Source organism: Raineyella fluvialis (genome assembly GCF_009646095.1).
GTDB lineage: Bacteria > Actinomycetota > Actinomycetes > Propionibacteriales > Propionibacteriaceae > Raineyella > Raineyella fluvialis.
The window spans coordinates 1,308,233-1,364,772 of sequence record NZ_CP045725.1; the positions used below are offsets into that span (position 1 = coordinate 1,308,233).

Consider the following 56,540-nt stretch of genomic DNA (forward strand, 5'->3'; position numbering starts at 1 on the left):
TGCCGCCGATCACCACGGCGAGGTGGTACGGCGGGCAGGCGGCGGTGCCGAGCGTCCGCAACTTCTCGTCGAGGAAGTTCATCATGGCGTCCTCGTTGAGGATCGCCTTGGTCTCCTGGTAGAGGTACGACTTGTTGGCCGAGCCGCCGCCCTTGGCCATGAAGAGGAACTCGTACTCGGTCTCGTGACCCGGGTGCGTGTCGGCGGCGATGTCGATCTGGGCCGGCAGGTTGCAGCCGGTGTTCTTCTCGTCCCACATCGTCAACGGCGCGTTCTGCGAGTAGCGCAGATTGAGCCGGGTGTACGCGTTGTACACGCCCTGCGAGATCGGCACCTCGTCCTGGACGGAGGTCAGCACGTGCTGGCCGCGGTGGGCGGAGACGATCGCGGTCCCGGTGTCCTGACACATCGGCAGCACACCGCCGGAGGCGATGTTGGCGTTCTTCAGCAGGTCGAGCGCCACGAACTTGTCGTTGTTCGACGCCTCCGGGTCGCCCAGGATCTTCTGCAGTTGGGCGAGGTGGGCCGGACGCAGGAAGTGCGCGATGTCGTGCATCGCCGTCTCCGTGAGCAGCGTGATGGCCTCCGGGTCGACCTCGAGGAACGTACGCCCGCCTGGCCCTTCCACGGTCCGCACGCCCTCGGTGGTGAGCAGGCGGTACGGCGTCTCGTCCGGCTTGGCGGCCGGCAGCATGTCCTCATAGAAGAACTCGGTCACGGATCACTCCTTCGTGCGGATCACGGTGGTGCTCGCTATTTTTCCACGCCGTCCTGACCATCTCCGACGGGGTCGGCCCGACCGTCTCCGGCGGGCCGGTCGCCGTCCGGGCCCGCCCACGGGACCCACCGCGGCAGCGAGGGGACGTGGCGCATCTGCCAGTGCGGCCGGACCGGCGGCTCCTCCGCGTCCTTGGAGCGCAGGAACACGTTCACCCAGTGCAGCCGAGGACTCGAGTCGACGATCAGCGACTTCGCGAAGAGTGTCAGCGGCACCGCGAGGATCGAGCCCAGTGCCCCGATCACCGCGGTCCAGAAGATCAACGAGACGAACGTCACGGTGGTGTTCAGCCCGACCGCGTCGCCGGTCAACTTCGGCTGGACGATCGCCTGGAGAACGAAGTTCAGCACCGAGTACGCGATGACCACGATCAGGGCCTCGACGGGACCACCGTCCAGCAGGGCCAGCAGCGCCGGCGGCACCAGTCCGAGGACGAAACCGATGTTGGGGATGTAGTTGGTGACGAAGGCGAACAGTCCCCAGACCAGGGGCAACGGCACGCCGAGCACGGTCAGGACGATCGTGTCGAACGCCGCGACGATCAGGCCGAAAAGCGTGTTGACCATCCAGTACCGGCGCACCCGGTAGCCGAAGTCGCCGAGCGCGGCCGCCAGGTACGGCTGGTACTGCCGCAGCGAGGCCAGCCGGCCCTCCATCGCCGTCGAGTCGACCAGGAGGAAGGCGACGGCCATGGCGAGCACGAAGATGATCGTGCCCGCTGACGACACCCCGGCCAGCAGGCTCTGCAGGATGCCGATGAGGCGCCCGAGATCGACCTGGGAGAGGAGCAGGTCCGCGTTGGAGGTGTCGATCCCCCGCTCGGCCAGCCACCCCAGCACCTGGACCGACATCTCGTTGACCGTGCCCGCGTAGCGGGGCAGGACCTGCACGAGCTGGACGATGGACACCGCGAAGCCGGCCAGGATCCCGAAGATGATGGCGTACAGCAGGAGCAGCATCAGCAGACTCGCCAGCCACCCCGGCAGGTGCCAGCGCACCAGCCGCTGGCGCAGCGGACCGACGGTGAGGACGAGGGTCAGGGCGAAAAAGGTCGGCCCGACGATTCCGGCCGTGTAGCGGAGCCCGACCGCCACGACGACCAGCGCGGCCGCGATGAGGATCAGGCTGATTCCCATCGGTAGCCGTGCGTCGTCCCGGGCCAGCGTCGGTCCCCGGTCGGCCCGGCTCCGGTCGTACGAGCCCCGGTCGCCCACTACGCCCTGCCCCCCCCGGTCAGCCGGCTCAGGCCGGTTCGGCGACGCTCTCCGGCAACAGCACCTTCTCCGGCAGCAACAGGCCTTGCCCGACCCCGACGATCGCCTGCATCGTCTCCGTCACCCCGGGCACCGAGGCCAGGGCCCGGGTCGTCACCACCGACACCCGGCGGAAACGCTTCTGCAGCAGCGGCTTGAGCACCAGGTCGGCATCGTGCCGGGTCGCCATCAGCATCAGGTCGGGCAGCAGCGCGACGCCCAGACCGGCCGCGGCCAGTCCCTGCAGGGCGATGTAGTCGTCCGTCTCGTACGTGATGTCGGGCTGGAAACCGGCGACCGAACACACGTCGACGAGGTTGCCCTGGCAGGAGGGACAACCCGAGATCCAGCGGGCCCCTCGAGCTCGCTGACGTCGACCTCCGCCTCCACCGCCAACGGGTGGGTCCGTGGCATGGCGAGCCAGATGTGCTCCTCCAATGCGGTCTGCCAGATCTCGTCGGGCTCGTGGGGGATGTCGGGACGACGCAGGGTCATGTTCTCCGAGTGGTACTCGTAGACCAGCGCGATCTCGCAGTCGCCCTTGCGCAGCAGGTCGAGGGACTCCTCCGTCTCCGCCTCACCGAGGCGGAAGCTGATGCCGGGGTGCTCGTCGGCCATCCGGGCCAGGGCGCGCGGCAGCAACGCGGCCGCCCCCGACGCGAAGGCGCTGATCCGGATCTCACCGCCACGCAGACCCGCGATGGCGGCGATCTCGGACTCGGCGCGGGACAGCGACGGCAGCACCTGGCCGGCGTGCCGCAGCAACACCCGCCCGGCGGAGGTGAGACTCACCCCCCGCGACTGCTTGGTCACCAGCGGCGTGCCGAGCTCACGCTCGAGGCGCTGCATCTGCTGGGTGATCGCGGGCTGGGAGAGGCCGAGCTCCCGGGCGGCCCCGGACAGGGTGCCGTATTTGTCAATGGCAGCGATGAGCCGCAGATGCTTGACCTCGATCATGCAACGAGTCTACGTGATACTTCTTCTGCTATCCATAAGTTCGCGTGAATCGTCGCAGGAGCCCAGCGCGCCATCGACCGGGGCCTGCCCGACGTGGGCTAACGTCTGGACATGCGAAACGGCGCGGCCGCACTGCTCCTCCTGGTTCCCCTCGTCGGGGCCTGCTCCGCGCCGGGCGCGAGCAACCAGAGTGGCGCCACCGCCACTCCCTCCGCCACCGTGACGGCGGTGATTGCCACTCCGAGCCCTTCCGCCACGCCGGCCCCCGACCTCACCTCGGCCCCGACGACTCCTCCGGTCGGGGAGAAGCTCTCCCTCGACCAAGCGGCCGACTTCCCCGGCGGCCTGGCGATCCAGGTGGACAACATCACCGCGGCCACCGCCCCGCCGGCGTCACCGGCGCCGAGGGCACCGCCGGACAGGTGGTCGCCGCGGACGTCGTCATCACCAACCGGACCGCGTCCTCGTACGAGGCCCAAGGCGTCATCATCCACGGCTACTACCGCGACGTCGTCGGCGCGGTGATGCTCAGTGACGCGGGCGGAACGTTCGGCGTGGGCTTCGCCGGCCCGGTACCGGCCGGGGAACAACGCAAGGTCCACGTCGGCTTCGCGATTCCTCGGCCGGATGCCGGTAACGTGACGATTGCGGTGGATCCGAGTGACGGCCAACACAAAGCGGTCCAATTCCACGGCTCCGCAATTGGGAACTGAGCCTCGAATCGCCACACTGGTGTCCAGCACCCGATGTCCGGGTCCGGGATCCCGTCCGTTCGGCACCCGGTCCGACATCGACCAAGAGGCGATCTGAGGTACTCCGATGAACGACAGCCCCCACGCAGCCGACGCCCCCACCCCACCGGGGCCAGCGGGGGTGCGGAAGAAGCGCCACCACCCCGTCCTGATCTCGATCGGCGCCCTGCTGGCCGTCATCCTCATCGGCGTCGGCGCGCTGGGTATCTACCTCGGCGCGATCCGCAACAGCTTCGACCAGAACGTGCACCGCAGCAGCGGCATCATCACCACCTCCCCCGAGGCCAAGCAGGGCGACGCCCTCAACTACATCGTGATGGGCACCGACACCCGCGACGCCAACTACGAACGCGGGCGCAGCGACGCCCTGATGCTGGTCCACGTCCCCGCGGACCGCAAGAGCGTGACGATCATCTCCTTCCCGCGTGACATGTGGGTGCCGATCCCCGACCACGGCACCGCGAAGATCAACGCCGCCTACTCCTGGGGCGGGATGGCCCTGACCGTCCGCACGATGGAGCAGTTGCTCGGCGTGCCGATCGACCACGTCGCCATGACGGACTTCCAGGGATTCAAGGACATGACGACGGCGCTCGGCGGCGTCACCGTCAACAACCCGCGGGCGAGCAAGCAGGACATGGCCTTCCCCGCCGGCGACATCACCATCCAGGGCGATGCGGCGCTGGCGTACGTACGGGAGCGCTACGACCTGCCCCGCGGCGACTTCGACCGGGCGGAGCGGCAGCGGACGGTCGTCCAGGCCATCATGCGCAAGGCGCTCAGCGCGGACGTCCTCGCCAATCCGGGGCAGTTCACCAGCTTCGTCTCCAGCTTCTCCAAGTACCTCACCATCGACTCGGGACTGACCGACACCGAACTGCTGAAGACCGGCATGTCCCTGCGCGGCCTCACCGGAGACGACATCTACCTGCTGCAGGCCCCGGTGTCGGGGACCGGCTGGTCGCCCGATCGCCAGTCGATCGACAACGTCGACCAGGCCAAGCTGGCCGAGCTCAGTACGGCCCTCAAGAACGACACGGTCGACCAGTACCGCACCAAGTACCCGCAGGGCTGATCCGTCCCTCGGCTGATCCGTCCCTCGGGTCAGCAGGAATAATGGTCGCGGCAGAACGGTTGTCACGGCGACCGACCCCCGAACGAGGACACCCATGAGTGACGTACGCGACCTGATCATCATCGGCAGCGGGCCGGCGGGTTACACCGCCGCCATCTACGCGGCCCGCGCCCAGCTGAAGCCGCTGGTCATCGAGGGAGCCGTGGACGCGGGCGGTGCCCTGATGACGACCACCGAGGTGGAGAACTTCCCCGGCTTCCCCGAGGGCATCCAGGGCCCGGAGCTGATGGACGCCATGCGGGCCCAGGCCGAGAAGTTCGGCGCGGAGTTCATCACCGAGGACGTCATCGACGTGGACCTCACCGGGGATGTCAAGGTGGTCAAGGACTCCGCGGAGGACACCCACCATGCCCGGGCCGTCATCCTGGCGACCGGTTCCGGCTACCGGCGCCTCGGACTGGCCGACGAGGACCGGCTGGCCGGCCACGGCGTCTCCTGGTGCGCCACCTGTGACGGGTTCTTCTTCCGCGACAAGCCCATCGCCGTCGTCGGCGGCGGCGACTCCGCCGTCGAGGAGGCCACCTTCCTGTCCCGGTTCGGCAGCTCCGTGCTGATGATCCACCGCCGCGACCAGCTGCGCGCCTCGAAGATCATGCAGGACCGCGCCCTCGACGATCCGAAGATCTCCTTCGCGTGGAACAGCGAGGTCGTCAGCATCAACGGCGACGCCAAGGTGCAGTCGGTCACTCTCAAGGACACGGCGACCGGTCACATGAAGGACGTTCCTGTGGAAGGCCTGTTCATCGCGATCGGCCACAACCCCGATCCGAGCTCTTCCGTGGCCAGGTGGAGCTCGACGAGGGCGGTTACGTACGCGTCGCCCGGGACAGCACGGCGACCAACCTCGATGGCGTCTTCGCTTGTGGGGACGTGGTCGACCACACCTACCGGCAGGCCATCACGGCCGCCGGGACCGGCTGCGCCGCGGCCCTCGACGCGGAGCGCTGGCTCGCCGCACAGGGACTCTGAGAGCGTCCAGCGGTGTCACGGGGCGGGGCTAGACTCCCGCCCCGTGGACAACCTGACCCTGGACGACGTGACCGACGCGACCTTCGCCGAACTGGTGCTCGGCGCGCCGGTTCCGGTGGTCGTCGGCTACTGGGCGACCTGGTGCTCCCCCTGCCGCCAGCTCCAGCCGATCCTCGAGGAACTGGCCTCGCGCTACCGGGGTCGGGTCCGGTTCCTCTGCCTCGACACCGATGCGAACACCGTGACCCCCGAGGCCGAGGGCGTCCGCGGTGTCCCGACGATCCAGATCTTCGTCGACGGCCTCGAGGTGCGACGCTTCCAGGGCGCCAAGACGAAGCTCGAGTTGCAGGAGGCCGTGGAGGCCGTCCTCGTCTGAGGATGCGCCCCTGGAGGGCGGTTATTGTTGACCCGCATCCCGGAACACCGGGCACCGACCGGAGGATCCCGATGAGCACTGTCCGTGACACGTCCACCAAGCAGATGACCATCATGGTCTCGGTCGCCGCCGCGATCGTCGTGCTCGGCGTCGTGGTCCTCATCGGCTGGCTGTCGTCCCAAGCCGGGTCGAAGTCGTCCAGCGCCAATCCGGCCGCGACGCCGATCGTGCTGCCGAAGGCCGCCGGCGACCTGCTGATCGATCCCAACGCCCAGCCCTCGCCGACGACCATGCCGCTCGGCAAGGGCCAGGCCCAGAGCGTCACCGGCACCTACTACAAGGGCAGCGACAAGGAACTCCTGGTGATGGCGGTCCGGCCCGTGAGCGACAGCTCCAGCGTGGTCGACGAGCTCGGCATCACCGCCGTCCGACAGGTGGGGGGCGGCCTCTGCGGCCGCTACACCACCGGTCAGGACGTCTGCGTGGTCCGCAACGACAACGTCGGGGTCGTCGGTGTCGGGCTGGCCAACCAGACCCTCGAGCAGGTCGTCTCGGAGAGCACCGTCGTCGTGAAGGCGATTGTCTCCCAGTGAGATCGGCTGACGCCTCCTCACGTGTCTCCCAGTGAGATCGGCTGACGCCTAGGCCTTTTCGAGCCGGTGACTGTGGGCGATGTACGCGTCCAGTGACAGCGGCCGCGGCGAGCCGGCGTGGATCTCGGCGGCGAGCGTCCGGGCCGCCTCGATCGCGGCAGGGTTGTTCACCGAGGCGCAGACCAGGTGCCCCGAGTCCGGGATCCAGACCATCGCGGGGGCGTCGAAGACACCGAGAGCCATCTTCAGCACCGTCGGGTAGAACGCCCAGGCGCTCGCCGTCCAGTCCTGCGACGAGACGAGCACGACGCCGTCCTCGCGGGTCTGCGGCTCGAACGGGGTGAGCGCGAAGCGGCCACGGACGGCCGAGAACATCTGGTCGGCGTCGACCTCCCAGGCCGACAGGTCAGCCTCGGAGACGTATCCCTCGCCGTGGGCGATGGCCTCGAGCAGCCCCTCCCCCACCGGTCGCGACAGGATCCAGCCGGGCAGGTCGGTCCCGACGACGGTCGGCGCGAGCTCGTTCACCGGGACGTGCGACGGCAGCGGGCCGGTGCTCACCAGCATGGCGTACGTCCAGTCGTGGATCGCCTTGCCGGTGGTGTTGCCGACGGCCACCAGGCCGCCGACGTCGAGGATCCGGAAACTCCCGTCCCGGTACGTCACCCGCAGCTGCAACTCGCTCAGCGGGGCGACCTGGGCCCCGGCACCGTTCGGGGCCTGCGGAAGGATCTGGCGAGCCGCCTCAGCGACGCGGTCCCGGATGTCCTCGACACTCTCATTCACGGGGACAGCCTACGGGGATGGCTCCGATGGGCCGGCTCGGGGCCGGAGGCGGGACGCCGGGCCGGTTCCGGCCCTGCCGGCGCCGGGCGCCCGACCAGTCCACGCACGGCATCGAGCAGACCCGACCAGGACGGCAGCCAGGAGCGGGTGGCCTTCAGGTCCATCCGCAGTCGGGCCGAGACGGCGTCCTCCCGCAGCACCCGGAAGCCGTGGTCCTCGAGCCACTCCAGCGGTGGCGCCACACACGTCGCGCCGCTGCGGGAGGCCCGGATCTCCAGGCCCGCGACGTGGCGACGGACGAGCAAGGCGGCCAACTCCTCCAGCATCAGCCGGCCCACGCCGCGCCCCCGATGATCGGGGTCCACCCAGAACTGCAGGATCACCGCGGCGTCGGGGCTGACCCCGGCCGAGGCGTACGGACCGCGGAGGGGGGCATGCAGCGGTGGGGAGATGAGCACGTGACCGACGCCGGTCTCACCGATCCGTGCCCGCACCCCGCAGAAGCCCCAGGTCTGCTCGGCGGCGGCCACCCAGGACTGGCCCGCGCCGGGCGGTTCCCGATGCGGCAGCGGGCAATCGGCACAGACCGCTGGCAGCCGGGCCACCCCACCGGGCTGCAACGGCTCGACCTTCACCTGCTCCGCGCCGGCCATGACTCACATCCTATTCCCGCGTACGGCACGGACAACGTGAACACGTCCGCCCCCACCGGACCCGAGTGGCACACTGGGCGGGGTGAGCTCGATGGAACACCAACGCCGCGACACCCGACTCGACCTTTACCACGACCGCTACGCCGCCCGAGCGTTCGGCATGAAGGAGTCGGCCGTACGAGCTCTCTTCGCCGTCGCGAACCGGCCCGAGGTGGTCTCGCTCGCCGGCGGCATGCCGAACATCGCGGATCTCCCCCTCGACATGGTCGCCGACGCGCTGAGCGACATGATCCAGTCCCCCGCCGGTCCGAAGGCGCTGCAGTACGGTTCCGGCCAGGGCGAACCGATGCTGCGCGAGCAGATCTGTGAGGTGATGGCCGAGGAGGGCATCCGCGCCCACCCCGACGACGTCACCGTCACCGTGGGCAGCCAGCAGGGCCTCGACCTGATCACCCGGATCTTCTGCGACCCGGGCGACGTCGTCCTCGCGGAGGCGCCCAGCTACGTGGGCGCCCTGAGCACGTTCGCCTCGTACCAGGCCGAGGTCGTCCACGTCGAGATGGACGACGACGGCCTGGTGCCGGAACGCCTACGGGAGGCCGTGCTGACCCTCACGGCCCGGGGCAAGAAGGTGAAGTTCCTCTACACCATCCCCAACTACAACAACCCCAGCGGCATCACCATGTCCCTGGAGCGCCGCAAGCAGGTGCTCGAGATCGCCCGGGAGACCGGGCTGCTCATCGTCGAGGACAACCCGTACGGCCTGCTCGACCTCGAGGGCGAGCGACTGCCCGCGATCCGGTCGATGGAGAACGACCAGGTGCTGTACATGGGGTCGTTCTCCAAGACCTTCTCCCCCGGTTTCCGGGTCGGCTGGGTGCTCGCCCCCCACGCCGTCCGGGAGAAGCTGGTGCTGGCGCAGGAGTCGGCCACGCTGTCCCCGCCGACGTTCTCGCAGTACGCGGTGTCGACGTACCTGAAGGTGCACGACTGGCGCCACCAGATCGTCGTCTTCCGCGACATGTACCGCGAGCGACGCGACGCCATGCTCAAGGCCCTGACCGAGTACATGCCCGCGGGCAGCAGCTGGACACACCCGAAGGGCGGCTTCTTCGTCTGGCTGACGCTGCCGGCCGGCATCGACTCCCAGGCGATGCTTCCCCGCGCCGTCACCAACCGGGTCGCCTACACCCCCGGCACGGCCTTCTACGCCGATGACCTCGGCGCCCGCAACATCCGGCTGTCGTACTGCTACCCCACGCCTGAGAGGATCAGGGAGGGGGTGCGGCGCCTCGGCGAGGTACTCAACCGGGAATCCCAGTTGAACCGTACGTTCGGGATCCACCCCGGCGCCCACGCCGTGCACAACGTCGAGTCGAACAGCCCCCACCCCGACCAGGCGTGACGAGCGTCGAGGAGTAGAGATGACCGCGAACGAGACAGAGATCGAGACCACTGTGACCCCCTCAGGCGCCGATCTGGGCACCATCGTCGTGCTCGCCGGCGGCCTCTCCCACGAGCGGGAGGTGTCGCTGCGCTCCGGACGACGCGTCGCCCAGGCCCTGCGTGACCGCGGGTGCACCGTGTTCGAGTCGGACGTGAACTCCGATCTGGTCACCCTGCTGCGGGACTTGGACGATCCGGTGGTGTTCCCTGTGGTGCACGGCGCGACCGGCGAGGACGGGTCGCTGCGCGAGGTCCTCGGCCTGCTCGGTGTGCCGTTCGTGGGCGCCACCGGTGCCGACAGCCGCGTCGCCTTCGACAAGTCCATCGCGACGTCGGTGATCGCCGGGATCGGTCTCACCACGCCGAAGCAGGTGGCCCTGCCCGACGAGGTGTTCCGCGAGTTGGGTGCCCGCGCCCTGATGGACGCGCTGGGTGAGGCGATCGGCTTCCCGATGTTCGTCAAGCCGTCCCGGTCGGGTTCCTCGCTCGGCTGCTCCAAGGTGAACGGTCCCGAGGAGCTCGCCTCGGCGATGGTGGGGGCGTACGCGTACGGGGACGTGGCCGTCGTGGAGACCTACATCGAGGGCATCGAGGTCGCCGTGACCGTGATCGACCGTGGCCATGGGCCCGAGGCACTGCCCGCCGTCGAGATCCGTCCCGATTCCGGTGACTACGACTACGCCTCCCGCTACACCGCCGGGAGCACCCGCTTCATCACCCCGGCGCAGGTGCCGGACGATGTGGCCGCGGCCTGTGCCGACATGGCGCTGCGCGTCCACGAGCGACTGCGGCTGCGCGACATCTCCCGCACCGACATCATCATCCGTGACGGCGTGCCGCACTTCCTCGAGTGCAACGTCGCCCCCGGGATGACGGAGACCTCCCTGGTCCCGTTGGAGTTGGAGGCGGCCGGACTCGACCTCGGCGAGGTCTGTGAGGCGCTGGTGCGCCAGGCCCGCCTCCGCTGAGCATGTCGTCGGACGTCATGGCCCGCGCCGGTCTGGTGAAGACGCGGATCCAGCAGGGCGCGCTGCTCGTGGTGGGGCTGGTCCTCGCCGCCGTGATGATCGGCCTCGGCCTGTGGCAGATGCAGGTCTTCGAGAACCAGGGCCAGAGCGGCGCAGTGGCGCGGATGGAGCAGCCGCCCGTCCCCCTCACCGACGTCGCGCGCGCCGGCCAGCAGATCACCGACGGATACGGACGTACGGTCGAATTCACCGGCACGTACGTCCCGGCCGAGCAGTTGCTCATCCCGGTGGACGGCAAGCCGGGGACCTTCCGAGTGCTCACGCCGCTGAAGACCGACGACGGCACGCTCGTGCCCGTCGTCCGCGGCGAGTCGGCCGGCACCACTCCCCCGGCCCCGCCGGCCGGGGAGGTGGCGCAGCGGGGCGTCCTGCTGGCCTCCGACAAGCAGGTCTCGCGGCCCCTGCCGAGCGGCCAGATCGGCTCGGTCTACCTGCCGGTCCTGGTGCAGCGGTGGCTGGATCCGATGATCGCCGGTTACGTCACCCTGCCCGCCGATCAGGCCGCCGCCCAGGGGCTGCAGCCGGCCACACCGCACCTGCCGTCTGGCCGTGGCTCGGTCCAGAACTTCGGCTACGCCCTGCAGTGGTGGGTCTTCGCCGCCTGCGCGCTCGGCTTCGCCATCTACCTGGCGACGTACATCGGACGTGCCGCCGACCGGCGTCGACTCGCTGAACTTGGTCTCATCACGCACGATGAGATAGGACCCGATCCCGATCGGATGTCGTGACCCGTTAGGAACAGAGGAACATGGATCCCCAGAACCGCCCCGCAATCCTGGCCGCTCTCACCCGCTACCGCGTCATGGCATGGGTGGTGGGCTGCCTGCTCGTCCTTCTCGTCTGCGTCGCCATGCCGCTGAAGTACGTGTGGCACAACCCGACGATGGTCACCTACCTCGGCGTCGCGCACGGTTGGCTCTACATGGCCCTGCTCATCACGGCGTACGACCTCGGGCGGCGCATGCACTGGCCGTGGCGGAACCTGCTGCTGATCGCCCTCGCCGGCACGGTGCCCTTCCTGTCCTTCGTGGCAGAACGCTATGCGACCCGCAATGTTCGCTCCACGCTGGCCGCCTCTGACGCCGTCGCCGCGGACGAGTTGACGTCCGGCGTCACTGGGGAGGCCCGCTGAGCTCCGCACGCGGCGGACGATGGCGTTATCTTCTACCTTCTTGAGGATTTCCTAGATACGGCGATATTGACCGAGTCAAGCTCGCCCGGCACCTGTCGTGCGCAGCAGAAGGGCCCCTGGGACTGCTCCCAGGGGCCCTTCTGTGATCGTCAAGCGGTCCGGGTCGCCGGCTGGTCGGCCGGCTGACGGAGCAGCCCCATCAGCCGCTCGAGGTCCTCCTCGGAGGTGAACTCCATCACGATCTTGCCCTTCTTCGCACCCCGGGTGACCTCGACGCGGGTGTCGAAGTAGCTACCCAGTTCGCTGGACAGCTCCAGCAGTCGCGGATCGGTGTCACGACCCGATCGGCGGCCGGGACGAGGGCCCCCGCGGAGCTCCCGCGCTACGAGCTCTTCCGTCGCGCGCACCGAGAGACCTTCGGTGATGATTCGGCGGGCCAGCCGCTCCTGCACCCACCGGTCCTGCAGACCCAGCAACGCGCGGGCATGACCTGCCGACAGGGCGCCCGAGGCGACCTGCCGCTGCAGCGCGGGAGGCAGGTTGAGCAACCTGATCGTGTTCGCGATCTGCGAGCGCGAACGCCGGATCCGCTCCCCGAGCTGTAGTTGGGTGCAGCCGAAGTCCTCCATCAACTGCTGGTAGGCCGCCGCCTCTTCCAGCGGGTTGAGTTGGACCCGGTGGATGTTCTCCAGCAACGCGTCGCGCAACATGTCGTCATCGGCGGTCTCCCGCACGATGGACGGCACCGTTTCGAGACCTGCAAGGGAGGATGCGCGCCAGCGCCGCTCACCCATGACGAGTTCGTAGGAGTCCTCGCCGTCCTGGCGGACCACGATCGGTTGCAGCAGGCCCACTTCGCGGATCGAACCGACCAGTTCCTGCAGTGCGGCCTCCTCGAAGATCTGCCGCGGCTGACGCGGATTCGGGTGGATCCGCTCGATCGGAATGTCGGCGTAGTAGCCGTTGGCAGGGTCCACGACAGCCGGGGCGTCGGTGGGCTCGGTGGGCTCGTCGGCAGGCCCCGACTGGGGGAGTGGCGCCCCTGCCGTGATCTGTTCACTCTCGGGTCCGTCATCGGCGCGGCGGGAGCCGCCGACCACCAGGTCGACCCCGGTGGGCGACAGGTCACTCTGCCCGCGCTGCGGGTCGACGATGACGTGCTGGTCCACCGGATGCGGTGGCGAGTCCAGATCGGTCCGCTGGAACAGCTCACCGAGCCCTCGGCCGAGTCCTGCCCGTCGTTCTACCATCAGTCCTGCTCCGCTCCACGTCGTGCCAACTCTTCCGCTGCTGCCAGGTAGGCCTGGCCGCCGGCCGAGGCCGGCTGGTAGGTGAGGACCGTCTGTCCGTAACTGGGCGCCTCCGCGATCCGTACGGAGCGGGGGATGACGGTCTCCATCGTCTCGCCCGGGAAGAACTGCCTGACCTGGGACGCCACATCCGAGGACAGTCGGGTCCGGCCGTCGAACATCGTCAGCAGCACGGTGCGCAGCACCAGGTCGGGGTTGATGTTGGCCTGGACCATCGAGATCGACCGCTGCAACTGGGACAGGCCCTCGAGTGCGTAGTACTCGCACTGGATGGGGATGAGCAGCTCTCGCGCTGCGACAAAGGCGTTCACGGTGAGGATGCCCAGCGACGGGGGACAGTCGATGAGGACGTAGTCGACATCATTCTCGGCGACGTACGCATCGATCGCCCGCTTCAGGCGTGTTTCACGTGAAACCACGGAGACCAACTCGATCTCCGCGGCGGCGAGGTCCATGGTCGCCACCAGGACCTTGAGGTTGGGCGCCTCGGGAGAGACCTGCACGTGGTCCGCGATCCGATCGCTGTCGAGAAGGACCTCGTAGGTCCCGGGCTCGCTGTTGCGGTGCTCTCCGCCGACCGCGGTGGAGGCGTTCCCCTGCGGGTCGAGGTCGACCAGGAGCACATTCAGACCACCGAACCCCAGGCCGGCAGCGAGGTTGACCGCCGAGGTGGTCTTACCGACTCCACCCTTCTGGTTGACCACTGCAATGACGCGCGGAGACGTCGGCCGGGGGAGGGAGCCTGTTTCACGTGAAACATCGTCCAGGTCGTCGGGACGCTCGACCTCGGGGATCTCGTCGGACTCGTAGAGAGCGCGCTTCGGCCCCTGCGGGAGGGACGTGTGCTGTTCTAGAAGAGCCATGTACAAGGACCTTTCATGGCTGGCGGGGAAGCGTGGGGCTCCACCCTAATCCACGGTTCTGACACCACGGTCGAACCGTTCACCGTACGACATCCATGAAATCACATCAGCGTCATTCGTGCATCGTCCCGAGGTGACGGCGCTTGCAAATCACCCTGGATCGCGTTTTCTAAGCCTGTCTAGTTCATAAGGCATAGTTGTGCATACGACGGCAGCAACGCCTCAAGGACTCACGCTTCGCGGATCGCGGAAGGTTTCCCGTGAAACACCGCGCCGCGACACGGGTCAGGAAGGGCCGGAACGTCTTGCGCCAGCATGATCATGAGCCGCCTCCCGGACCGGGCAAGCCCGAGGTCGACCGTGAACCTGGCCCAGAATCGCTCCTGGCGAACTCCAGCAGGCCGGTCCTGACCTCAAGCCCCCCGGCGCAGCCTGACCACAGTGGTCGGCTCGGTCCGTGCGTCGGCGCGTACGCTGACGATCTCCGCGCTCAGCCGGGCCTTGCGCAGCTCCTTGTCCGCCTTCTCCACCTCGGCAGCGGCACTGGCGCCCTTCAGCGCCAGGATCTGACCACCGGTACCCGACCGCACCAGAGGAAGGCACCAGCCCACCAGCTTCGTCAGCGCCCCGACGGCGCGGGAGGTGACGACATCGAACCCGACGCCCGGGTCGAACTCCTCAGCGCGCCCGTGCAGCACTTCGACCCGGTCCTGCAGGCCCAACTCCTCGACAGCGAGTTGCAGGAACGTGACCCGACGTTGGAGAGGCTCGATCAGGCTCACCTTCAGATCGGGCCGGCCGATGGCCAGGACGAGTCCCGGCAGGCCTGCCCCGGAACCCACGTCGGCGACGGTCGCACCGTGGGGGAGGAGGTCCATCATCGCGGCGCAGTTGAAGAGGTGGCGCTCCCACAGCCGCGGCGTCTCCCGCGGCCCCATCAATCCCCACTCGATCCCACGGGTCGCCAGGATGTCCGCGTATGCACGGATCACCGGCTCCTGGGAACCGAAAACCGCCCGGACGACGTCCGGGTCGGGAATCTCGACCTGGGCTTCGCCGGGCGGCATCGTCTCGGACATGTCTCAGTCCTCGGTGGTCATCACCACGACCCGACGGTTGGGCTCCTCGCCCTCGGACTCCGAGAAGAGTCCGGCGGCGGCGACAGCATCGTGGACAATCTTGCGCTCGAACGGATTCATCGGAGTCAGGCGCACCGACTCACCGGTCTCCTTGACCTCCTCGATCGCGTCGGCGGCCATCTCCTGCAGCTCCTGGCGGCGTCGATCACGGTGCCCACCGATGTCGAGCATCAGCCGGCTGCGGTGTCCGGTCTCGACCAGCACCGCCAGTCGGGTCAGCTCCTGCAGGGCCTCGAGCACCTCGCCGTTGCGGCCGATCAGCACATCGCTGTCGGTGAGGATCGAGACGTGCGCCCGTCCGGACTCCACGAAGGTGTCGATGTCGCCGTCCTCGTCCGCGATGTCGAGCAGTTCCTCCAGGTAGTCGGCCGCCACCTCGCCCTCGACGTCCAGCGGACCCTCCGGCTCGTCGTCCTCATCCTCGGCCTCGTCGTCGCCCTCGTCGCCCTCGTCGCCCTCGGCGTCCTCCGGGTCGACATCCGCGACGACGTCGTCCGGCTCGGCCTCGTGCCCCTCGACAGGGTCGACTCGTGCGGCGTCCTCCGGTGACGGGTCGACGGTCTCAGCGCTGACATCCGTATCGGTCATGGGGAAACTCCTCGATGGGAACGGTGAAATCCAGGGGGGTACGCGTCCGCGCGGCGCGTCCCGCTACTTCTTCTTGCTGCTCCGCTTGGCCCGCGTGGTCTGCGCCGGCTGGTTCCGCGTGGCGACCGAGGGCGGAGGGGTCTTCTTCTCCTTCTTCGGCGCCGCCTGGTCGCGCTCAGCCACCTCGGCGGCCTCCGCCGCCTTGAGCTCGGCGATCCGCGCGCGGGTCAGCTTGTCACCGGGGCGCACCTTGCGGGGGTTCAGACCCTTGGCCCGGATCCGCTCCTCCCAGTCGAGGTATGCGGGGGTGCCGGGGGAGGGGTTGTTGCGGATGATCCACTCCTGCTGGCCGAAGGACCAGACCGTGGTCGTCAGCAGGTAGATCAGCACGCCGACCGGGATGGTGGCGCCGAAGAAGATGTACATGCCGGGGAGCAGGTAGACCATCATCTTCTGCTGCTGCGCCATCGGACCGGACATCGCCTGCGGCGACATGTTCCGCTGGTACATCTGGCGGGAGGTGAAGAACTGCGCGAGGACCATGACGATCGTCATGATGGCCGTGAGCACCTGCGCGCCGCCGAAACCGCCGTCGAAGGGCCAGAACTTCGCCGAGAGCGGCACCCCGAAAATGGTCGCGTGGGTCAGCGAGTCGAGCAGTGCCTGGTGCTCCGGGCCGGACAGCCACGAGCCGCGAGCCTGACCGCGGGCGGCACCGTCGATCACCCGGTACAGGGACAGGAAGAACGGCATCTGGATGAGCAGCGGCAAGCAGGAGGCCATCGGATTGACGCCCTCCTCCTTGTAGAGCTTCATCGTCTCCTGGCCGAGGCGGTCACGGTCGTCCGCGTACTTCTTCTGCAGCTCCTGCAGCTTGGGCTGCAGCTCCTGCATCCCCCGCGTGCTGTTGATCTGCTTGACGAACAGCGGGATCATCGCGGCGCGCACGGCCACGGTCAGCAGCACGATGGACATGCCCCAGGCGGCGCCGGTCCCCGCGCCGAAGATCGGTGCCAGCAACCAGTGGAAGCCGACCATGATGCCGGACACCACCCAGTAGAGCGGCTGCGCGATGGCGCTGAAGAAATCGTTGATCCCGGCCAGGGGGACCAGGAGCGGTTGGAACAGATCCATAACGGTGCAGACCTCTACGACGTCGAACGGGTGGACAAATCATCGGGGCCGGCAGACACGCCCGGTGCGTAGTGGAGACCGTGAGCGGCCAGCTGTGCCTTGGCCGCCTGTTCCTCGGCCCACTCCTCGGCTGCGGGTGTTCCCGGTACCGGATCGTAGCCACCGGCGGCCCACGGATGACAACGGCCCAACCGTCGTGCGGCGAGCCAGCTGCCCTTGATCGACCCGTGCACCCGCACCGCCTCCAGGGCATAGGCCGAACATGACGGGTAGTACCGGCAGACCGGCCCGTAGAGAGGACTGATCAGGGCGCGGTACAGCTTCAGCAGGCCGATCAGCACGTACCTCATCCCGAACCCCTTCAGCGAGCCCGCGCGACGGCGCGATCCCACGCCGCCGTGAAGTCGTCCACCAAACGCTCCGGCTCGGCCGAGGCCAGCGGGAGCGCCCGGACGACCACCCGCGCGGTCGCCGGCAACCCGGCCAGCCGACCGGCGGCCAGGTGGCGCAGGCGTCGCTTCGTACGGTTCCGGGTCACAGCGTTCCCCACAGCCTTGGATACGACGAAGCCCACCTGGGCAGGCGGGCTGTCACCGAGGCGGGCGTGCACCACGACACTCGGTTTGGCCGCACGGATCCCGCGACGCACCGTGAGCCTGAACTCATCGGAGGATCGCATCCGGGCGCCATTGGGCAACATCCGTGCGACGGTTCGTCGTACGCTCAGGCGGAGAGCTTCTCGCGACCCTTGGCGCGACGACGCGCGATGGTGGCGCGACCGGCACGGGTCCGCATCTTGGTGCGGAAGCCGTGGGTACGGGCCCGGCGCCGGTTGCTCGGCTGGTAGGTGCGCTTGCTCACGAATATCTCCCAAGTACTGAGATCGACAGGACGTACCGAGGGGCCGATACGCGAACGGACACCACGGTGGTGACCGGTCCACGGTACGCGGAGGGGGCGCCAAAGGCAATTCAGCGAACCGCTGGCCCCCGTACACCACCCGGTGCAAGAATCCTGCCTGGTGACGTTGTCCACACGACACGCCGACCAGCCGGCGAGAAGGCCTGTGGTGGTTTTGCGCGGGTCTGACCGTCCGAGTACCCTCGAGCCTTCCGGCCTCCGCCGACAACCGCACACCAGTCCCCCAGGAGCAGCCCCGTGGCCTCGCCACAGAGGGGCGTCAGCCGTTTTCCACACCTGTGGAAAGATGTGTGGACGCGGCGCATGCAGGACCGCATCCAGGACAGGAAAGGGCACGCGTGACTGGGACGACCCCCGAACACCCGCGGTTCACCACTGACCAGCTGCCGGAGGCGTGGGCGTACATCGTGAAGCACTCCGGGGCTCGCCACCGGGGCCTGCTGCGTAACACCAAGCCGCTCACCGTGGTCCAGAACACCGTGATGGTCGCCGTCCCGAACGAGTACACCCGAGACCAGCTCGAGAACCGGCTGCGTCCCGGCATCGAGGAAGCCCTGTCCGACTGCTTCCGGCACATGACCCGGCTCGCCGTCACCGTCGACCCGGACATCGCCCTCGACCTGGCGGAACTGCCGCTGGAAGCACCGGAATCGACGACCGACGAGGAGCTCGACGACGAGTGGTCCAACGAGGACGTCGCCTTCAGCGGTCGGGTGGGCCCCTTCGTCCCGCGACCCAACCCGGGCACCAGTCGCGACGGCAACCTCAACGGGGCCGTCCTGGAGAACAGCCGCCTCAACCCGCAGTACACGTTCGACAACTTCATCATCGGGCCGTCCAACCGGCTGGCCAATGCGGCCGCGCGCGCCGCGGCGGAGACCCCCGGCAAGGTGTTCAACCCGCTGGTCATCTACGGCGGCTCAGGACTGGGCAAGACGCACCTCATGCACGCCGTCGGTCACTACGTCCTCCACCTCTATCCGGACGCCCGGGTGCGCTACGTCTCGACCGAGGAACTCACCAATGAGTTCATCAACGCGATCTCGGAGAACCAGACCGTCGAGTTCCGTCGCCGCTACCGCGAGGTCGACGTGCTGCTGATCGACGACATCCAGTTCCTGGAAGGGAAGATCCAGACGCAGGAGGAGTTCTTCCACACCTTCAACACGCTGCAGAACGCCGAGAAGCAGATCGTGATGACCTCCGACCGGCCGCCCAAGCTCCTGGAGGCGCTCGAGCCGCGGCTGCGATCGCGGTTCCAGTCCGGACTGATCGCCGACGTGCACGCCCCCGACCTGGAGACCCGGATCGCGATCCTCTACAAGAAGGCGGAGCAGGAGCGGCTGGCGATCGACCCCGAGGTGCTGCAGTTCATCGCCGAGCGGATCCAGACGAACATCCGCGAGCTCGAGGGGGCGCTGATCCGCGTCGCCGCCTTCGCCTCGCTCAACGGTGAACCCGTCGACCTGCCGCTGGCCCAGGTGGTGCTCCAGGACCTCATCCCGGCCGGCAACGGCTCGGAGATCACCCCGGGCCTGATCATGGCCCAGACGGCGTCGTACTTCGGCATGAGCATCGACGAGCTGTGCAGCACCTCGCGTACGCAGAACATCGCCACGGCCCGCCAGATCGCGATGTACCTGTGCCGGGAGCTCACCGACCTGTCGCTGCCGAAGATCGGCCAGCAGTTCGGCGGCCGCGACCACACCACGGTGATGCACGCCGACCGGAAGATCCGCACGCTGATGTCGGAACGTCGCGAGGTCTACACCCAGGTGACGGAGCTGACCACCAGGATCCGCCAGAAGGCCGAGAAGGCCTGACCCGACGCCGTGTGGACCCCGCAATGCCCCCGGAACAGTCCGGGGGCATTTTTTTGCCTCTCGACGTCCTTGTCAACACCTGTGGACGGGCTTGTGGACAATTGTGGACAGCGGCAGGTGGACCTGCGGACAGGATCGGGATCCCGGTGGCCAGTCCCTGCGCCCCTCCACATCTTTCACCCGTGTGATTTTTGGTTCCGCACCGCCGCTGTGGACGGGCATTGCCGGCGTGACTAGGGAAGAGGCGGCTTCTCCACAGTATCCACACCACCTATTACTACTGCTGTATCCATATATCGATGCCGAGGACGTAGAAGCAGGGTCGACGACGCCCCGTGACACGCAACCCACGGCCGAGCTCTGTAGATATGATCGGGTGGCCACGTCTTCGGGTGGCATCGAGAGCGCTCAGGAGGCCCTGTGAAGTTCGAAGTCGACCGCGACGTGTTGGCGGAGTCCGTCGCCTGGGTCGCCCGGAGCCTGCCCACGCGCCCCTCGATCCCGATCCTCGCCGGCCTGATGATCCACGCCGAGGGCGAGTCGCTGACACTGTCCAGCTTCGACTACGAGACCTCGGCCCGGGTCGACCTGCCCGCCACGGTCCACGACGAGGGCACCGCGCTGGTGTCCGGACGCCTGCTGGCCGACATCACCCGATCGCTGCCGCATGCCGGGGTGTCGGTGGACACCGCCGGGACGGCGATGGAGCTGACCTGTGGCAGCGCTCACTTCACCCTGCAGTTGCTGCCCACCGACGACTACCCGGTGCTCCCGGCGATGCCGACCGAGACCGGCACCGTGGCCAGCGACGCCCTCGCCGAGGCCGTCTCCCAGGTCGCCGTCGCCGCGGGCCGCGACGAGCTGCTGCCGATCTTCACCGGCGTCCGGGTCGAGATCGACGGGGAGACCCTCTCGATGCTCGCCACCGACCGCTACCGGATGGCCCTCAAGGAGATCAGCTGGACCCCTGCCCGCTCCGACTTCCGGGGCAACGCCCTGGTCCCGGCGAAGGTGCTCTCCGAGGCCGCCAAGTCCATGGCCGGCGGCGAGTCGGTGAGCATCGCGCTGTCCCAGCCGGGCAGCGGTGAGGGGATCATCGGCTTCGCCGGTGAATCGCACGGGACCCAGCGCCGGATCACCACCCGGTTGCTCGACGGGGAGTTCCCCAAGGTCCGCCACCTGATGGAGATCCAGGCCCTGCTGACCGTGCGGTGCGCCACCTCCGACCTCATCGACGCGGCCAAGCGTGTCGCGCTGGTGGCCGAGCGCAACTCGCCGCTGCGGATGGTGATGGGGGACGGCGAGGTGACCCTCGAGGCCGCCAGCGGTGACCACGCGCATGCCTCCGAGCAGATCGAGGCTCTCCTCGACACCGCCGGTGACCCGATGACCGCCGCCGGCTTCAATCCGCAGTACCTGCTCGACGCCCTGGGCGCGCTGGACGCCGCGTACGTGAACTTCTCCTTCACCCAGCCGGGCAAGCCCTGCCTGCTCACCGGCGTGGGGAGCCTTGACGGTGACCCGCTCCTCGACTACCGCCACGTCATCATGCTGATGCGGCTGCCTGACTGAGCAATCCCCAACTGACGATCGGACGCGACATGACATCTCTGGGACTCGTGGGACTGGGCCGGATGGGCGGCAACATGCGCGAGCGCTGGCGGGCGGCCGGCGTCGAGGTCGTCGGCTTCGATCTCAACCAGGAGCTGAGTGACGCGACCGATCCGGCCGACCTGGTCTCCCGTCTGCAGGCCCCCGGGTGATCTGGCTGATGCTGCCGGTGCAGCACATCGACGCGATGCTGGAGCAGCTCGTTCCGCTGTTGGAGGAGGGCGACGTCGTCGTCGACGGCGGCAACTCCAAGTACACCGACGACCAGCGCCGGGCCGCCCACTGCGCCGAGCACGGCATCGCCTTCGTCGACTGCGGCGTCTCCGGCGGGGTCTGGGGCCGGACGAACGGCTACGCCCTGATGGTCGGCGGCGAGCAGGACGTCGTCCAGCGGCTGATGCCCTACTTCGAGGCCCTGAAGCCGGCCGGTGACTTCGGTTTCGTGCACTCCGGACCGGTCGGCGCCGGGCACTTCGCCAAGATGGTCCACAACGGCATCGAGTACGCGATGATGCAGGCGTACGCGGAGGGCTGGGAGCTGCTGGAGACCGCCGATCTGGTCACCGACGTGCCGGCTGTCTTCCGGTCCTGGCGCGAGGGCTCGGTGGTGAAGTCCTGGCTGCTCGACCTGCTCGACCACGCGCTCGAGAACGACCCGGATCTGTCCGACATCCGCGGCTACGCGGAGGACTCCGGCGAGGGTCGCTGGACCGTGGAGACGGCCATCGAGTTGGGCGTGCCGACGCCGGCGATCAGCGCCTCCCTCTACTCCCGCTTCGTCTCCCGCCAGACGGACTCGCCGGCGATGAAGATGATCGCCGCGCTGCGCAACCAGTTCGGCGGGCACGCCGTCCTCCCCGAGGACGACTGAGCCTGGTGTACGTCGACCACCTCACGCTGGCCGACTTCCGGTCGTACGCGTACGTCGATGTCGACCTCGCGCCCGGAGTGGTGACCTTCGTCGGGGCGAACGGGCAGGGGAAGACCAATCTGGTCGAGGCTGTCGACTACCTGGCCACCTTGGGCTCGCACCGCGTCTCCAGCGACCTACCGCTGGTGCGGCACGGCAACGAGCGCGCGACGATCAAGGCCCGGGTCCGGGCGGGCCGTGAGGACGATCGCGCCCTGGTGCTGGAGATCGACATCCACCCCGGTCGGGCGAACAAGGCCCGGCTCAACCGGGCACCGCTGGGCCGTCCCCGCGAACTGCTGGGGATCCTGCGCACCGTGGTGTTCTCTCCGGAAGACCTCGCCGTCGTCAAGGGGGATCCGGCCGAACGCCGGCAGTTCCTCGACGGGCTGGTCACGACCCGCTGGCCCCGGATGGCCGGCGTACGCCACGACTATGACAAGGTGCTGCGGCAGCGCAACAGCCTGTTGAAGACGATGTCGGGGCGGGGTGGGCGCACGGCCGACCCGTACGCCGAGGACACCCTGCGGATCTGGGACGACCAGCTCGCGGCCGTCGGGGCCGAGGTGCTCTCCGCCCGACTGGACACCCTGGCCGCGCTGATGCCGCACGCCGCTCGGGCGTACGCCGAGATCGCCCCGAGCAACAACCTGGCCACCGCCCGCTACCGCAGCACCCTCGAGGAGGCGGCGGGCGGGGAGGGCCTGCCGTTCGATCGCGAGGAGCTGCGGCAGCTGCTGCTCACCCAGATGGCGGAACGGCGGGCGGAGGAGGTGGCGCGCGGGGTTTCCCTGGTGGGGCCGCACCGCGACGACATCGACCTCGCCCTCGGCGACCTGCCGGCGAAGGGCTACGCCAGCCACGGGGAGTCATGGTCGTACGCCCTGGCCCTCAAGCTGGGCGGTTTCCACCTGCTGCGCGCGGACGGCATCGAGCCGGTGCTGATCCTCGACGACGTCTTCGCCGAGCTGGACGCCACCCGGCGCGACCGGTTGGCCGGCGGCGTCCTCGGGGCCGACCAGGTGCTGGTCACCGCCGCGGTCGCCGAGGACCTCCCGGCCTCGCTGGTGGGCCGGCGCTTCCACGTCGCCGCCGGGGAGGTGACCGCCGATGCCGCCTGAGACCACGGGGTCCGACGAGTCTGGCGAGCCGACCTCGGTCCCCGACCCGGACGGCCTCGACCTGGCCCGCCGGATCGCCCGCCAGGTGAACGCCGGGACGCCGGCCCCGCAGCCCGCGCCGCGGCGGCGTCGTCGCCGGCCCGCCGAGCCGCTGTCGTCGGGAGCCCGGCCCGACGACCGTGACCCGCAGCCGATCGGCAACGTGCTGCGCCGGATGGTGGAGGAACGCGGCTGGCGCACCGATCTCGACGTGCACGCCCTGATGGCGCGCTGGCCCGACCTGATCGGCCCCTCCAACGCCGCGCACTGCCGCCCCGAGGCGTACGAGGACGGGGTGCTCACCGTCCGCACGTCGTCGACCGCCTGGGCGGTGCAGATGCGCGGCATCGCCCCGGCGGTGATCACCCGCCTGAACCAGCAGCTGGGCTCTGAGGTGGTACGCCGGATCCTGGTCAAGGGACCGGATGCCCCGTCCTGGAGCCATGGTCGGCTCCGGGTCAAGGGCCGCGGACCGCGCGACACGTACGGGTGATTCTGGGCGACCGTGTGCCCATCGACGTGGTGACCCCCGCGAATGACCCTCCCAGGGCCTCAGAACCCCCTCCAAGGCCTCCAGCGCGCGTGTGTGACCTGGCCCACGGACCCCGTAGGGTAGGATGCAGAGGTGACCGAAGCCGAGCAGAACGCCCACGTGGCACCCGACACGTACGACGCCAGTTCCATCAGCGTCCTGGAGGGTCTGGAGGCGGTTCGCAAGCGACCGGGCATGTACATCGGCTCCACCGGGGAGCGGGGACTGCACCACCTGGTCTATGAGGTGGTCGACAACTCGGTCGACGAGGCCCTGGCAGGCTACTGCGACACCATCCGGGTCGAGTTGCTGCCGGAGAACGGCGTGCGCGTCGTCGACAACGGCCGCGGCATCCCGGTGGGTATCCACCCCAAGGAGGGCATCCCGGCCGTCACGGTCGCCCTGACCGTCCTGCACGCCGGTGGCAAGTTCGGCACCGGCGGCTACAAGGTGTCCGGCGGTCTGCACGGTGTCGGCGTCTCGGTCGTGAACGCCCTGTCCGAACGCCTGATCGTCGACGTGTACACGGATGGCTACCACTGGCGGCAGGGGTTCCACCTCGGCACCCCGGACGGCCCGCTGGAGCAGCTGGAGGCCACGGACGCCACCGGCACCACCGTCACCTTCTACGCCTCGGACGAGATCTTCGAGACGACGGACTACTCGTACGACACCCTGGCGACGCGGTTCCGGGAGATGGCCTTCCTCAACAAGGGCCTCTCGATCACGATCGTCGACCTGCGCCCGTCCGGGGAACTGGACGAGGCGAACGGTGAGGACCTCGACCAGGCGGCCGCCCCGGACGTCGGCAAGCGCTCGCGCGGCCCGCGGACCGACACCTTCCGGTACGACGACGGCCTGATCGACTACGTGAAGTACCTGATCGGCAGCAAGGAGACCGTCCACTCCAGCGTCATCGCGGTGGACACCCACGATCCCGAGCACGAGATGGGGCTCGAGGTCGCCATGCAGTGGAACCACTCCTACACGGAGTCGGTGCACACCTTCGCCAACACCATCAACACCACCGAGGGCGGCACCCACGAGGAGGGCTTCCGCTCCGCGCTGACCAACACGGTGAACAAGTGGGGCGAGACCTGGGGTCTGATCAAGAAGCGCGAGGACCGGGTCTCCGGCGACGACATCCGCGAGGGCCTCACCGCGGTGATCTCGATCAAGATCGGTGAGCCGCAGTTCGAGGGTCAGACGAAGACCAAGCTCGGCAACACCGAGGCCCGCTCGTTCGTCCAGAAGGTCGTCAACGAGAAGCTCGGCGACTGGTTCGAGCAGAACCCGTCCGAGGGCAAGGACATCGTCCGCAAGTCGCAGGCGGCGGCCTCTGCCCGGATCGCGGCCCGCAAGGCCCGTGACCTCGCCCGCAACCGGAAGAGCCTGCTCGGTGGCGGGTCGCTGCCCGGCAAGTTGGCGGACTGCTCGTCGACCAACCCGGAGGAGTGCGAGGTCTTCCTGGTCGAGGGTGACTCGGCCGGCGGTTCCGCCAAGGGTGGCCGCAACCCGCGCACCCAGGCGATCCTTCCGCTGCGCGGCAAGATCCTCAACGTCGAGAAGGCGCGGATCGACAAGATCCTCCAGAACAAGGAGGTGGAGGCGATCATCAACGCCCTCGGCACCGGCGTGCACGAGGAATTCGACATCGAGAAGCTGCGCTACCACAAGATCGTGCTGATGGCCGACGCCGACGTCGACGGTGCGCACATCCGTACGCTCCTGCTGACGCTGCTCTTCCGCTTCATGAAGCCGCTGATCGCCGCCGGGCACGTCTACCTGGCCCAGCCGCCGCTGTTCCGGCTGCGTTGGACCAACTCCCCCCACGAGCTGGCGTACAACGACGAGGAGCGCGACCGGCTCCGCGACGCCGGCCTGGCCGCCGGCAAGAAGCTGCCGAACATCAACCCGATCCAGCGCTACAAGGGCCTCGGTGAGATGGATCCGGAGGACCTCTGGACGACCACGATGGACCCGGACAACCGGATCCTGCTGCAGGTGACGCTGGACGACGCGGCGGCCGCGGACGCGATGTTCACCATCCTGATGGGTGAGGACGTCGCGGAGCGCCGGGCCTTCATCCAGCGCAACGCCAAGGACGTCCGCTACCTCGACATCTGATCGGAAGAACTGAACACATGAGTGAGATGCCCCCGCAGAACGAGGACGCCCAGGGCCAGGGCCCGGACGAGCAGGCCGGACTCGACGAACAGGCCGTCGCCGACCAGCAGGGCCTGACGGTCGCCGCGAAGGTCGACAACGTCGAGCAGATCGACCTCGAGGCCGAGATCCAGAAGTCCTACCTCGACTACGCCATGTCGGTGATCGTCGGCCGTGCCCTGCCGGACGTCCGCGACGGCCTCAAGCCGGTGCACCGGCGCGTGCTCTACGCCATGTACGACGGCGGCTACCGCCCCGACCGCGGCTGGAACAAGTGCGCCCGCGTCGTCGGTGAGGTGATGGGCACCTACCACCCGCACGGCGACTCGGCGATCTACGACACCCTGGTCCGCCTCGCCCAGCCGTGGGTGATGCGCGCCGTGCTGGTCAACGGTCAGGGCAACTTCGGTTCCCCGGGCAACGACCCGGCCGCCGCGATGCGCTACACCGAGTGCAAGATGGCTCCGCTGGCCATGGAGATGGTCCGCGACATCGACGAGGAGACCGTCGACTTCCAGCCGAACTACGACGGTCGCGACATGGAGCCGACCGTCCTGCCGGCCCGCTTCCCCAACCTGCTGGTGAACGGCTCGACGGGCATTGCCGTCGGCATGGCCACCAACATCCCGACCCACAACATGCGCGAGGTCAACGACGCCGTGCAGTGGGCGTTGCAGCATCCGGAGGCCTCCGAGGAGGAGCTGCTGGAGGCCGCGATGGAGCGGATCAAGGGCCCGGACTTCCCGCTCGGTGCCCTGATCGTCGGCCGCAAGGGGATCGAGGAGGCCTACCGGACCGGCCGCGGTTCGGTCACGATGCGCGCCGTGATCGACATCGAGGAGGACGACAAGGGCCGTACGCAGCTCGTGGTCACCGAACTGCCGTACATGTGCAATCCGGACAACCTCGCGTTGAAGATCGCCGAACTGGTGCACAACGGCAAGCTCAACGGGATCGCCGACATCCGTGACGACAGCTCCGCCCGCACCGGCCAGCGCCTCGTCATCGTGCTGAAGCGTGACGCCCAGCCTCGCGTGGTGATGAACAACCTCTACAAGCACACCCAGCTGCAGGACACCTTCGGCTGCAACATGGTGGCGCTGGTCGACGAGGTCCCGCGGACGCTGCGCCTGGACCAGTTCATCTCGCACTGGATCACCCACCAGATCGAGGTCATCCGGCGTCGCACCGAGTACCGGCTGCGCAAGGCGGAGGAGCAGGCGCACATCTACCGCGCCCTGGTGAAGGCCCTCGACGCCCTCGACGAGGTCATCGCGCTGATCCGCCGCTCGCCGACGACGGAGGCCGCCCGGGAGGGTCTGAAGGACCTGCTGGAGATCGACGACGCGCAGGCCACCGCCATCCTCGACATGCAGCTGCGCCGGCTGGCGGCCCTGGAGCGGCAGAAGATCATCGATTCCCTCGAGGAGATCGAGGCCCGGATCGCCGACTACCGCGACATCCTGGCCAAGCCCGAGCGCCAGCGACAGATCATCGCCACCGAGCTACAGGAGATCGTCGACAAGTACGGCGACGAGCGGCGCACCCGGATCGTCTCCGCGGACGGCGACCTGTCCGACGAGGACCTGATCCCCGATGAGGACGTCATCGTCACCATCACCCACGGCGGCTACGCCAAGCGGACCCGCTCCGACCAGTACCGCGTGCAGAAGCGCGGTGGCAAGGGCGTCCGCGGGGCGACGCTGCGGGCGGACGACGAGGTCGCGCACCTCTTCGCGACCACCAACCACCAGTGGATCCTGTTCTTCACCAACATGGGACGCGTCTACCGGGCCAAGGCCTGGCAGCTCCCCGAGGCCAACCGGGACGCCAAGGGCGGGCACGTGGCCGGGCTGCTGAGCTTCCTGCCCGGCGAGACGATCGCGCAGGTGCTCGCCATCCCGTCGTACGAGGTGGCGGACTACCTGCTGCTCGCCACCCGCAAGGGGCTGGTGAAGAAGACCGTGCTGACGGCGTACGACTCGCCGCGGCAGGCCGGCGTGATCGCCATCAGCTTCCGTGACGAGGACGACGAGTTGATCGGCGCCGAGCTCGCGAAGGCCGAGGACGATGTCCTGCTGGTCTCCCGCAAGGGCCAGGCGATCCGCTTCCACGCCGACGACGAGCAGTTGCGTCCGATGGGCCGGGCCACTTCCGGCGTGACCGGGATGAAGTTCCGTGAGGGCGACGAACTGCTGGCGATGATGGTCGTCCGGCACGACTTCCCCGAGGACGACCGCTTCGTCTTCACGGTCACCGACGAGGGCTTCGCGAAGCGCTCCCGGGTCAGCGAGTACCGGCTGCAGGGCCGCGGTGGCCTGGGCATCAAGGCGATGAAGCTGAACTCCGAGCGGGGCAGCCTGGTGGGTGGCCTGATGGTCCAGGAGGGCGATGAGGTCATCGCCATCAAGAGCTCCGGTCAGGTGACACGGAGCGCTGTCAGCGAGGTCGCGGTCACCTCCCGTGACACTATGGGGGTGAAGTTCGTCGGTGTCTCCTCGAGCGACGCGGTGTCGATCATCGCGCTGAACCCGGAGAGTGCCGACGACGACACCGAGGTGCTCGACGAGGCCGAGCCTGAGGTGCCCGATGAGACGAGCGAGGAGTCCACCAGTGAGTGACGCCCGACCGGACGGCGACGTCGACGAGACCGTGCTGCGCTCCACCGAGGAGTTCTACGGCGACGCCGGAGTGCCCGAAGCGCCCGAAGCCCCGACCCCGCTACGCCGCCCCGCTCCGGAGCAGGCGATGTCGCACCGGACGCGCCGGGCGACGCTGCGGCTCAGCCACGTCGACCCGTGGTCGGTGATGAAGACGTCGTTCGTCTTCTCCATCGCCTTCGGGATCGCCGCGCTGATCCTGGTGCTGATCACCTGGACGGTGCTGTCCGTCTCGGGCGTCTTCGACCTGATCAACGAGCAGGTCGGCGCTCTGCTGATGTCGCCAGGGGAGAGCCAGACCTTCCGGATCCAGGACTACTTCGGCCTGTCCAAGACGTTGGGCCTGACGATCCTGCTGTCGGTGCTCAACGTGGTCATCCTGACGGCGATGTCGACCCTGATGGCCTTCCTCTACAACGTCGCCTGCCGCCTGATCGGCGGCCTCGAGGTCACCCTCGCCGAGGACTGACCCGCGACCCGCGCCAGGCGATGACCGCCCGGGTGACGATCCAGGCCAGGGTGATCAGCGCCAGGATGGTGTAGCTGTCGGCGGCGACGATCCGCCAGCCGTGCAGGTGCAGCTCCCGGCCGTTCTCGTGGGGGATGTGCCAGATCGCCTGCGAGACGGTCAGCAGGGCCCAGAGGGATCCGATGACGCGGGCGGCGATGTCGGTGCGGGCGGCCGTGACGAGCAGCAGCAGGATCGGCCAGGCCCAGACGAGGTGGTGGATCCACGACACCGGCGAGACGAGGATGGCGACCAGTTCGGTGCCCAGCATCGCCTCCGCCACGTGGCCCTGCCGCCACCGTACGGCCGAGCCACCGATGCCCACCACGATGGTGACCAGCGCCAGCACGGCCCAGGCCACCGAGGTGTGGCCGTCGCCGAGCAGACGGGACAGGGCGCCGGTGTAGGACTGGTTGCTCAGATAGGACGGCGTCCCGATCCGGCCGGAGTCGAAGATCGTGTGCGTCCAGTACGTCACCGATGAGTGCGGCAGGACCAGGAAGCCGAGCAGGATGGTGCCGATACCGGACAGCGGGGCGACGATCGCCGCCCGCTTCTGCCGGGTGGCGAGCAGCAGCAGCCAGAAGATGGCCGGGGTGAGCTTGATACCGGCGGCGATGCCGATCCCCACGCCCCGCCAGCGGCGCTCCTCGGGGCCATCAGGTCCTCCACGACGAGCCAGGCGAGCAGCAGGTTGACCTGCCCGAAGCCGAAGTTGGACACGATCGGATCCAGCAGCAGTGCCATCGGGGTCAGCAGGATCGCGATCGTGGCCGCCAGGTTCGGCTGGAGACGCCGCAGCACGAGGACGCTGATCCGGATCAGGGCCGCGCCACTGAGGGCGTACGTGGCGACGATCATCGCCTGCGGGGGCAGCAGCGCCAGCGGGGCGAACACCACCGCGGCGAACGGGGGATAGGTGAACGGCAGCCAGAAGTCCTTGAGGTCGTACAGGCTGGTCTGGCGGTGCCAGATGAACTCGCCGCCCATCCGGTAGACCTTGAGGTCGATCGGGTCATGCTGCGCGACGAAGGCCCAGAGTACGATCGTGAGCAGCACCGGGACGGCGGCCCACCACCATGACGGTATCGGGCGTGTGTCGCGCTCGGTCTGCATGGTGTTCCCCGTTTCTGGTCGGCGGCAGGGCACTGGAGCAGGTCCCGGGCCTCACTCTAGAGAACGGACCCTGGCCAGCACGATTCGACCACCGCCGCCGGGACTCCTCAGGGCGCGGGCGCGGGCGGTTCCTGGGCCTCGTACCGCTACGATCCCAGGAGTGGCATCCCCAGAACCCCAGCCCCCGCCCAGAAGTCCCGCCGCGCCGGCATCAGCACCGGTGTGATGTGGCTGGCAACGCGACTCGTCCTGCTGTTCCTCCTGGCAGGACCCGAGTCGATGGCCAGGGGCGACGCCACCTACTACTACCTCAAGGTGGCCGACCTGGCGAAGGTCGGATTGACGCACACCATGCCGGAGTACCCGACCCCGGTCGTCTGGTTGCTGCAGCTGCCCTCGCTGCTCGGCGGGTTCCAGATGGTCTACGTCAGGACGTTCGTCGCCCTCATGGTGCTGGTGGACCTGGCCCTCGCGATGTGGCTGTGGCTGCGGGGCCGGCGGAACGGAACCTTCGCCGCGGCCAACTTCTGGACCTGGTTCATCTTCCTGATCGGGCCGCTGGTCTTCGCCCGGTTCGACATCATCCCCGCCTTCCTCGCCGCGGCGGCACTCCTGCTGCTCGCGCGCTTCCCCGCGGTCTCGGGTGGCCTGGTCGCGCTGGGGGCGGCGATCAAGCTCTGGCCCGCGGCGCTGATCGCCGGTCTGCTGGGACAGCGGCACGGCCGATGGGCGCTCTGGCTCGGCTTCGGGGTCACCGGAATCGTCCTGGTCGCGGCCAGCGTGATGACCGCCGGCTGGCACCGTCTGCTGTCCCCGGTGGTGTGGCAGAAGGAGCGTGGCCTCCAGATCGAGTCGGTCTGGGCCACCCCGGCGATGCTGAACGCCCTGGTCCACCCCGGCCGGTACAAGATCCACGTGTCGTCGTTCAATGCCTGGGAGATCCTCGGTCAGGGCGTGTCGCTGCTGCTGTTGGCCTCGACCGTCGCGACCCTCATCGGAGGCCTGGCGATCCTCGCCCTCGGTGTGCGGGCCTGGCGTTCCCGCGGGCACGACCTGTACGCAGGAGCGATGGTGATGACCACGGTGATCGCCATCATGATCACCACGAACAAGACCCTCAGCCCGCAGTACCTGGTGTGGCTGGGCGGACCGTTGGCCGTCCTCCTGCTCGTGCGGCCGGGTCGACTCCCGGTGGCGGACCGCCTGCTGGTGGCGCTCGCCCTCCTGATGGGTGTGTTGACCCAGCTGATCTTCCCGATCTTCTACGAGGTGCTGAACGTCCTCCAGCCGAGCGTGGGCCACACCCTGATGACTCTTGACCTGGCGATCAGGAACCTGGCGCTGGTCGTCTTCACTGTGCTGTCCTTCGTCCGGGCCTGGGTCCTGGTCGGCGCCTCCGCGCCTGCCTCCGTACGGGTCGGATCCGGACGTCCGCCCCTGCCTGCGGTGGGGTCCGACGACGTGCTCCCGGACACCGTACGGTAGGGCAGCGGGCCGATTTTGCGTGCCGCTGGGCATGCGCTAATGTTTGTCCTCGGCGCGGCAAGCAGGAGCGCCGAACGGGCCCATAGCTCAGGTGGTTAGAGCGCTGTCCTGATAAGACAGAGGTCGCTGGTTCAAGTCCAGCTGGGCCCACCGTCAACCTTGTGCCCCTCCGTGCGCGGGTGCCGCCCGTCAGGGGTCGTGTCGCCGCGAACGATGATGGATAGGGGCGCACCCCGGCTCCGCTACCCATCATCCTCCGCGCGTTCTCGTGATGATTCCGGTCAGGTCATCCCGGTGAATCAATCCATCCCGAAGGAATGTCCTCAGGCTTTCGGCGGCGTTCCTTCAGCATTGGACACGACAGCATCGATCTGAATCAAAGCACCGTCGGGCAGAGCTGATACGCCCACAATTCGCCGGGCCGGAATCCCGCCGGGGAAGAATGTGGCGTACGCCTGGTCGACCTCCGGCATATCGGCGAGGTCGGTGAGGAAGATGTTCACCTTGACGACATCGTCCAGGGAATGGTCGATCTCCTCAAGAACGGCCTTCAGGTTGTCGAGGCACCGCTCCGTCTGCTTCTTGATGCCCCCACCACGAGTTCACCCGAGGTCGGATCGACGGGCAGTTGCGCCGAGAGGTTGTTGTAATGCGAGAAAGCCACCGTCTGCGTGGCCAGCGGATGCCTGGGGGCCCGGTCGGTATTGTTGGCCTCGATGATGAGGCCATGCCGGTCCTCAACTTCCTGCGGGGGCGTTCCGTCACCGTGCGAAACGACGGCTTCCATCTGGACCAAGGCATTCATCGGTAGTGCCGTACAGGCAATGGTGGTGCGGGCGGGAAGATAGCCGACCGCCCGGGCGATTCCGGAGTCCGGGAAGAACGTCGAGTAGACCTCATCCACGCACTCGATATCCGAAAGCCTCGTCAGGAAGATGTTGATCTTCACGATGTCGTCGATGGGAACGTCGATGCTCTCCAGGATCGCCTTGATGTTCTTGAGGCACTGGGCGGCCTGCTCCCTGACGCCGCCGGCCACCAGCTGGCCCGTGCGCGGATCGATGGGGAGTTGGGCGGAGATGTTGTTGTAGTGGGAGAAGGCCACGGTCTGGGTCGACAGCGGACTGACCGGGGCATTGTCGGTGTTCTTGGCGATCTTGACCAGGTCGCCCGCCTGGGGCGCATCCGGAATCGTCCCCTTACCGTTCGAGACGACTGCCTCGATCTGCACCAGAGCATTCATGGGCACAGCGGAGACCGCCACCGTCGTCCGGGTGGGAACATAGTTCGGGAAATAGGTCCGGTACACCTCGTCCACAGCGTCGAGGTCGGCGATGTCCTTGAGAAATACGGTGATCCGCACGACGTCGTCCAGAACGTGGTCGATGCTCTCAACAATTGCCTTGATGTTCTTGAAGCACTGATCGGCCTGTTCTTTCACTCCGCCGAGCACGAGTTCACCTGTCGTCGGATCCACGGGCAATTGAGCGGAAAGATGGTTGTAATGCGAGAACGCTACCGTCTGCGAGGACGTGCCGGCGCCCCCTGGCGCATTGTCCGTATTTCTCGCCAGAACCGCATTGTAGGCACTCATTAAGCAACTCCTCCTTGAGTCGGTGCGACGAAGCAGAATTGTTCGCCACTCGGTGGGGTGGGAGTCTAGGTGGCGGCGGACGCGGAGGTCCAGCAAGGGAGAAGCCACTCGGGCCTGATGGGTGATGATCGATGGGGCTGCCGGGAAGTGAGTCGCTGGGGCGCTGGTCGACCTCATCGGCGGATTCCGGCCCCGAAGAATTGGCTCCGGGACGAACCACCTTTCGCCGCCCCGGTCAGCTGGGCGGTGGTCACCGGGTCGCTGGCCGATGCGCGGCGTCAGGCTGTCCGCGGGGACGAGGAGGGGCGAGCTGCCGGCCGGGTCGACCGAGCTGGTGCAGGGTGGGCGAGGGGCAGCGCTGTCGTCCGGGTCGGGACACGGGGGCCACGCCGACGTCGCCGGCTCACCTGGTCGCCGTCAGGTCGTCAATGTGACGAAGATCATGCGCGCCAGGGGTGGCCGTCGGGGGTCCTGAGCGGCCCCGACGGGTGGCGGAGCGGTGTCTCGCCCCCCGGTCAGGCGGTCCCTCCAGCTCACGATTCCCCTAAGGCTCCGAAGAGTCGATTGCGAACGGATCGAGCACGGTGTACATAAATGGAAGTTCGCTTCCATATTGCGAAAGAATTAGCGAAATCAGGATGCTCCCCAGGTCCGCTTCAATGCCGTGGCGAGGCCTTCAGATGAGCCTGGATCGAAGGCCGAACGGCGGTGAAGCGAGGGTCGGTCAACAGCGTCCGCTTCACGAACGGGAAGCCACTCTTCAGCAGGGCCTGCCAGCCGGCCAGCACCGCGTCGGCCTCCCGGGGGAGCCCCAGATCCGCCTGGTCCCAGCCGACCTCTGTCGTCCAGCCGTGGTCGGCGACCAGGTGGCTCAGGCCGAACTCGTACGTACGGATCACGTGCGTCTTCGACGGCTGCGGGCCGACACCGGCGAAGAAATCCCGCAGGGGCGGCTCGGCGAGCAGCCCCCGGAGAACGCCAGCAGGTAACTCTGCAGGTGATCGATCGGATGGTGGTTCATCGTGGCGGCCCAGACCCGGGCGGTGCTGTCCTCGAACGGGCGGCTCAGCTCAGCCACAGCCACGCCGCCAGGAAGAAGCCGCCGCCCGCGACGACCGCCCGCAGCACCTGCTCCGGGATGAGTCGTTGGATCACCGGCCCGACGTTGCCTCCGACCAGGCAGCCCAGGCCGAGCGCGATCGCCGCCGCCCAGTTCACCGGACCGTACGCGATGAAGATCACCGAGGCGACAAGGTTGCTGACGCCCAGCAGCAGGCTCTTGACCACCATCGCCCGGGTGAAGAGCTCCGAGGTCGCGATCAGCGTGAGGGCCAGGTACATCACCCCTGCGCCCGCACCGAAGTAGCCGCCGTAGCAGCAGACCAGGAACAGGCCGACCCAGTAGAGCACCGGGTTGGGGTCCTCCCCCCGCATCCGGCTGATCCGTGGACTGAGGAGCAGCAGGACCGAGGCCAGTACGATCAGCCACGGCACGATGGCGGTGAAACTCGACTCGCCGGCGACCAGCAGCAGGGTTCCGCCCAGCCCACCGCCGACCGCCGACACCGCCAGTTGGGCCGCGAGGGTCCGGCGGCTGCCACCGGTGACCGTACGCATCGCGCGAGCGGTGGAGCCGACGCCGACGCCGACCAGGCCCAGGGTGTTGGAGACGTTCGCGGCGACGGGCGACAGACCCGCGGCCAGCAGGACGGGGTAGCTCACCAGCGAGGCCAGCCCGGTCAGGTAGCCGACGATGCCGGTGCCGACGCCCGCGAGTGCGATGAGCGCCAGCGTCCCGATGTCCAGCCCGAGGATCTCGATCCCGCCCATCCGCCGCCCTTCTCCGTCCCAGCAACGGAGCCTAGTCCGGGGCTCGGACGGATCGTGGTCAGTCGTGCCGCTTCAGGTCGGCCACAGCGGGCCCTTCGAGGATCGTTCCGTCCGCGGCGAAGCGCGAGCCGTGCAGGGGACAGTCCCAGGACTTCTCGGCGTCGTTCCAACCGAGCACGCCGCCCGCATGCGTACAGACCGCCGAGACCCGGCAGGTCACCCCGTCCACCGTCGACACCCCCTCGGGCAAGCCGTGGTGTCCGCGTCCGACGGCACCCGCGCCCTCGGCCGGCGCGGCGTCGGGGAGGCTGCCCATCTCCGCCTGCATCCAGTCCTTCGTCGCCTCCACGGCCACGCTCGCATTGGCGCTCACCGCGCTCATCACCGCGGCGGGCCGGGTGACCCGATGCCGGAGGGTGTCCGCCCACGGCATCGAGCCGCCCAGGATCTCCTCGGCGAGGTGCAGGGCCGCCGCGATCGCATTGGTCATGCCCCACTTGTCATAGCCGGTCGCCACGTAGATGTGGCCGCCGCCGCGCGGCATCAGGCCGACGAAGGGGACGCGGTTGACGGAACGGTAGTCCTGCGCCGACCACGCGTGCACGCGCTCGGCGCCGGGGAAGTGCTCCTGGGTCCAGGCCTCGAGGTCCGCCACCGCCCCCGACGTGTCGGAGGACCGGCCGGTGAGGTGCCCGTTGCCGCCGACCATCAGCAGCTCATCGCCGTCGACGGCCACGGTCCGCAAGGATCGGGTCGGCTGGTCGGCGGACAGGTACATCCCCTGCGGGATCGACGCCGGCGACCCGGGCACCCGGAAGGTCGTGGCGTACGAACGGTGCGGGATCAGCTTCGCGAAGTAGGCGCCACGGTCCAGGATCGGGGTTCCTGTCGCCAGCACCACCCGATCCGCCGTCATCCGGCCCGCCGTGGTCGTGATCTGGACCGGAGTCGACGAATCGGCGGCGGTGACCCGGACGCCCTCCACGACCGCCCCTCCGTGAGCGATCAACTCGGCCTGCAACATGTCGAGCACGCGCAGCGGGTGGAGTTGCACCTGGTCCGGCAGGGTGAGCGCGCCGAGGACGGGGAACGGTAGGTCGGTCGTGTCCGTCCACTCCGCCGCGAGGCCGGCCGTCCGGCTCGCCTCCTGTTCGGCCCTGAGCTTGCGGAGTCCGTCCTCCGTCGTGGCGTACGTGACAGCCCGGCGCCGTTCGTACGGCACGCCGCGGTCGTCCATGAGCCGCACCAGGAAGGCCTGCCCTTCCCGGTTGCCCTCGACGTAGGCCCGTGCCACCTCCGCGGACTGGTGGCTCAGGATCCCGGACAGGGTCAGTCCCTGGAGGAGGGACAGCTTGCCGGTCGTCCGCCCCGTGGTCACCGCGCCGACCGTGCGCGCCTCCAGCACCACGACCTGGTAGCCGGCCCGGGCGAGCAGGACGGCGGTGGCCAGGCCGGTGAGCCCGGCGCCCGCGACGACGGTGTCGGCGTGCGACCCGTCCTCGAAGACATCGGTCGAGCGGGACGAGGGATGGGTGGCGAACCAGACCGATTCCATGGATCCATCTTGTCCCGCCGCCTCGTGGATGTGAAGCACATCACACGGTCAACCGCCGCCGGGGGTGGAGTCACTCCGTGGGCAGCGACTCTGTCCGCTTCGGGCGCGGGTTGTTGACGTAGGCGTAGTAGACCCCGATGAGGATGCCGCCGCCGATGAAGTTCCCGATCAGCGCGATCACGACGTTGCCGATCGCCGCGGCGACGTCGATGCCCTGACTGAGACCGACGATGAGGAAGAAGACGGTGTTCGCGACCGAGTGCTCCAGCCCGAGGAACGCGAAGACGAACACGGCGGAGACCATCGTGAGCGTCATCGTGATGGAGTCCTTGACGAAGCCGTTGTAGACCAGCAGCATCGCGACGTTGATGACGAAGTTGCACAGGATCGCGCGGACGAACAGGTCCCCGATGCCGGCGGCGGTGCTCAGGTAGCCGAGCTTCACCTCGGCGGCGTGGGCCATCTGGGTGGCCACGGCCCCGGAGGCCAGGGTCGAGTACCTCAGCAGGAGGGCGAGCACCAAGCCTCCCACAGCGTTGCCGAGGAGGCAGAGCCCGAGCAGGTGCAGGGCCCGCCGCGTCGTCGTACGCCGGTGATAGTGCGCGATGCTCACCACCATCATGTTGGAGGTGAGGAGTTCGGACTTGGTGAAGAAGATGAAGACGAGCGCCCAGCCGAAGATGAAGGAGCCGAGCAGCTTCCCGAAGCCGGCCAGGGTGACACCCCCCACCTGCACGGAGGCGAACGTGGCCACGGTCGCGTGGTAGGCGACGTAGAACAGTCCGATGAGGAAGCCGGCCATCGCCGCCCGCTGCAGGTAGCGCACGGTGATCCGGCTGGACATGTGCCCCTTGGTCTCCGCGGCCTCGAGCGTGTTCTCGATGAACACGCGGCCGGGGTACAGGCGGTCGGCGGTGATCTCCACACCGTTAGTTTGTCAATATAAATATCTATTTGTCAATACAAAGTTCGACAGACCTGTTCCGCCCGTCCGGGGCCCGACGAGGGGAGGATGGGGTCATGACCTATGACGTCGTCCGCCTGACCGTCGACGAGCGCCACACGCAGTTGGTGAAGAAGAGCGTCGGTCCGGTGCTGCTGCAGTTCCGTGCGTACGCGATGATGCCGCCGGAGGAGCGCCCGGTCGGCCACGACCAGTTCTACATGATGTGGATGGACCTGGACCGGCGCAGTGTTCCGGTGCCGGCGGTGATCCGGGCCGCCCTGGCGCCGGCGACGGCCCACGCGATGACCGCCCGGGTCTTCGGACACGGCGCCGACCAGGTGCCGGGCCGGCTCGGCTGGTGGCGGGCGGCCGACCTGATCGGCTCCCAGAAGGCCTTCGAGGCGCGGGTGACCGCCCGGTTGGCCTGGCTGGTCGACGAGGACATGGGCGCCTTCCTCCGCTGGGACGCCCCCGATCCCGAGGAGTTGGCGCGGCTCGAGCCGGCGGTCGACCCCATCGACGCCGTGGGCCGCTGGGTCTTCGACCGGTTCACGCTGACCGATCAGGCGTCCTGGGCACCGACCAGCCGGGACCTGGAGGCCGCGCCGGACCCGTCGATCCGCCGGCGCCTGATCGACCTGCGGACCGACCCCGGTGCGGCGGAGCCACCCACGCTGCTCGAGGAACTGTCCCGAGCCCGGCACCTGATCGCCGCGGGCCAGCGGGTGGAGGCGGCGTCCCTGCTGTCGGCGCTGATCACCGTGCGGCCCTTCGATCCCGAGATCCTCACCGAACTCGCCCATGCGGTCGACGATCCGGAGCATGCGGCGCTGCTGACACGCCGGGCGGCAAGCTATCGCGCGGTGGGTGACCCCGCCGTATGGTAATGGTCAGACCAATGATTGAATAGACTCATGGCTCCCACTGCTGGTAACAGGATTCTGCTCGTCGGCGCTGGCGACGTCGGCGCAGCGTACGCGTACGCGCTCGTCAACCAGGGCATCACCCACGATCTCGCGATCATCGACCTCAACGAGACCAAGGCACGCGGCGAGGTCGAGGACCTCAACCACGGCGTCGTCTGGGCACCCTCCCCGACCAACGTCCGCTTCGGCTCGTACGAGGCCGACTCGGCCGGTGCGGCCCTGCTGGTCATCACCGCCGGTGCCGCCCAGAAGCCGGGTGAGACCCGCCTCGAGCTGGTCGACAAGAACCTGAAGATCACCGGCGGCATCATCAAGAACTGCATCGACAACGGGTTCAAGGGCATCATCCTGATGGCCACCAACCCGGTCGACGTCCTCTCGTACGCCGCCTGGAAGACCTCCGGGCTGCCGAGTAACCAGGTGGTCGGCTCCGGCACCACCCTCGACTCCGCGCGGTTCCGCTACCTGCTGGGCCAGCTCTACGATGTCGCGCCGATGAGCGTGCACGCCACCGTCGTCGGCGAGCACGGGGACTCGGAGCTGCCCGCCCTCTCCAGCGCGACCATCGCCGGGGTCCCGATCGCCGACGAGCTCGCTCGCCACCCGGAGCGCCGGCTGGAGATCGAGGAGGCCTTCTACGTGACGGTCACCTCCGCCCAGCGCATCATCAAGGCCAAGGGGTCGACGTCGTTCGGCATCGGCATGGCCCTGGCCCGGATCAGCCGCGCCATCCTCGAGGACCAGCACGTCGCGCTGCCGGTGTCGACCCTGCTCAGCGGCGAGTACGGCCAGCAGGACGTCTACATGGGCACCCCCGCCGTGCTCGGCCGGGGTGGTGTCGAGCGGGTCGTGCAGATCCCGCTGAGCGAGGACGAGCAGAAGCGGTTCTCCGACAGCGGCGCGGCCCTGCACGCCGTCCAGGATCCCTACTTCCAGAGCTCCGACAACAGCTGAAGGCTGCGGAGGCGGACCTGCGGGTCGTGGGCGTACGTGACCACGACGAGCTCGTCCGCCTCGGTCGTCGCGACCAGCGCGTCGAGTTGACGGCGCACCGTCTGCGGGGAGCCGACGGCCCGGCAGGCGAGCATGCCCTGGGCGGCCCGCCAGCCGGCGTCGTGCGGCAGCTCGGCGCGCGGCGGCTGGAGCGGGCGGCGAGCCCCGGTGGCGTTGCCGACCGACATCTGCACGTGGGTCGAGTACTGGTACTCGGCCTCCTCGTCGGTGTCCGCGACGAGGACCGACACCCCGACCATGGCGTACGGTGCCTCGAGCCGCGCCGTGGGGGAGTCGGTCGAGAAGGCGTGCCGGTAGACCGACAGCGCCTCGTACAGCTCGTCGGGGGCGAAGTGCGAGGCGACGGCGAACGGCAGTCCGAGCTGGCCGGCGATCGAGGCGCCGTTGGTGGTCGACCCGAGGACCCAGATCGGCACCTCGGTCCCGGCCGCCACGACCGAGGAGACCCCGCGCGGTGACTCGCCGGCGCCGAACCACGCCTGCAGCTCGTAGATCTGGTCGGCGAAGGACTGCGCGTCCGATGCTCCGCGGCGAAGCAGCCGGGCGGTCATCGGGTCCGTGCCCGGCGCCCGGCCGAGCCCCAGGTCGACCCGGTCACCGTGCAATTGCGCCAGCGTGCCGAACTGCTCGGCGACCGTCAGCGGCGCGTGGTTCGGCAGCATGACGCCACCCGATCCCACCCGCAGTCTGCTCGTCATCGCCAGCGCGTGCTCGATCAGCAGGGCCGTGGCCGAACTGGCGAAGGTCGGGGAGTTGTGGTGCTCGGCGAACCAGTAGCGGTGATATCCGCTCTCCTCGGCGAGCCGGACCGCGGCGTACGTGGCCTCCAACGCCTCCCGGACACCGGTCCCCTCGGAGACGGGGACGAGGTCAAGGATCGAGAGGGGTACGGGCGTCATGCCCCGATCGTACGTGCCCGCGGCCAGCCGCCCCGGAACGCCGAGCGGGGATGGATGGGGTTGGGGCCGAAGGTCCCCAGGGCCGTACGTTTCGCGGCGGCCACCAAGGCCTCGCGATGGGCCTGGGCCAGTTCCCCGGCCTCGCGCTCGGCCTGGGCCTCGCGGATCGCGACCTCCAACCGGCGTCGGATCGGCTCCGGCATCGGCGGGACGGTCGAGCGATGCAGCAGTTCATCCATCCGGTCGTCCCACTCCGTGCTAGCCGCGTTGGTGTCCTCGAGCGGGCCGTCGGCCTGCTCCTGCGGGTCGTCACTCACCACGCCTCCTGAGGTCCGAAGACCATGTTGTCCCGTGCGATGTACCCCCGTACGCTCCGCAGCCCGGTGTCTGACTCGTTCTATTCTGACTCATCCCGGGGTCGCAAGGTCGCGCAACAGGACGGCCAATCGAGCCCTTCCGCGCGAGCACCGCGACTTGATCGTGCCGGGTGCACAGCCGAGCATCGCGGCCGCCTCCTCGACACTGAAACCCTCCATGTCGACCAGGATGAGCGCGGCGCGCTGGTCCGGGTTGATCTGCGCCAGCGCTTGGGTGACCGCGTCCGCCAGGATCTCCCCTGCGGTGTCGTCCGGCGGGTCGGCCGGCATGCGTTCGGGGTCCAGCGGCGCGGTGGGGCGACGCTTGAGGTAACGGATCCGGTCCAGGCAGGCGTTGATCACGATCCGATGCAGCCAGGTGGAGACGCGGGCATCACCACGGAAGGTGTGGGCCCGCCGGAAGGCACGCAGGTAGGCGTCCTGGAGGGCGTCGGCCGCATCCTCGGGATCACCCAGAGTCCGTACGGCCACCGACCACAGTCGGTCCTGGTGACGGCCGATGAGCACCGAGAAGGCCAACGGGTCGCCACTGACATGGGCCGCCAACAACTCCTCGTCGGTGGCCTCCACCGGCGACCGGCTCATGGTCTCACCTGCACCTCGTAGACCCCCCACGGAACTGGCCGCCCCCGTCCGTGGGGAGCGACGTCAGGTAGATCATCACATAGCGCGTCGTGACCGGGCTGCTCGTGGTCAGGTCCACGGTGCCGCTCGCGCCACTGGCCGAGGCGACGGCTCGCCACGACTTCTCGGTGTCCATCGGCGCCGAGGTGACGGCGGCGTTCTTCGGGACCCGCATCTCCAGGTTCGTCCCGTTGCCGGCGAGCTGGACCTTCGCCGTCCGTACGTCGCGGGGGCGGCCGAGGTCGAGGACCAGGCCGACGCCGGGCTTCAGCTTGCCGAAGCGGGCGTCCCCGACGTACGACATCGTCTGCCACTGGGTGTTCGGGTCACCGTCGGCGGCGTACTGCGCGCTTCGGTCGTTCTCCTCGTTGTTGCCGCCGTCGGCCGCCGGGTCGAAGGTCGACACGCCGGTGATCTGCCACGGGCCCGCGTCTGTGGACCGGGACGGGGTGGGCGAGGTGGACGCGCTGCTCGCGCCGGTACGCGGCTGACCGGATCCGCCGGAGCGGAGGGCGACGCCGATCAGGCCGACGACGATGGCCAGTGCCACGACGACGAGGAGGGCGACCACCCAGCCGCGCCGCGGGGTCTGGCGGGGGACGACCTTCAGCGGCCGGTGCGAGGGCTCCGGGGGCACCGCGGCGGTCGTGGGGGCCGGCGGATGGGCCGGGACGGCGGGCTGTTCCCGGGTGGCGTCGAGCGACAGCGTGCCCTGGGAGCTGCGGACCCGCTGCTCGAGCCGGTAGGAGGCATCCGTGACGCCGAGGACGTTCGACAGGGCGGCCACCACCCCGGCGGCGGTGGCGATGCCCGGCTTGCCGGCGACGTTCTCCATCATCGGGCTCACCCCGCCGATCACCTGCTGGCAGAGGCGATCCAGAGCCGGCGGGACGTCGGTGCGGACCCGTCGCGGGGACGGCCACATCCCGCCCCGGGTGGGCGCCGACGGCAGGCCGGGCAGCGTGCCGCCCGGCCACATCCCGGTGAGGCAGGCGTAGAGCAGCCGTCCGAGGGCGAGGACGTCGGTGCGTTCGGCGCCGTCGACCCTGGTCTCGCGCTCGTCGCCGGGCAACAGGGCCTCGTCGATCTGGAAGCCGAGGATCTTCACGTTGCCGGTGTCGGTGACCATCACGGCATCGGGGTCGAGCCGCTGGTGGAAGAGACCCTGGGCGTGCACCGTCGTCATCGCATCGGCGATCTCGCGCACCAGCCAGGCGGACTCGGTGCCCGACAGCGGCCCGTGGGCCAGCAGCTTGGTCAGGGTCTGGCCGGGGGCGTACTCCCGGACCACGTACGGCTCGTCCCCGTCGTCGGAGAAGTCGAGGATCCGGACGAACCGGGCGTCGGTGACCTGGGCGGCCCGACGGGCCGCGGCGAGGAGGAGTGGGCTGCGCGGGTCGTCGGCGGGGAAGAACTGGCAGACGACCCAGCGCTTCAGGGTGAGGTCGGTGGCCCGCCAGAGGTCCTGGCGGCGGGCGTCGAGGGCGTCCTCGAGGCGGAAGCGTCCACCGAGCAGCCGGCCGGCGGCGTACGCGGGCGCGCCGAGCGGCCGGGTGTACTCGTCATCGGCACTGAACGTGACCGCCGTCCCGTCCTGCGGATCGTCGTCCCCGGGGATCTCCGGCACGGCGTCCTCCTCCTGCTGCCCGGGCGGGTTCGTCGGCGGGGTGCCGGATCGGCCGCTCCGGCGAAGGAGCGCGGCCAGCACCTCCTCGACCTCCTCGATCTGCAGCCTACGTGCCAGGAAGGCGAATGTCCCGAGGGCGACGGCTGCGCCGGCAGCCAGGGAGACCAGCAGCAGCAACTGGCCGTGACCGCCGGTGTAGTGCACGATCAGCCAGGCCAGCAGCGCCCCCGGGGCGGTGGCCACCGTGAGCCGGACGATGTGACGCGCCACCGCACCGAAGTGGAAGTCCGGCAACCGGCGCCGCAGCAGGGGGACGGCGATGCCGAGGCCCACCACGTACGCCAGGGCGTACGCTCCGCCCAGCCCGGCCGCCACCCAGCCGGGGGCGTGCCAGGGGATGACGAGCGCGATGGCCAGCACGATGTTGGTGGCGACGATGGTGCTCTGGACGAGGAAGGGCGTCCGGGTGTCCTCCAGGGAGTAGAACGACCGGATGACCAGGTAGTGCAGGCTGTACGGCACCAGACCGAGGGCCATCACCATCAGGGTCCGGCCGATGAAGTCGGCGTCCTTCGCGCCGGCGCCGTTGCCGAAGAGCAGCTGGCTCACCGGGAACCCGAGGGCGAACAGCGCGATTGCGCTCGGCACGATGATCGCCAGTGCCGTCCGCATGGTCCGGGTCGACTCCTCGGCGACACCGCGCAGGTCACCGTCGGCGGCGAGCCGGGAGCTGCTCGTCATCATCTGGGTGGCCAGCGACAGGGTGATCAGGGAGTGCGGCACGATCCAGATCAGCGACGCCGTCTGGTACGCGGTGATGCCGGCACCCTCACCGGTGCCGCCGAGCACGGCCGTCGATCCCAGCCGGTTGACGACGAAGATCGCCAGTTGGTTGACCAGCACGAAGTAGAGGGTCCACTGCGCCAGCCGGAAGGTGTGGCCGAGCCCGGCGCCGCGTAGGTCCCAGCGGGGCCGGTAGCGCAGCCCGGCACGGCGCAGGAACGGCACCAGGATGAAGAACTGGGCGGCGATCCCCAGGGTCGAGCCGAGGCCGAGCAGCAGCACCTCGGACAGGGTGAACGGCGACCCGTGCGAGCTGCCCCACAGGCCCAGGTAGAGCCCGAAGACGCCGATGGAGATGACGTTGTTGGCGATCGGTGCCCACATGTAGGGGATGTAGATCTGGCGGGCGTTGAGCACCTGGCCGACGAGCACCGTGGCGCCGTAGAAGAAGATCTCCGGCAGGCAGAGGTAGGCGAGGGTGACCATGTTGCCCCAGTAGGGCGCCATCGCCGGCTCCCGCCAGCCCTCCGCGGTGTAGAGCGTCATCACCCACGGGGCGGCGACGGTGACGAGGATCGTCATCACCGCGAGCGCCGCGAGGAAGGCGGTCATGATGCGATTGATGTACGCCTCGCCGCCGTCCTCGTCCTCGTCCATCGCCCGGACGATCTGCGGCACCAGGACAGCGTTCATCACGCCGCCGGCGAGGAGGATGTAGAGGCTGTTGGGGATGGTGTTGGCGAGGTTGAACGCCTCGGCCGGCCGGGTGCCGTTGCCGAGCACGATGGCGATCAGCGCGGCGCGGACGAACCCCAGCACCCGTGAGGCGAGGGTGCCCCGGCCATCAGGACAGTGGTGGACATCACGGAGCGGCGCCCGCTCATGCGCGGCTCCGTTCGGCGCGGACCTGTTTGATCCGCAGCACCGTGGTGCCGATCACGACGAGTCCCGACACGATCATCAGAATCCATCCGACCCTTCCGGCCTGTGTGGCCTGTACGTCGATCTCCACCGGGATGCCGATGTCGGTCCCCGAGGGAGTGGTGAGTTGGGCCACGACGGTGTAGCTGCCGTTCGCCGCCACCCGCGGGACGGCGACGACGCCGATCGCCTCACCCGCGCCGATGGTGCGGATGTCGACCGGGGCGACGTGCAGGCGTTCGGCGTTCTCCGACTCGAACTGGAGCCGGACCGACACCGGGACGTCGAGATGGTTCGTCACGGTGACGGGGAACTGGGTGTCCTGCCGGGCGGTGAGCAGGACCGGACGGGCGCTGATCGCCACGGCGTCGCCGTCGGTGATGCGGCGGACCTGGGCCTGCTGGCGATCACGATACGTGTCGTACGACGCCGAGGTGGAGCCGGTCCCGGTGGAGGCGCTGCCCGCCGACCACTGGTTGGAGGCCACCGAGGCGACGGCGCGCCAGGTGAGGTCCGCGGCGACCTGGGGGTCGGCGAACATGCTGGCCAGCCCGATGGTGGCGTTGGCGGCACGAGCGATGTCCTTGGCCTGGTCGCTGGTCGTCGACTGGGGATCGTGCAGGATCGCGTCGGACACCGTCGCGGCACCGCCCTCGAGCAGGGAGGCGAAGGACGTGCGCGGCGACGTGTCCAGGTCGTCGGCGTGCGCCGTCGTGGCGTCCGTGACCAGGCGCACCTGCGCGGGCCGGCCCGCCAGCGTGTCGAGGTAGGCGATGGAGGTGAGGGCCTGCCGCTGCTGGGCATCGGTGCCGGCGGCGTCCGGTCCGGGGGTGAGGGCGCGGGCATCGTACGTGACGACGGTGGGCCCCTCACTGGTCGACCAATGGGTCGGGGTGGTGCTGCCGGCGGTGATGTCGGACCCGTCGGTCGGCTGGGCGGCGAGGACGACCGGCGGCCTGCTGGTGCCGCTGGAGGGGGTCGGCGAGCTCGTGGCGGGGCTCGTGGTGGCGGTCGTGGCCCCGGGGGTCGGCGTGGGGGTGGGGCCCGACGAGGTGGTGCCGGTCAGGGTGGCCAGACCACGGCGGGTGAGCAGACCCCCGGCCGGCAGCACGACGACGGGGAGGTTGGCCACGTCGGCCGGCAGCGTCGCCGGGTCGAGGGCGGCATGGACGACGTCGGCGTGGTTGAGGCCACCGAGCAGGTCGATGTCGGGGGTGGCGTACGGCAGGCGGTAGCCAGGGGTGGAGAGGGTGTCGAAGTACTGCAGCCACGTCGCGGCGTTGGCGTCGCCGGTGCCCTTGGCGCCGCCGCTCAGCGTGTAGCCCTTGGCCATGTCCTGCAGGGCGATGATCAGGGCCGGGTCGATCAGGTGTGTCCGTCCCCCCGTCGCGGCGGCCCGGACCAGGGTGTCGAGGCGGCCGCCGGGGGCGATCTCCTGGGCCAGGTGGTCGTCGGAGAAGATCCCGGGCGAGATCCGCGAGGGGGCCGAGCTGAGCACCACCACCGAGACGACGCGAGGCTGCCCCGTCTGTGGGCCGAGGTCCTGCGGCAGCCAGGCGCGGGCGCGGCCGAGGGTGGTGTTGCCCGAACCGTACGATCCGCGGACCTGGACCCCGATCATGGTCACGCCGTCCCGGGCGGGGATCCCCAGCGCGGAGAGCGGGGCCGAGACGGTGAAGGCGCTCTGCTGCCCGGGGGTGAGGGTGAGGGTGTCGCCGGTGCCGAGGTTGGCGTACTTGTCGACGTAGCGGGCGCCGACCGGGCCCTCGGCGGTGTCGAGCTCCGCCCGCGTGGTGCGGACCACTTCGTCGCGCCAGAGATAGGCCTGGAGCCCGGTGAGGGTGGTGCCGCTGGTGTTGGTCACCGTGCCGCTCAGGGTGACGGTGTCATTGCTGGCGGTGACCTTCGGAGTGATCGCGGTGAGGTCGATCCGGACCCGATCCTCCGCCCGGGCGGGCGTGGTGGCCCCCAGGACGACCGTCAGGCAGGCCAGCAGGAGGGCGGTGAGCAGCGCGGCGACGCCGAGGATCCGGCGGCCGGAATGGCGGCGCCGGGTCGGCAGCGGGCAGGGGCTCACTCCGCCATCGTACGGGCGGGCCCGGGTAGACTCGGTCAGCGTGCCTTCCCTGACCCAAGCCCAGGACAACGCCGTGACCGAGTTGATGCGGATCGCGCCCGTCATCGACCGGCTCGGTGAGGTCTTCGCCTCGGCGGGCCACCAGCTCTACCTGGTCGGCGGTTCGGTGCGCGATGCGCTGCTCGGCCGACTGGGCCATGACCTCGACTTCACCACCTCGGCCCGGCCCGACGACATCGAGCGGCTGCTGAAGAAGGTGTCGCGCGAGGTGTGGGACATCGGCAAGGCGTTCGGCACCATCGGGTGCAACGTCGACGGCGGCTGGGTGGTCGAGGTCACCACCTTCCGCGCGGACACCTACCGGTCCGACTCGCGCAAGCCGCAGGTCGCCTTCGGCGACACGCTCGAGGGTGACCTGGTGCGGCGGGACTTCACCGTCAACGCGATGGCGGTGGACGTCGCGACCAAGCGGTTCGTCGATCCGTTCGGCGGCCTGGCCGACCTCGAGAAGGAGGTCATCCGTACGCCCGGTACGCCGGAGCAGTCCTTCTCCGATGATCCGCTGCGGATGATGCGGGCCGCCAGGTTCACCTCCCAGCTCGGTTTCGTGCCGACGCACGAAGTGATCACCGCGATGCGCGAGATGGCCGAGCGGCTGGACATCATCTCGGCCGAACGCGTGCGGGACGAGCTGAGCAAGCTGCTGCTGACCCCGCATCCCCGCAACGGCCTGAACGTGTTCGTGGCGACCGGGCTGGCCGCGCGGGTGCTGCCCGAGCTGCCCGCGCTGCAACTGGAGGTCGACGAGCACCACCGGCACAAGGACGTCTACCAGCACTCGCTGACAGTGCTCGACCAGGCGATCGCCCTGGAGAAGGAGCGGGGGCTCGAACCGGACCTCGTGCTCCGGGTCGCGGCGCTGCTGCACGACATCGGCAAGCCGGCCACCCGGCGGTTCGAGGACCAGGGGAAGGTCTCCTTCCACCACCACGACGTGGTCGGCGCGAAGCTGGCCCGCAAGCGGCTCAAGGCCCTGCATTTCGCCGGTGACGAGGTCAAGGACATCTGCACGCTGATCGAGCTGCACCTGCGGTTCCACGGGTACGGCGAGGGGGACTGGACCGACTCGGCCGTCCGGCGCTACGTCCGGGACGCCGGTGACCAGTTGGAGCGGCTGCACATCCTCACCCGCGCCGACTGCACCACGCGGAACAAGCGGCGGGCCGCCGGCCTGCGGGAGGCGTACGACCATCTCGAAGCCAGGATCGAGGCGCTGGCCGGACAGGAGGAACTGGACGCGATGCGCCCCGACCTCAACGGCGACCAGATCATGGCGCTCCTGGGGGTGCCGGCCGGGCCGGTGGTGGGCAGGGCGTACAAGTACCTGCTCGAGCTGCGGATCGACAATGGTCCGCTGGGTGAGGAGGAGGCATCGCGGCGGCTGCGGGAGTGGGCGGCCGAGAACCTCTGAGATCCTTGACTCTCTGAATCCCTCTGAAGGCCGCTGCCCGGCATACCCCGCATCGCTTCATCGCTTCCGTGTTCTGATTGATGTCAGAGCGTGGTTCTAGCGTGGTGGGCATGGACGAGCCTCGTGTTCCTGATGAGCCGCCGCCGGCCCGGCTGCCGGATCTCTTCACGCCCCATGACCTGCCGCCGCTGGGTGAGGTGATGGCGGACGGGTGTCTGGTGCGTGATACGCCGATGGGTCCACCGCGGGCAGTCGCACCGGGGTACGGCCTACCGGAGGACCCCGCTGACCATATCCGCCAACTCCAGGAGGTCGAGGCTCTGGCGCGATTCGCTGAGATCCGCCGGGTGGCCCTCGTCGCCGATCTCGTCGAGGCGGCACCTGTCATCGAGCGTGAGGAGCGGGTGCCCTGCGGCGGGGACGGGACGCCGTGGGTGCCGGAGTTCCTCGCGGTGGAGATCGGCGGGGCGCTGGGCATGGGTGAGGTGCGGGCGCGGTTGTTCGTGTCGGACACCCTGGATCTGAAGTGGCGCCACCCGCGGTTGTGGAATCGGATGGTGGCCGGTGACATTGCCCCCTGGCAAGCGTTGATGGTGGCCCGGATGTGCCACGCCCTGGCGTGGGACGGGGCGCTGCGGGTGGACGCGGCGACGGGGGACGTGCTGCCCGGCCTGGCCTGGGCCAGGGCGAAGCGGCTGGTCGAGGGCGAGATCGCGGCCGCGGATCCCGTGGCCGCCGTGGAGCGGGAGCGGGCGCGGCTGAATCGGCGAGTCGTGGCCGTGGCTGTCCGTCCGGGGACGACAGCGGCGATGAACGTGTTCGGCGTGCTCGACACGGCCGACGCGGAGGCGTTGGACGAGACGCTGGGCCAGATGGCCGCCGAGCTGGGTCAGAGCGGGGACGAGTCGGATCTGGACACCCGCCGAGCTCGCGCGCTGGGCCTGCTCGCCCGCGGCGTGCTGCCTGCTGGCCGCCCGGTCGCCCGCATCTATCTGCACGTGTGGGCGGAGAGCACGGTGGCCCGCGTCGAGGGGCATGGTCCCTTGCCCGTCGACGAGCTGCCGGGTTTCCTGTCGGGGTGCACGGTCCGGATGACGCGAGTCATCGATCAGCGTGAGTCTGTGCCTGTGGATGCCTACGAGGTGCCGGAGTCGATGCGTGAACAACTCGTCGTGGCCCAGCCGGTCGAGGTCGCGCCGTACGGGTCGGTGCCCGCCCGGTCATCCGACATGGATCACACAGTGCCGTACGCGCGGGGCGGGTCCACGGAGCCGGACAACCTCGGGCCATTGGGGCGACGCGCTCACCGGGCCCGGACCCACGGCGGCTACCGATTGACTCAACCCGCGCCCGGGCTGTGGCTCTGGCGCACACCGTTGGGGCAGGCGTTCGAGGTCACCAACCGCGGCACCCGGCGCGTCGTCGCCTGACCGGCTCCGGGACGTGCACCAGGGGCCGCCGGTACGACACCTGACGACCCCTGGGGATTCTGTGATCTCGCTACGAGATTGAAAACAACAGTACTCTTCGTTCACCTTTTGGCTACCCCGGACGGGTGTGTCGATGCACACAGCTCAGGAAGGCCTCAGCCAATTGCGCAAGGAAGCCCGCCGTTACGGCCAACACCGAGGGGCTTGCGGACAACACCTCGGCCCACACCTGCGCGCCAGCATGGGGGCGTGTTCCGTTCTCCGATACGAGCCCCCGGGCCGAGTGTTCTCGCTGTGTTCACCCTCAGGACACGGGTGGAGGACCCCTGGCCTCCTAGCGTCATGCCCGACACCCGCGCCGACGATGTCCTGGAGTGATGATGCTCACCAGCCGGACCGCCACCCCACCCGCACCGCCCGCCTCACCCGCGCAGACTGCACCGGACTCACGTGGCGGTGCTACCGCAGGGCGTCCCTTGGCGCCGATGCGCCGCCGCCAGCCCCGGTGGATCCTCGCCGGCGTGCTGGCGATGGTGATCGGCGCACTCGGCTCGGTAGCCCTGTGGACCCAGTTGGCCGACACGTCCTCGGTGCTGCGACTCAACCGGACCGTCTATCGCGGTGATGTCATCCGTGCCCAGGACCTCAGCCCTGTCACCGTGGGGCGGCTCAACGGCCTCGACGTCGTTCCCGCGGACGCGATGGGCACCGTGGTCGGCAAGCCCGCGCGCACCGACATCGCCGAGGGCGGGCTGTTGACCCGGGCGTCAGTGGGCCGGGAGGATCTGCCGGCGGGCCGGGCGATCGTCGGGCTGCGGCTACCGGAGGGCCGCGTCCCGCGGATCCCCCTCGAACCGGGGACCCCGGTCCTGCTCGTCGAGGCCACGCCTGACCAGTCCGGAGCGGCAGCCGCCACCAGGGCTTTCCGAGCCGAGATCAACCGAGCGGTGGAGAGCAGCTACGACCAGGTGGCAACTCTCGTCGACGTCTCCGTGGCCCGTCGTGACGCAGAGGACGTCGCCCGCCTCGCGGCGGCCGGTCGGATCATCCTCGTCAGGGGGTCCTGACATGCCCGTGAGACTCCTCCTCGGTTCCGCCGGATCACCCGGCGTCACCACCACTGCCGTCGGCATGGCACTTCATCTCGAGAGCCCGACGCTGCTCGTCGACGCCGCTAGGGACGCCTCCCAGTCCGTGCTGGCGGGCTACCTCAGGGGTGCAGCGGCAGCCGGCCGCGGACTCGAGGAGTACGCCCGACGCGTACGGATGGGAGCGCCGTTCGACCTCGACGCCGCCAGCCTGCCCCTCGACGACACCGGCGCCCGCAGATTCCTGCCAGGCTTCGGCAACCTCGCCGCGATCGACCTCTTCGAGCCGACCTGGCCGACCCTGGCGGATCTGCTGCGGCGGACCGCGGACACCGGCACCGACGTCGTGATCGACGGCGGACGACTCACCTCGATCCGGCCGGTCGAGCCCCTGCTGCGCATCGCGGACGAGGTGCTGGTCGTGGCGCGGACCAGCCTGCGTCACCTCGCCGCGGCGAAGCCGGTCTGCGAGGCTGTGGACGACGTGTTGCAGCGGTCGCTGCGAGCCACCCGGGCCGGACTCGCGCTGGTGGGCGAGGGCCTACCGTACGATCGGCACGAGGTGACCGCCCAGTTCGGCTGGCCCGTGGATCTCGTGTTGCCGTTCCTGCCTGACCATGCGGCGGCGTTGTCCGACGGCGCCCCCCGGCCGCGACGTTGGGCGCGGTCCCCGTTGGTCGAGGCTTTCCGTGATCACGCGGGGGTGGCGGCATGACCGAGCACCTCCCGCTGGATCAGGTCCCGCTCCTGGGTCGTCGCCCCATCGTCGATGTCGTCGATCGGCAGGCCGACGGACTGGGTGTTGTCCCCCTCCCCACCGCGGCCCCCGTGCGCTCCCCGCGCTCAGCACGGCCTGAGCGGTCCGTCGACTGGGGCGCGGTGGTGACCTTGCGTCGCCAGGCCGCGGCGGAGATCAGCGATCGGGTCCAGCATCACCAGGACCAGTACGGCCGGACGATGGCCGACCCCGACCGGGGGCTGATGGGACGCGCGGTGATCCGCCAGGTGGTCCGCGCCCACGCCGAGCAACTCCAGTCGTCGGGCGCCGCCCTCTGGGATCTCGACGACGAGGAGGCGTACGTCCGGGCCGTGTCGAGTGCGGTGTTCGGGTACGGCCGCCTCCAGCCACTCTTCGAGATCCCCACCGCGGAGAACGTCGAGATCCACGGCTGCGACTCCGTCGTCGTCCAGTACGGCGACGGCCATCGGGAGGAGCACGAGCCGGTCGCGGATTCCGACGAGGAGCTCATCGAGGCGATCAGGTTCCTCGGGGAGCAGGCCCGTCCCAGTCGTCCGTTCGACGACGCCCACCCGAGCATGACCCTGGCCCTCGGGGATCGGTTCCGCCTCCACGCCATCGGCTTCGGGCTGTCGTTCCGGCCCTCGATCACCATCCGCCAGCACCTGCTCACCGACGTCGCACTCCCCGACCTGGTGGCCGGCGGGATGCTGCCCGAGGACCTCGCCCGCTACCTGCACGCCGCCGTGATGGGCCGGCGATCGGTGGTCATCTCCGGCGACCAAGGGGCCGGCAAGACGACGCTGCTCCGTGCGCTCATCGCCGCGATCCCGCTCAACGAACGCTTCGGCACCATCGAGACCGACTACGAACTGCTCACCCACCTGCTGCCGCATCGGCGCAACATGGTGGCGCTCCAGGCGCGGATCGGACAGGGGGAGGTGAGCGGCGGGAGGCGGCTCGGGGAGGTGACCGTGGCCGACCTCGTGCCGGAGGCGCTGCGTCAGAACCTCTCCCGCATCATCGTCGGCGAGGTGCGAGGCGCTGAGGCGGGTGCGATGTTCGAAGCGATGCAGTCCGGCGCGGGAACGTTGAGCACCACTCACTCCCATTCGGCCGCTTCGACGATGGACCGACTGGCTTCCCGGGTGGCCCAGGGCGGCATCCTCACGGTTGAGGAGGCCTATCGGCAGATCGCGCACAACATCGACCTGTTCGTGCACGTCACGCTGGTCGACGACACCTGGCGCGGAGGGATCAGACGGCGCCTGGTCAGCGAGGTCCGCCAGGTCACCGGCGGGATGGAGAGCGGGCGACCGGTCACCCACCTGCTGTACACGGCCTTCCCCGGCTCCTCCGCCGATCCGATGTTCGACCCCGAACCCACGCTCGGCGCTGATCTCGAGCGCTACCGTTCGGCCTGGCCAGGTGCGCGATGATCGCGGTGGTGGCGCTGGTCGGCGCAGTGGTGACGGGTGGGCTGGTCCTCCTCCTCGCCGGTCTCGTCCCGACGGAACGGCAGCCCCAGCCCGGCCGGTCGCGGCCGCGACCCGGGCTGGCGGAGCGGTGGTCGACCCTGACCCGCCGGCCACCCGGAGCCGCAGGCCGGCGCCGCGACGCCCGGTTGGTCGCCGGATTCGTCGGGGGAGCCTTGGCGTACGCCCTGACGGGGTGGCTGGTGTGGCTGGTGATCGTCCCGCTGGCGGTGATCGCGCTGCCCTACCTGCTGGCGGATCCGCCAGCACCCACGATCGATCTGCTGAGCGCGCTGGACCGCTGGGTGCACAGCCTGGTGGCGACCTTGCCCACGGGCCAGTCGATCGGGGATGCCGTGCGCACCTCACGTCGGACCGCCCCTGCCCTGCTGACGCCGTACGTCGAGCAGGCCGTCCGGCGACTGGACCAGCGGTGGAGCGTACGTGACGCGCTGCGTGAGATGGCCGATAGGCTCGCGGTCCCCGAGGCAGATGCCGTTCTGGCCGCCCTCGGTCTTGCCGCGCATCGCGGTGGTACGGGCGCGACCGCCACGCTCAAGGCGCTGTCGTCCTCGCTGCAGCAGACCCTCGCCGCGCTGCGGGAGATCGAGGCGGAGCGTGCCAAGCCTCGCATCGTCGTCAGACAGGTCACGGCGATCACCCTCGGCATGCTCGCGGTGGCGCTACTCTTCGGCCGCGCCTTCTTCGCCCCCTACGCCACCCCGCTGGGGCAGGTCCTGCTGCTCGGGCTGGTGGCGGCCTACCTCGGCTCGCTCGCGGTGATGCGCCGGATGACCAGGCCGCGACGGCGCCAGCGGATCCTGACGGGGGCCACATCATGATGGCCCCGGCCTGGATCCTGCTTGTTGCGCTGCTCGGTGCCATTGCCGGCCTCGGGTGCGTGGCGCTCGCTCTCGGGTCCCGTCCCCCGGTCCCGCCGTTGAAGCGAGGGCTCGCGCTGCTCGACACGTCCCCGACCCTCGCCGCCGATCAGGGGCCGGACCCCTCCTCGACCATGGCGTCACGTGCGGACCGCGTCGGCCGCTGGCTCGCAGCCCACCCACCGGTGCCGCTCACCGCGGGACAGCGGCGGGCCCTCGACGCTCGCGGGGTTGCGGTGGCCGAGTTCATGACGGAGAAGGCGGCGTACGCGGCGATCGGCGCGCTCACCCCCGGTGTGATGGCGGGATGTATCGGCTTCCTCGCCGGCTGGGGGGTGTGGGTCCCCGTCGGTGTCGCGCTGGCGGGCGCCGTGCTCGGCTGGTTCCTGCCGGACCTGACGCTCCACCGTCGGGCGCCTGCGGATCGCGTCGACATGGCGGAGGCCCTCTTCACGTTCTTCGACCTCGTCACGCTCGAGCGCTTGGCCAACCGGTCCGCGACCCAGTCACTCACGGCCGCCGCCGACGCCTCGGAGGCGCCCCTCTTCGTGCAGATCCGGGCTGCCCTGGAGCGGGCACGCCTCGAACAACGTCCTCCGTACGGCCAACTGCGCGCCCTCGCCACCCGCCTCGACCTGCCTGAACTCGCCGACATCGCCGACGTGATGCAGCTTGAGGAGTCGGGTGCCTCCCTGACCGGAGCCCTCCGCGCCCGTGTCCGCGAGATCCGCGACGCGCACCTGACCGCCCAGAAGATCGCCGCGACCAAGGTGTCCGAGCAGATGACCGTGTTCATGGTCATCCCGTCCATGGTCTTCGCGCTCGTCTTCCTTGTGCCTCCGTTGCTCCGACTGACCGGCGACGGAGGAACACCATGATCGACCCACCCGACGGAAGGAAACCCGATGAACGTCCTGACCGCCCTGATCTCCGCTGCCCTCCGTGGCGCCCTCGGCCCGGCTCCACGCGACGAGCGCGGCCTGTCGCAGAGCACGGAGAACGCGATACTCCTGGCCGGGGCAGTGGCGGTGGCCACGGTCGTCATCACCGCCGTGACCGCCTATGTGCGTGGCCATCTGCCCGCCTGACGCCCGCTCGCCGACGCAATGAGCGCGGATCGGCCGAGAGCCTGCAATGGGCGCTGCTGTGGCCGCTGGTACTGCTCCTCGTGCTCGGCACCGTCCAGCTGGGCGTGTGGTGGCATGCTCGTCTCACTCTCGGGGCCGCCGCCGCGACGGCTGTCGACCTGCTCAGTGTGGAGGACGCGAGCATCGCGTCGTCCGAGGCGGCGGCTCTCCGAGTGGCTCGATCCGGCGGCGTCGAGGCGGTGAGTGTGACGGCGCACCGGGGCGCACGGCAGGTGGACGTCGTCGTCAGGGGAACCGCACCCCTGGTCGTCGATCTCGGACTGTCATCCCTCGAGGTCACCGCCTCGGCGCCTCGGGAGTTGGCCCGATGAGGCGATCGGATCGCGGCGCCGTCGCCGTGGAGATGGTGGTCCTGGTCCCGGCGCTGATGGCGCTCGTCGGCCTGGTGGTCGGCAGTGCGCGAATCTGGACGGCCCGGGCGACCGTCGATGAGGCAGCTCACCGGGCGGCCCGCACGGCCACGGCCCTCTCGAATGCCGCCACCTCAGCCGCAGCCGGCGAGGAGGCCGCCCGGGCCAACCTGGCCGATCTCTCCTGCCGGCGCACCACCGTGGTCGTCGATGCCGCGGCCCTGCACCGTCCCCCCGGATCCGAGGGGACGGTCCGGGCCACCGTCACCTGCACCGTGGGGCTGGGCGACCTGGTCGTCCCGGGACTACCGGGTGAGCTGACCGTTCGGGCGACGGCCGACAGTGTCGTCGACAGGTACCGGAGGCGATGATGCGCCTCGTCCGCGGCTTCCTGGCCCTCGTGGTGCTGCTGGCCTCGCTGGTGGGCGTCCCCGAGCTGCTGCTCGCCCTGGGTCGCTATCCGGACCCCGGTGACCTGGCCCCACTACGCCTGCTGATGGTCCCGGACGACGGGCAGGCGCTGTTGTGGCTGGTGACTGCTCTGGGCTGGGTCACGTGGCTGCTGTTCACGATTTCCCTCGGCGCCGACGTGGTCGGCCTCTTCGGCGGCCGTACCATACGACTCCCCGGACTGCGGTGGATGCAGCTGGCCTCCGGCACGCTGCTGCTGGCCGTGCTGGTGATGCTCGGCACGGTCCCGCGGGACGACGCGGCGCCGGCCGTGCCGCAAGCCTCGGCCGGCCCTCCTGTCGTGGGCGTGGCGGTGGCGTACGCGGCGCCGGCTCCGGTGGAGGCCGCGCCGGTGCCGGACGACGAGGTGAGCGACCAAGCCGCCGCGGCGGTCCCGACCACCTTCCAGTACCGCGTGCGCCACGGCGACGACCTGTGGACCCTCGCCGAGACCTATCTCGGGGAGGGCATCGAATGGCGCCAGATCCGCGACCTCAACCCGGATCTGCTGGGCGACGATCCCGACCATCTCGAAGTCGGCTGGGTGCTCA

55 protein-coding genes, 1 tRNA gene and 4 pseudogenes (2 of these 60 running past the window's edge) are annotated in these 56,540 nt (G+C 69.3%); 33 read left to right on the forward strand and 27 right to left on the reverse strand.

The genetic code is table 11. From position 1 onward, the window contains the following. The 3 genes and pseudogenes from Rai3103_RS05995 to Rai3103_RS06010 form a co-directional block, all read right to left on the reverse strand. Positions 1–718, reverse strand: the 5' end (the start) of a protein-coding gene (locus Rai3103_RS05995) for a fumarate hydratase (protein WP_153571821.1). It extends 962 nt beyond the left edge of the window; 718 of the gene's 1,680 nt are visible here — the first part of the coding sequence; its start codon is at positions 716–718; the stop codon falls past the left edge of the window. Positions 719–753: 35 nt separating this feature from the next. After that, positions 754–1,914: an AI-2E family transporter gene (locus Rai3103_RS06000; RefSeq protein WP_153571822.1), complete on the reverse strand. Its 1,161-nt coding sequence runs from the start codon at positions 1,912–1,914 to the stop codon at positions 754–756. Between the two features lie 106 nt (positions 1,915–2,020). After that, positions 2,021–2,988: pseudogene (locus Rai3103_RS06010) on the reverse strand (LysR family transcriptional regulator). 422 nt (positions 2,989–3,410) lie between these two features. Between Rai3103_RS06010 and Rai3103_RS06015 the strand changes: the two are divergent. The 5 genes and pseudogenes from Rai3103_RS06015 to Rai3103_RS06035 all read left to right on the forward strand — a co-directional run bounded on the left by Rai3103_RS06015 (position 3,411) and on the right by Rai3103_RS06035 (position 6,813). Then, a complete protein-coding gene (locus tag Rai3103_RS06015; protein ID WP_153571825.1) occupies positions 3,411–3,701 on the forward strand; it encodes a hypothetical protein in 291 nt (96 codons plus the stop codon). Positions 3,702–3,807: 106 nt separating this feature from the next. Then, a complete protein-coding gene (locus tag Rai3103_RS06020; protein ID WP_153571826.1) occupies positions 3,808–4,815 on the forward strand; it encodes an LCP family protein in 1,008 nt (335 codons plus the stop codon). 94 nt (positions 4,816–4,909) lie between these two features. Further along, positions 4,910–5,844 (forward strand): annotated as a pseudogene (gene trxB, locus Rai3103_RS06025) (thioredoxin-disulfide reductase). Between the two features lie 127 nt (positions 5,845–5,971). After that, positions 5,972–6,220: pseudogene (locus Rai3103_RS06030) on the forward strand (thioredoxin family protein); the annotation flags it as partial. A gap of 71 nt (positions 6,221–6,291) precedes the next feature. Next, on the forward strand, positions 6,292–6,813 hold the full coding sequence (locus Rai3103_RS06035) for a hypothetical protein (protein WP_153571828.1): 522 nt from the start codon (positions 6,292–6,294) through the stop codon (positions 6,811–6,813). 48 nt (positions 6,814–6,861) lie between these two features. Here the strand turns inward: Rai3103_RS06035 and Rai3103_RS06040 are convergent, their stop codons facing one another. Beyond that, positions 6,862–7,599 (reverse strand): hypothetical protein, encoded by a 738-nt coding sequence (locus Rai3103_RS06040; protein ID WP_153571829.1) that lies wholly within the window; start codon positions 7,597–7,599, stop codon positions 6,862–6,864. After that, positions 7,596–8,252: a GNAT family N-acetyltransferase gene (locus Rai3103_RS06045; protein ID WP_153571830.1), complete on the reverse strand. Its 657-nt coding sequence runs from the start codon at positions 8,250–8,252 to the stop codon at positions 7,596–7,598. Before Rai3103_RS06045 ends, Rai3103_RS06040 begins: the two co-directional genes overlap by 4 nt. Before the next feature lie 91 nt (positions 8,253–8,343). Here Rai3103_RS06045 and Rai3103_RS06050 point away from each other — a divergent pair, with 91 nt between their 5' ends. The 4 genes from Rai3103_RS06050 to Rai3103_RS06065 are packed head-to-tail and all read left to right on the forward strand — an operon-like array spanning position 8,344 to position 11,858. After that, on the forward strand, positions 8,344–9,657 hold the full coding sequence (locus Rai3103_RS06050; protein WP_153573630.1) for an aminotransferase-like domain-containing protein: 1,314 nt from the start codon (positions 8,344–8,346) through the stop codon (positions 9,655–9,657). A gap of 19 nt (positions 9,658–9,676) precedes the next feature. Continuing rightward, positions 9,677–10,666, forward strand: a complete 990-nt coding sequence (locus Rai3103_RS06055) for a D-alanine--D-alanine ligase family protein (protein ID WP_153571831.1) — start codon at positions 9,677–9,679, stop codon at positions 10,664–10,666. A 2-nt stretch (positions 10,667–10,668) separates the two neighbouring features. Further along, positions 10,669–11,454, forward strand: coding sequence for an SURF1 family protein (locus tag Rai3103_RS06060; RefSeq protein ID WP_153571832.1), 786 nt, complete (start codon positions 10,669–10,671; stop codon positions 11,452–11,454). 20 nt (positions 11,455–11,474) lie between these two features. Continuing rightward, entirely contained in the window at positions 11,475–11,858 is a 384-nt protein-coding gene (locus tag Rai3103_RS06065; RefSeq protein WP_153571833.1) for a DUF3817 domain-containing protein, read from the forward strand. Positions 11,859–12,007: 149 nt separating this feature from the next. On the opposite strand, the gene Rai3103_RS06070 is transcribed toward Rai3103_RS06065, so the two are convergent. The 8 genes from Rai3103_RS06070 to rpmH all read right to left on the reverse strand — a co-directional run bounded on the left by Rai3103_RS06070 (position 12,008) and on the right by rpmH (position 17,753). After that, positions 12,008–13,108: a ParB/RepB/Spo0J family partition protein gene (locus tag Rai3103_RS06070; RefSeq protein WP_153571834.1), complete on the reverse strand. Its 1,101-nt coding sequence runs from the start codon at positions 13,106–13,108 to the stop codon at positions 12,008–12,010. Then, entirely contained in the window at positions 13,108–14,031 is a 924-nt protein-coding gene (locus tag Rai3103_RS06075) for a ParA family protein (RefSeq protein WP_153571835.1), read from the reverse strand. Before Rai3103_RS06075 ends, Rai3103_RS06070 begins: the two co-directional genes overlap by 1 nt. A 413-nt stretch (positions 14,032–14,444) precedes the next feature. After that, complete coding sequence (gene rsmG, locus Rai3103_RS06080; protein WP_228489219.1) at positions 14,445–15,110, reverse strand: 16S rRNA (guanine(527)-N(7))-methyltransferase RsmG; 666 nt, start codon at positions 15,108–15,110, stop codon at positions 14,445–14,447. A gap of 3 nt (positions 15,111–15,113) precedes the next feature. Next, positions 15,114–15,758 carry a Jag family protein gene (locus Rai3103_RS06085; RefSeq protein ID WP_153571836.1) on the reverse strand — a complete coding sequence of 215 codons (645 nt, stop codon included), beginning with the start codon at positions 15,756–15,758 and terminating at the stop codon, positions 15,114–15,116. 63 nt (positions 15,759–15,821) lie between these two features. Beyond that, positions 15,822–16,892, reverse strand: a complete 1,071-nt coding sequence (gene yidC / locus Rai3103_RS06090; protein ID WP_153571837.1) for a membrane protein insertase YidC — start codon at positions 16,890–16,892, stop codon at positions 15,822–15,824. A 14-nt stretch (positions 16,893–16,906) separates the two neighbouring features. After that, the gene (gene yidD, locus Rai3103_RS06095) at positions 16,907–17,242 is read right to left on the reverse strand and encodes a membrane protein insertion efficiency factor YidD (RefSeq protein WP_194793293.1); all 336 of its coding nucleotides are present in this window, start codon (positions 17,240–17,242) and stop codon (positions 16,907–16,909) included. Between the two features lie 11 nt (positions 17,243–17,253). Beyond that, entirely contained in the window at positions 17,254–17,592 is a 339-nt protein-coding gene (rnpA, locus tag Rai3103_RS06100) for a ribonuclease P protein component (RefSeq protein WP_153571838.1), read from the reverse strand. A 23-nt stretch (positions 17,593–17,615) separates the two neighbouring features. Then, the gene (gene rpmH / locus Rai3103_RS06105) at positions 17,616–17,753 is read right to left on the reverse strand and encodes a 50S ribosomal protein L34 (RefSeq protein ID WP_153571839.1); all 138 of its coding nucleotides are present in this window, start codon (positions 17,751–17,753) and stop codon (positions 17,616–17,618) included. Between the two features lie 443 nt (positions 17,754–18,196). Here rpmH and dnaA point away from each other — a divergent pair, with 443 nt between their 5' ends. The 9 genes from dnaA to Rai3103_RS06145 all read left to right on the forward strand — a co-directional run bounded on the left by dnaA (position 18,197) and on the right by Rai3103_RS06145 (position 29,144). Continuing rightward, on the forward strand, positions 18,197–19,636 hold the full coding sequence (gene dnaA / locus Rai3103_RS06110; protein ID WP_228489302.1) for a chromosomal replication initiator protein DnaA: 1,440 nt from the start codon (positions 18,197–18,199) through the stop codon (positions 19,634–19,636). A gap of 420 nt (positions 19,637–20,056) precedes the next feature. Then, positions 20,057–21,208, forward strand: coding sequence for a DNA polymerase III subunit beta (dnaN, locus tag Rai3103_RS06115; RefSeq protein ID WP_153571841.1), 1,152 nt, complete (start codon positions 20,057–20,059; stop codon positions 21,206–21,208). A gap of 29 nt (positions 21,209–21,237) precedes the next feature. Then, positions 21,238–21,399 (forward strand): NAD(P)-binding domain-containing protein, encoded by a 162-nt coding sequence (locus tag Rai3103_RS19170; protein ID WP_338420080.1) that lies wholly within the window; start codon positions 21,238–21,240, stop codon positions 21,397–21,399. Beyond that, the gene (gene gnd, locus Rai3103_RS06120) at positions 21,396–22,118 is read left to right on the forward strand and encodes a phosphogluconate dehydrogenase (NAD(+)-dependent, decarboxylating) (protein ID WP_338420081.1); all 723 of its coding nucleotides are present in this window, start codon (positions 21,396–21,398) and stop codon (positions 22,116–22,118) included. Before Rai3103_RS19170 ends, gnd begins: the two co-directional genes overlap by 4 nt. 5 nt (positions 22,119–22,123) lie before the next feature. Beyond that, entirely contained in the window at positions 22,124–23,278 is a 1,155-nt protein-coding gene (gene recF, locus Rai3103_RS06125) for a DNA replication/repair protein RecF (protein ID WP_153571842.1), read from the forward strand. After that, positions 23,268–23,810 carry a DciA family protein gene (locus Rai3103_RS06130; protein WP_153571843.1) on the forward strand — a complete coding sequence of 181 codons (543 nt, stop codon included), beginning with the start codon at positions 23,268–23,270 and terminating at the stop codon, positions 23,808–23,810. The genes recF and Rai3103_RS06130 overlap by 11 nt, the downstream gene beginning before the upstream one ends. Before the next feature lie 159 nt (positions 23,811–23,969). Beyond that, positions 23,970–25,976: a DNA topoisomerase (ATP-hydrolyzing) subunit B gene (gyrB, locus tag Rai3103_RS06135; RefSeq protein WP_422396037.1), complete on the forward strand. Its 2,007-nt coding sequence runs from the start codon at positions 23,970–23,972 to the stop codon at positions 25,974–25,976. 26 nt (positions 25,977–26,002) lie between these two features. Further along, positions 26,003–28,636: a DNA gyrase subunit A gene (gene gyrA / locus Rai3103_RS06140; RefSeq protein ID WP_153573633.1), complete on the forward strand. Its 2,634-nt coding sequence runs from the start codon at positions 26,003–26,005 to the stop codon at positions 28,634–28,636. After that, positions 28,629–29,144 carry a DUF3566 domain-containing protein gene (locus Rai3103_RS06145; RefSeq protein ID WP_194793294.1) on the forward strand — a complete coding sequence of 172 codons (516 nt, stop codon included), beginning with the start codon at positions 28,629–28,631 and terminating at the stop codon, positions 29,142–29,144. Before gyrA ends, Rai3103_RS06145 begins: the two co-directional genes overlap by 8 nt. Here Rai3103_RS06145 and Rai3103_RS18175 read toward each other — a convergent pair. Both Rai3103_RS18175 and Rai3103_RS18180 read right to left on the reverse strand, forming a co-directional pair. Continuing rightward, a complete protein-coding gene (locus Rai3103_RS18175; protein WP_239022433.1) occupies positions 29,125–29,772 on the reverse strand; it encodes a glycosyltransferase 87 family protein in 648 nt (215 codons plus the stop codon). The genes Rai3103_RS06145 and Rai3103_RS18175 overlap by 20 nt on opposite strands. Next, positions 29,658–30,299: a glycosyltransferase 87 family protein gene (locus Rai3103_RS18180; RefSeq protein ID WP_239022398.1), complete on the reverse strand. Its 642-nt coding sequence runs from the start codon at positions 30,297–30,299 to the stop codon at positions 29,658–29,660. The genes Rai3103_RS18175 and Rai3103_RS18180 overlap by 115 nt, the downstream gene beginning before the upstream one ends. Before the next feature lie 225 nt (positions 30,300–30,524). On the opposite strand from Rai3103_RS18180, the gene Rai3103_RS06155 reads away from it, so the two are divergent. Both Rai3103_RS06155 and Rai3103_RS06160 read left to right on the forward strand, forming a co-directional pair. Next, positions 30,525–31,784, forward strand: a complete 1,260-nt coding sequence (locus Rai3103_RS06155) for a glycosyltransferase 87 family protein (RefSeq protein WP_153571847.1) — start codon at positions 30,525–30,527, stop codon at positions 31,782–31,784. Positions 31,785–31,860: 76 nt separating this feature from the next. Beyond that, positions 31,861–31,934: transfer RNA gene (locus tag Rai3103_RS06160), tRNA-Ile, on the forward strand. Between the two features lie 173 nt (positions 31,935–32,107). Here the strand turns inward: Rai3103_RS06160 and Rai3103_RS17630 are convergent. The 6 genes from Rai3103_RS17630 to Rai3103_RS06185 all read right to left on the reverse strand — a co-directional run bounded on the left by Rai3103_RS17630 (position 32,108) and on the right by Rai3103_RS06185 (position 37,688). Further along, positions 32,108–32,371, reverse strand: a complete 264-nt coding sequence (locus Rai3103_RS17630) for a RidA family protein (RefSeq protein ID WP_228489303.1) — start codon at positions 32,369–32,371, stop codon at positions 32,108–32,110. Then, positions 32,335–33,378 (reverse strand): RidA family protein, encoded by a 1,044-nt coding sequence (locus tag Rai3103_RS06165; RefSeq protein WP_228489220.1) that lies wholly within the window; start codon positions 33,376–33,378, stop codon positions 32,335–32,337. Before Rai3103_RS06165 ends, Rai3103_RS17630 begins: the two co-directional genes overlap by 37 nt. A gap of 656 nt (positions 33,379–34,034) precedes the next feature. Continuing rightward, positions 34,035–34,277 carry a hypothetical protein gene (locus Rai3103_RS06170; protein WP_153571848.1) on the reverse strand — a complete coding sequence of 81 codons (243 nt, stop codon included), beginning with the start codon at positions 34,275–34,277 and terminating at the stop codon, positions 34,035–34,037. Between the two features lie 166 nt (positions 34,278–34,443). Further along, on the reverse strand, positions 34,444–35,208 hold the full coding sequence (locus tag Rai3103_RS06175; protein ID WP_228489221.1) for a sulfite exporter TauE/SafE family protein: 765 nt from the start codon (positions 35,206–35,208) through the stop codon (positions 34,444–34,446). A 58-nt stretch (positions 35,209–35,266) separates the two neighbouring features. Then, positions 35,267–36,763 carry an FAD-dependent oxidoreductase gene (locus tag Rai3103_RS06180; RefSeq protein WP_153571849.1) on the reverse strand — a complete coding sequence of 499 codons (1,497 nt, stop codon included), beginning with the start codon at positions 36,761–36,763 and terminating at the stop codon, positions 35,267–35,269. Between the two features lie 70 nt (positions 36,764–36,833). Beyond that, positions 36,834–37,688, reverse strand: coding sequence for a formate/nitrite transporter family protein (locus Rai3103_RS06185; RefSeq protein WP_228489222.1), 855 nt, complete (start codon positions 37,686–37,688; stop codon positions 36,834–36,836). 95 nt (positions 37,689–37,783) lie between these two features. On the opposite strand from Rai3103_RS06185, the gene Rai3103_RS06190 reads away from it, so the two are divergent. Both Rai3103_RS06190 and Rai3103_RS06195 read left to right on the forward strand, forming a co-directional pair. Next, positions 37,784–38,596 (forward strand): hypothetical protein, encoded by an 813-nt coding sequence (locus tag Rai3103_RS06190; protein WP_153571850.1) that lies wholly within the window; start codon positions 37,784–37,786, stop codon positions 38,594–38,596. A 27-nt stretch (positions 38,597–38,623) separates the two neighbouring features. Further along, positions 38,624–39,589: an L-lactate dehydrogenase gene (locus tag Rai3103_RS06195; protein ID WP_153571851.1), complete on the forward strand. Its 966-nt coding sequence runs from the start codon at positions 38,624–38,626 to the stop codon at positions 39,587–39,589. Here the strand turns inward: Rai3103_RS06195 and Rai3103_RS06200 are convergent. The 6 genes and pseudogenes from Rai3103_RS06200 to Rai3103_RS06220 form a co-directional block, all read right to left on the reverse strand. Next, positions 39,562–40,548, reverse strand: coding sequence for an LLM class flavin-dependent oxidoreductase (locus Rai3103_RS06200; protein ID WP_153571852.1), 987 nt, complete (start codon positions 40,546–40,548; stop codon positions 39,562–39,564). The genes Rai3103_RS06195 and Rai3103_RS06200 overlap by 28 nt on opposite strands. Beyond that, positions 40,545–40,865 carry a hypothetical protein gene (locus Rai3103_RS06205; RefSeq protein WP_153571853.1) on the reverse strand — a complete coding sequence of 107 codons (321 nt, stop codon included), beginning with the start codon at positions 40,863–40,865 and terminating at the stop codon, positions 40,545–40,547. Before Rai3103_RS06205 ends, Rai3103_RS06200 begins: the two co-directional genes overlap by 4 nt. Positions 40,866–40,955: 90 nt before the next feature. Continuing rightward, positions 40,956–41,510: an RNA polymerase sigma factor SigM gene (gene sigM / locus Rai3103_RS06210; RefSeq protein WP_153571854.1), complete on the reverse strand. Its 555-nt coding sequence runs from the start codon at positions 41,508–41,510 to the stop codon at positions 40,956–40,958. A 4-nt stretch (positions 41,511–41,514) separates the two neighbouring features. Beyond that, on the reverse strand, positions 41,515–42,735 hold the full coding sequence (locus Rai3103_RS18430; protein ID WP_479685347.1) for a discoidin domain-containing protein: 1,221 nt from the start codon (positions 42,733–42,735) through the stop codon (positions 41,515–41,517). A 528-nt stretch (positions 42,736–43,263) separates the two neighbouring features. Continuing rightward, positions 43,264–44,784: pseudogene (gene murJ, locus Rai3103_RS18435) on the reverse strand (murein biosynthesis integral membrane protein MurJ); the annotation flags it as partial. Positions 44,785–44,839: 55 nt separating this feature from the next. Further along, positions 44,840–46,957, reverse strand: coding sequence for a DUF6049 family protein (locus Rai3103_RS06220; protein ID WP_153571856.1), 2,118 nt, complete (start codon positions 46,955–46,957; stop codon positions 44,840–44,842). Positions 46,958–46,997: 40 nt separating this feature from the next. Here Rai3103_RS06220 and Rai3103_RS06225 point away from each other — a divergent pair, with 40 nt between their 5' ends. The 11 genes from Rai3103_RS06225 to Rai3103_RS18440 all read left to right on the forward strand — a co-directional run. After that, a complete protein-coding gene (locus tag Rai3103_RS06225; RefSeq protein WP_277873004.1) occupies positions 46,998–48,428 on the forward strand; it encodes a CCA tRNA nucleotidyltransferase in 1,431 nt (476 codons plus the stop codon). A 110-nt stretch (positions 48,429–48,538) separates the two neighbouring features. After that, positions 48,539–49,858 (forward strand): HNH endonuclease signature motif containing protein, encoded by a 1,320-nt coding sequence (locus tag Rai3103_RS06230; protein WP_153571857.1) that lies wholly within the window; start codon positions 48,539–48,541, stop codon positions 49,856–49,858. A 485-nt stretch (positions 49,859–50,343) separates the two neighbouring features. Then, positions 50,344–50,925: an SAF domain-containing protein gene (locus tag Rai3103_RS06235; protein ID WP_194793296.1), complete on the forward strand. Its 582-nt coding sequence runs from the start codon at positions 50,344–50,346 to the stop codon at positions 50,923–50,925. Between the two features lies 1 nt (position 50,926). Next, entirely contained in the window at positions 50,927–51,661 is a 735-nt protein-coding gene (locus tag Rai3103_RS06240; protein ID WP_153571859.1) for a CpaE/TadZ family protein, read from the forward strand. Then, entirely contained in the window at positions 51,658–53,124 is a 1,467-nt protein-coding gene (locus tag Rai3103_RS06245; protein ID WP_153571860.1) for a TadA family conjugal transfer-associated ATPase, read from the forward strand. Before Rai3103_RS06240 ends, Rai3103_RS06245 begins: the two co-directional genes overlap by 4 nt. Beyond that, on the forward strand, positions 53,121–54,002 hold the full coding sequence (locus Rai3103_RS06250) for a type II secretion system F family protein (protein WP_228489223.1): 882 nt from the start codon (positions 53,121–53,123) through the stop codon (positions 54,000–54,002). The genes Rai3103_RS06245 and Rai3103_RS06250 overlap by 4 nt, the downstream gene beginning before the upstream one ends. After that, positions 53,999–54,919: a type II secretion system F family protein gene (locus Rai3103_RS06255; protein WP_153571861.1), complete on the forward strand. Its 921-nt coding sequence runs from the start codon at positions 53,999–54,001 to the stop codon at positions 54,917–54,919. Before Rai3103_RS06250 ends, Rai3103_RS06255 begins: the two co-directional genes overlap by 4 nt. Before the next feature lie 27 nt (positions 54,920–54,946). Next, on the forward strand, positions 54,947–55,129 hold the full coding sequence (locus Rai3103_RS06260) for a hypothetical protein (protein WP_153571862.1): 183 nt from the start codon (positions 54,947–54,949) through the stop codon (positions 55,127–55,129). A gap of 53 nt (positions 55,130–55,182) precedes the next feature. Then, entirely contained in the window at positions 55,183–55,500 is a 318-nt protein-coding gene (locus tag Rai3103_RS16930) for a TadE/TadG family type IV pilus assembly protein (protein ID WP_277873020.1), read from the forward strand. Beyond that, the gene (locus tag Rai3103_RS16935; RefSeq protein WP_194793298.1) at positions 55,497–55,910 is read left to right on the forward strand and encodes a TadE/TadG family type IV pilus assembly protein; all 414 of its coding nucleotides are present in this window, start codon (positions 55,497–55,499) and stop codon (positions 55,908–55,910) included. The genes Rai3103_RS16930 and Rai3103_RS16935 overlap by 4 nt, the downstream gene beginning before the upstream one ends. After that, positions 55,907–56,540, forward strand: partial view of an AfsR/SARP family transcriptional regulator gene (locus tag Rai3103_RS18440; RefSeq protein WP_153571864.1) — the start only. Its footprint extends 2,057 nt past the window's final position; 634 of the gene's 2,691 nt are visible here — the first part of the coding sequence; it begins with the start codon at positions 55,907–55,909; its stop codon lies off the right edge, out of view. Before Rai3103_RS16935 ends, Rai3103_RS18440 begins: the two co-directional genes overlap by 4 nt.

Bases quoted from the DNA above. Each gene is read 5' to 3' on its own strand.
- Rai3103_RS19170 (WP_338420080.1), top strand. From the start codon at position 21,238: ATGACATCTCTGGGACTCGTGGGACTGGGCCGGATGGGCGGCAACATG.
- Rai3103_RS18180 (WP_239022398.1), bottom strand. From the start codon at position 30,299: ATGCAGACCGAGCGCGACACACGCCCGATACCGTCATGGTGGTGGGCC.
- Rai3103_RS06165 (WP_228489220.1), bottom strand. From the start codon at position 33,378: ATGAGTGCCTACAATGCGGTTCTGGCGAGAAATACGGACAATGCGCCA.
- Rai3103_RS06200 (WP_153571852.1), bottom strand. From the start codon at position 40,548: ATGACGCCCGTACCCCTCTCGATCCTTGACCTCGTCCCCGTCTCCGAG.
- sigM (WP_153571854.1), bottom strand. From the start codon at position 41,510: ATGAGCCGGTCGCCGGTGGAGGCCACCGACGAGGAGTTGTTGGCGGCC.
- Rai3103_RS06045 (WP_153571830.1), bottom strand. From the start codon at position 8,252: ATGGCCGGCGCGGAGCAGGTGAAGGTCGAGCCGTTGCAGCCCGGTGGG.
- rnpA (WP_153571838.1), bottom strand. From the start codon at position 17,592: ATGTTGCCCAATGGCGCCCGGATGCGATCCTCCGATGAGTTCAGGCTC.
- Rai3103_RS06180 (WP_153571849.1), bottom strand. From the start codon at position 36,763: ATGGAATCGGTCTGGTTCGCCACCCATCCCTCGTCCCGCTCGACCGAT.
- Rai3103_RS06260 (WP_153571862.1), top strand. From the start codon at position 54,947: ATGAACGTCCTGACCGCCCTGATCTCCGCTGCCCTCCGTGGCGCCCTC.
- Rai3103_RS06240 (WP_153571859.1), top strand. From the start codon at position 50,927: ATGCCCGTGAGACTCCTCCTCGGTTCCGCCGGATCACCCGGCGTCACC.
- Rai3103_RS06035 (WP_153571828.1), top strand. From the start codon at position 6,292: ATGAGCACTGTCCGTGACACGTCCACCAAGCAGATGACCATCATGGTC.
- Rai3103_RS06060 (WP_153571832.1), top strand. From the start codon at position 10,669: ATGTCGTCGGACGTCATGGCCCGCGCCGGTCTGGTGAAGACGCGGATC.
- Rai3103_RS06050 (WP_153573630.1), top strand. From the start codon at position 8,344: ATGGAACACCAACGCCGCGACACCCGACTCGACCTTTACCACGACCGC.
- Rai3103_RS06235 (WP_194793296.1), top strand. From the start codon at position 50,344: ATGCGCCGCCGCCAGCCCCGGTGGATCCTCGCCGGCGTGCTGGCGATG.
- Rai3103_RS06055 (WP_153571831.1), top strand. From the start codon at position 9,677: ATGACCGCGAACGAGACAGAGATCGAGACCACTGTGACCCCCTCAGGC.
- Rai3103_RS06130 (WP_153571843.1), top strand. From the start codon at position 23,268: ATGCCGCCTGAGACCACGGGGTCCGACGAGTCTGGCGAGCCGACCTCG.
- Rai3103_RS06085 (WP_153571836.1), bottom strand. From the start codon at position 15,758: ATGACCGATACGGATGTCAGCGCTGAGACCGTCGACCCGTCACCGGAG.
- Rai3103_RS06250 (WP_228489223.1), top strand. From the start codon at position 53,121: ATGATCGCGGTGGTGGCGCTGGTCGGCGCAGTGGTGACGGGTGGGCTG.
- Rai3103_RS06065 (WP_153571833.1), top strand. From the start codon at position 11,475: ATGGATCCCCAGAACCGCCCCGCAATCCTGGCCGCTCTCACCCGCTAC.
- Rai3103_RS16935 (WP_194793298.1), top strand. From the start codon at position 55,497: ATGAGGCGATCGGATCGCGGCGCCGTCGCCGTGGAGATGGTGGTCCTG.
- Rai3103_RS06000 (WP_153571822.1), bottom strand. From the start codon at position 1,914: ATGGGAATCAGCCTGATCCTCATCGCGGCCGCGCTGGTCGTCGTGGCG.
- yidD (WP_194793293.1), bottom strand. From the start codon at position 17,242: ATGAGGTACGTGCTGATCGGCCTGCTGAAGCTGTACCGCGCCCTGATC.
- Rai3103_RS06175 (WP_228489221.1), bottom strand. From the start codon at position 35,208: ATGGGCGGGATCGAGATCCTCGGGCTGGACATCGGGACGCTGGCGCTC.
- Rai3103_RS06020 (WP_153571826.1), top strand. From the start codon at position 3,808: ATGAACGACAGCCCCCACGCAGCCGACGCCCCCACCCCACCGGGGCCA.
- Rai3103_RS18430 (WP_479685347.1), bottom strand. From the start codon at position 42,735: ATGACGACGGTGCACGCCCAGGGTCTCTTCCACCAGCGGCTCGACCCC.
- Rai3103_RS06190 (WP_153571850.1), top strand. From the start codon at position 37,784: ATGACCTATGACGTCGTCCGCCTGACCGTCGACGAGCGCCACACGCAG.
- Rai3103_RS06245 (WP_153571860.1), top strand. From the start codon at position 51,658: ATGACCGAGCACCTCCCGCTGGATCAGGTCCCGCTCCTGGGTCGTCGC.
- yidC (WP_153571837.1), bottom strand. From the start codon at position 16,892: ATGGATCTGTTCCAACCGCTCCTGGTCCCCCTGGCCGGGATCAACGAT.
- Rai3103_RS06255 (WP_153571861.1), top strand. From the start codon at position 53,999: ATGATGGCCCCGGCCTGGATCCTGCTTGTTGCGCTGCTCGGTGCCATT.
- gyrA (WP_153573633.1), top strand. From the start codon at position 26,003: ATGCCCCCGCAGAACGAGGACGCCCAGGGCCAGGGCCCGGACGAGCAG.
- Rai3103_RS06230 (WP_153571857.1), top strand. From the start codon at position 48,539: ATGGACGAGCCTCGTGTTCCTGATGAGCCGCCGCCGGCCCGGCTGCCG.
- rsmG (WP_228489219.1), bottom strand. From the start codon at position 15,110: ATGTCCGAGACGATGCCGCCCGGCGAAGCCCAGGTCGAGATTCCCGAC.
- Rai3103_RS06070 (WP_153571834.1), bottom strand. From the start codon at position 13,108: ATGGTAGAACGACGGGCAGGACTCGGCCGAGGGCTCGGTGAGCTGTTC.
- Rai3103_RS06155 (WP_153571847.1), top strand. From the start codon at position 30,525: ATGTGGCTGGCAACGCGACTCGTCCTGCTGTTCCTCCTGGCAGGACCC.
- Rai3103_RS06195 (WP_153571851.1), top strand. From the start codon at position 38,624: ATGGCTCCCACTGCTGGTAACAGGATTCTGCTCGTCGGCGCTGGCGAC.
- Rai3103_RS06075 (WP_153571835.1), bottom strand. From the start codon at position 14,031: ATGGCTCTTCTAGAACAGCACACGTCCCTCCCGCAGGGGCCGAAGCGC.